General features: G+C 66.3%; 52 protein-coding genes and 4 pseudogenes (1 of these 56 cut by a window edge). 38 read left to right on the top strand and 18 right to left on the bottom strand.

Going from position 1 to position 56,616, the window contains the following annotated elements:
• Both J2848_RS13520 and J2848_RS13515 read right to left on the bottom strand, forming a co-directional pair.
• Positions 1-171, bottom strand: the 5' portion of a protein-coding gene (locus tag J2848_RS13520) for an aldehyde dehydrogenase (RefSeq protein ID WP_149231501.1). Its footprint begins 1,332 nt before the window's first position; only the first 171 of its 1,503 coding nucleotides appear in the window; it begins with the start codon at positions 169-171; the stop codon falls past the left edge of the window.
• 209 nt (positions 172-380) lie between these two features.
• A complete protein-coding gene (locus J2848_RS13515) occupies positions 381-1,001 on the bottom strand; it encodes a helix-turn-helix domain-containing protein (RefSeq protein ID WP_149231500.1) in 621 nt (206 codons plus the stop codon).
• Between the two features lie 213 nt (positions 1,002-1,214).
• On the opposite strand from J2848_RS13515, the gene J2848_RS13510 reads away from it, so the two are divergent.
• The 5 genes from J2848_RS13510 (at position 1,215) to J2848_RS13490 (ending at position 7,514) form a co-directional block, all read left to right on the top strand.
• The gene (locus tag J2848_RS13510; protein ID WP_149231499.1) at positions 1,215-2,642 is read left to right on the top strand and encodes an NAD-dependent succinate-semialdehyde dehydrogenase; all 1,428 of its coding nucleotides are present in this window, start codon (positions 1,215-1,217) and stop codon (positions 2,640-2,642) included.
• A gap of 73 nt (positions 2,643-2,715) precedes the next feature.
• Complete coding sequence (locus J2848_RS13505; RefSeq protein WP_149231498.1) at positions 2,716-4,080, top strand: class-II fumarase/aspartase family protein; 1,365 nt, start codon at positions 2,716-2,718, stop codon at positions 4,078-4,080.
• Between the two features lie 60 nt (positions 4,081-4,140).
• Positions 4,141-5,532 (top strand): class II fumarate hydratase, encoded by a 1,392-nt coding sequence (locus J2848_RS13500; RefSeq protein ID WP_149231497.1) that lies wholly within the window; start codon positions 4,141-4,143, stop codon positions 5,530-5,532.
• 154 nt (positions 5,533-5,686) lie between these two features.
• A complete protein-coding gene (locus J2848_RS13495) occupies positions 5,687-6,442 on the top strand; it encodes an SDR family NAD(P)-dependent oxidoreductase (RefSeq protein ID WP_149231496.1) in 756 nt (251 codons plus the stop codon).
• A 112-nt stretch (positions 6,443-6,554) separates the two neighbouring features.
• Positions 6,555-7,514 carry an AraC family transcriptional regulator gene (locus J2848_RS13490; RefSeq protein ID WP_149231495.1) on the top strand — a complete coding sequence of 320 codons (960 nt, stop codon included), beginning with the start codon at positions 6,555-6,557 and terminating at the stop codon, positions 7,512-7,514.
• 31 nt (positions 7,515-7,545) lie between these two features.
• Here the strand turns inward: J2848_RS13490 and J2848_RS13485 are convergent, their stop codons facing one another.
• The gene (locus J2848_RS13485; RefSeq protein WP_149231494.1) at positions 7,546-8,199 is read right to left on the bottom strand and encodes a substrate binding domain-containing protein; all 654 of its coding nucleotides are present in this window, start codon (positions 8,197-8,199) and stop codon (positions 7,546-7,548) included.
• Here J2848_RS13485 and J2848_RS13480 point away from each other — a divergent pair.
• The 6 genes from J2848_RS13480 (at position 8,158) to J2848_RS13455 (ending at position 12,361) form a co-directional block, all read left to right on the top strand.
• Positions 8,158-8,415: an NAD(P)-binding domain-containing protein gene (locus J2848_RS13480; protein ID WP_211103123.1), complete on the top strand. Its 258-nt coding sequence runs from the start codon at positions 8,158-8,160 to the stop codon at positions 8,413-8,415. The two genes, J2848_RS13485 and J2848_RS13480, sit on opposite strands and share 42 nt — an antisense overlap.
• Before the next feature lie 46 nt (positions 8,416-8,461).
• On the top strand, positions 8,462-8,863 hold the full coding sequence (locus tag J2848_RS13475) for a nuclear transport factor 2 family protein (RefSeq protein ID WP_149231493.1): 402 nt from the start codon (positions 8,462-8,464) through the stop codon (positions 8,861-8,863).
• A gap of 204 nt (positions 8,864-9,067) precedes the next feature.
• Positions 9,068-9,517, top strand: coding sequence for a DUF305 domain-containing protein (locus J2848_RS13470; protein WP_149231707.1), 450 nt, complete (start codon positions 9,068-9,070; stop codon positions 9,515-9,517).
• Positions 9,514-10,977 (top strand): YncE family protein, encoded by a 1,464-nt coding sequence (locus tag J2848_RS13465; RefSeq protein ID WP_149231492.1) that lies wholly within the window; start codon positions 9,514-9,516, stop codon positions 10,975-10,977. The genes J2848_RS13470 and J2848_RS13465 overlap by 4 nt, the downstream gene beginning before the upstream one ends.
• 89 nt (positions 10,978-11,066) lie before the next feature.
• Positions 11,067-11,585 carry a sigma-70 family RNA polymerase sigma factor gene (locus J2848_RS13460; protein ID WP_149231491.1) on the top strand — a complete coding sequence of 173 codons (519 nt, stop codon included), beginning with the start codon at positions 11,067-11,069 and terminating at the stop codon, positions 11,583-11,585.
• Complete coding sequence (locus J2848_RS13455; protein ID WP_149231490.1) at positions 11,582-12,361, top strand: anti-sigma factor family protein; 780 nt, start codon at positions 11,582-11,584, stop codon at positions 12,359-12,361. Before J2848_RS13460 ends, J2848_RS13455 begins: the two co-directional genes overlap by 4 nt.
• A 164-nt stretch (positions 12,362-12,525) precedes the next feature.
• Here the strand turns inward: J2848_RS13455 and J2848_RS13450 are convergent, their stop codons facing one another.
• The 3 genes from J2848_RS13450 to J2848_RS13440 form a co-directional block, all read right to left on the bottom strand.
• A complete protein-coding gene (locus tag J2848_RS13450) occupies positions 12,526-13,332 on the bottom strand; it encodes an SDR family NAD(P)-dependent oxidoreductase (protein ID WP_149231489.1) in 807 nt (268 codons plus the stop codon).
• Positions 13,333-13,405: 73 nt separating this feature from the next.
• The gene (locus tag J2848_RS13445; RefSeq protein ID WP_149231488.1) at positions 13,406-13,966 is read right to left on the bottom strand and encodes a carboxymuconolactone decarboxylase family protein; all 561 of its coding nucleotides are present in this window, start codon (positions 13,964-13,966) and stop codon (positions 13,406-13,408) included.
• Positions 13,967-14,058: 92 nt separating this feature from the next.
• Complete coding sequence (locus tag J2848_RS13440; protein ID WP_149231487.1) at positions 14,059-15,003, bottom strand: LysR family transcriptional regulator; 945 nt, start codon at positions 15,001-15,003, stop codon at positions 14,059-14,061.
• Between the two features lie 110 nt (positions 15,004-15,113).
• On the opposite strand from J2848_RS13440, the gene J2848_RS13435 reads away from it, so the two are divergent.
• The 5 genes from J2848_RS13435 (at position 15,114) to J2848_RS13415 (ending at position 18,235) form a co-directional block, all read left to right on the top strand.
• Entirely contained in the window at positions 15,114-15,737 is a 624-nt protein-coding gene (locus J2848_RS13435) for a glutathione S-transferase family protein (protein WP_149231486.1), read from the top strand.
• A 41-nt stretch (positions 15,738-15,778) separates the two neighbouring features.
• Positions 15,779-16,549, top strand: a complete 771-nt coding sequence (locus J2848_RS13430) for an enoyl-CoA hydratase/isomerase family protein (protein ID WP_149231485.1) — start codon at positions 15,779-15,781, stop codon at positions 16,547-16,549.
• A 35-nt stretch (positions 16,550-16,584) separates the two neighbouring features.
• On the top strand, positions 16,585-17,262 hold the full coding sequence (locus tag J2848_RS13425; RefSeq protein ID WP_149231484.1) for a peroxiredoxin-like family protein: 678 nt from the start codon (positions 16,585-16,587) through the stop codon (positions 17,260-17,262).
• A gap of 66 nt (positions 17,263-17,328) precedes the next feature.
• Entirely contained in the window at positions 17,329-18,045 is a 717-nt protein-coding gene (locus J2848_RS13420; protein ID WP_149231483.1) for an SDR family oxidoreductase, read from the top strand.
• Between the two features lie 31 nt (positions 18,046-18,076).
• On the top strand, positions 18,077-18,235 hold the full coding sequence (locus J2848_RS13415; RefSeq protein WP_211103121.1) for a hypothetical protein: 159 nt from the start codon (positions 18,077-18,079) through the stop codon (positions 18,233-18,235).
• A gap of 113 nt (positions 18,236-18,348) precedes the next feature.
• Here the strand turns inward: J2848_RS13415 and J2848_RS13410 are convergent, their stop codons facing one another.
• The 3 genes from J2848_RS13410 to J2848_RS13400 form a co-directional block, all read right to left on the bottom strand.
• Complete coding sequence (locus tag J2848_RS13410) at positions 18,349-18,984, bottom strand: NrsF family protein (RefSeq protein ID WP_149231482.1); 636 nt, start codon at positions 18,982-18,984, stop codon at positions 18,349-18,351.
• Entirely contained in the window at positions 18,981-19,538 is a 558-nt protein-coding gene (locus J2848_RS13405) for a sigma-70 family RNA polymerase sigma factor (protein ID WP_149231481.1), read from the bottom strand. The genes J2848_RS13410 and J2848_RS13405 overlap by 4 nt, the downstream gene beginning before the upstream one ends.
• Positions 19,539-19,852: 314 nt before the next feature.
• The gene (locus J2848_RS13400; protein WP_170307037.1) at positions 19,853-20,326 is read right to left on the bottom strand and encodes a PRC-barrel domain-containing protein; all 474 of its coding nucleotides are present in this window, start codon (positions 20,324-20,326) and stop codon (positions 19,853-19,855) included.
• A gap of 150 nt (positions 20,327-20,476) precedes the next feature.
• On the opposite strand from J2848_RS13400, the gene J2848_RS13395 reads away from it, so the two are divergent.
• From J2848_RS13395 to J2848_RS13365, 7 genes are all read left to right on the top strand, one after another.
• Entirely contained in the window at positions 20,477-21,112 is a 636-nt protein-coding gene (locus tag J2848_RS13395; protein WP_246193865.1) for a cytochrome b/b6 domain-containing protein, read from the top strand.
• A gap of 12 nt (positions 21,113-21,124) precedes the next feature.
• Positions 21,125-21,916, top strand: coding sequence for a molybdopterin-dependent oxidoreductase (locus tag J2848_RS13390; protein WP_149231478.1), 792 nt, complete (start codon positions 21,125-21,127; stop codon positions 21,914-21,916).
• Between the two features lie 22 nt (positions 21,917-21,938).
• A complete protein-coding gene (locus J2848_RS13385; RefSeq protein ID WP_149231477.1) occupies positions 21,939-23,930 on the top strand; it encodes a hypothetical protein in 1,992 nt (663 codons plus the stop codon).
• 126 nt (positions 23,931-24,056) lie between these two features.
• Complete coding sequence (locus J2848_RS13380) at positions 24,057-25,208, top strand: trans-sulfuration enzyme family protein (protein WP_246193864.1); 1,152 nt, start codon at positions 24,057-24,059, stop codon at positions 25,206-25,208.
• Positions 25,209-25,255: 47 nt separating this feature from the next.
• Entirely contained in the window at positions 25,256-25,972 is a 717-nt protein-coding gene (locus J2848_RS13375) for a TIGR04282 family arsenosugar biosynthesis glycosyltransferase (protein WP_149231476.1), read from the top strand.
• Entirely contained in the window at positions 25,969-26,718 is a 750-nt protein-coding gene (locus J2848_RS13370) for a glycosyltransferase family 2 protein (protein ID WP_211103119.1), read from the top strand. The genes J2848_RS13375 and J2848_RS13370 overlap by 4 nt, the downstream gene beginning before the upstream one ends.
• A gap of 6 nt (positions 26,719-26,724) precedes the next feature.
• Positions 26,725-27,822, top strand: coding sequence for an NAD-dependent epimerase/dehydratase family protein (locus J2848_RS13365; RefSeq protein WP_149231475.1), 1,098 nt, complete (start codon positions 26,725-26,727; stop codon positions 27,820-27,822).
• Here J2848_RS13365 and J2848_RS13360 read toward each other — a convergent pair.
• A pseudogene (locus J2848_RS13360) lies at positions 27,800-28,366 on the bottom strand (IS5 family transposase); the annotation flags it as partial. The gene J2848_RS13365 and the pseudogene J2848_RS13360 overlap by 23 nt on opposite strands.
• A gap of 329 nt (positions 28,367-28,695) precedes the next feature.
• On the opposite strand from J2848_RS13360, the gene J2848_RS13355 reads away from it, so the two are divergent.
• From J2848_RS13355 to J2848_RS13340, 4 genes are read left to right on the top strand one after another with little or no spacing between them, the layout of a single operon-like run.
• Positions 28,696-29,361 (top strand): haloacid dehalogenase type II, encoded by a 666-nt coding sequence (locus J2848_RS13355; RefSeq protein WP_149231474.1) that lies wholly within the window; start codon positions 28,696-28,698, stop codon positions 29,359-29,361.
• Positions 29,362-29,396: 35 nt separating this feature from the next.
• A complete protein-coding gene (locus tag J2848_RS13350) occupies positions 29,397-30,446 on the top strand; it encodes a phosphotransferase (RefSeq protein ID WP_149231473.1) in 1,050 nt (349 codons plus the stop codon).
• Positions 30,447-30,471: 25 nt separating this feature from the next.
• On the top strand, positions 30,472-31,824 hold the full coding sequence (locus tag J2848_RS13345; RefSeq protein WP_149231472.1) for an aspartate aminotransferase family protein: 1,353 nt from the start codon (positions 30,472-30,474) through the stop codon (positions 31,822-31,824).
• Positions 31,825-31,856: 32 nt separating this feature from the next.
• Complete coding sequence (locus J2848_RS13340) at positions 31,857-32,363, top strand: Lrp/AsnC family transcriptional regulator (RefSeq protein WP_149231471.1); 507 nt, start codon at positions 31,857-31,859, stop codon at positions 32,361-32,363.
• A 488-nt stretch (positions 32,364-32,851) separates the two neighbouring features.
• On the opposite strand, the gene J2848_RS13335 is transcribed toward J2848_RS13340, so the two are convergent.
• Positions 32,852-34,048 carry an MFS transporter gene (locus tag J2848_RS13335; protein WP_211103118.1) on the bottom strand — a complete coding sequence of 399 codons (1,197 nt, stop codon included), beginning with the start codon at positions 34,046-34,048 and terminating at the stop codon, positions 32,852-32,854.
• A 101-nt stretch (positions 34,049-34,149) separates the two neighbouring features.
• Here J2848_RS13335 and J2848_RS13330 point away from each other — a divergent pair, with 101 nt between their 5' ends.
• The gene (locus J2848_RS13330; protein ID WP_211103117.1) at positions 34,150-35,112 is read left to right on the top strand and encodes an AraC family transcriptional regulator; all 963 of its coding nucleotides are present in this window, start codon (positions 34,150-34,152) and stop codon (positions 35,110-35,112) included.
• 232 nt (positions 35,113-35,344) lie between these two features.
• Here J2848_RS13330 and J2848_RS13325 read toward each other — a convergent pair whose 3' ends face one another.
• The 4 genes from J2848_RS13325 to uxuA form a co-directional block, all read right to left on the bottom strand.
• Entirely contained in the window at positions 35,345-37,807 is a 2,463-nt protein-coding gene (locus J2848_RS13325; RefSeq protein WP_149231469.1) for a glycoside hydrolase family 31 protein, read from the bottom strand.
• A gap of 75 nt (positions 37,808-37,882) precedes the next feature.
• Positions 37,883-39,169 carry an MFS transporter gene (locus J2848_RS13320; protein ID WP_149231468.1) on the bottom strand — a complete coding sequence of 429 codons (1,287 nt, stop codon included), beginning with the start codon at positions 39,167-39,169 and terminating at the stop codon, positions 37,883-37,885.
• Between the two features lie 153 nt (positions 39,170-39,322).
• Complete coding sequence (locus tag J2848_RS13315) at positions 39,323-40,180, bottom strand: SDR family oxidoreductase (protein WP_149231467.1); 858 nt, start codon at positions 40,178-40,180, stop codon at positions 39,323-39,325.
• Between the two features lie 10 nt (positions 40,181-40,190).
• Positions 40,191-41,255: a mannonate dehydratase gene (gene uxuA / locus J2848_RS13310; RefSeq protein WP_149231466.1), complete on the bottom strand. Its 1,065-nt coding sequence runs from the start codon at positions 41,253-41,255 to the stop codon at positions 40,191-40,193.
• 323 nt (positions 41,256-41,578) lie between these two features.
• Between uxuA and J2848_RS35910 the strand changes: the two genes are divergently transcribed.
• On the top strand, positions 41,579-42,286 hold the full coding sequence (locus tag J2848_RS35910; RefSeq protein ID WP_149231465.1) for a FadR/GntR family transcriptional regulator: 708 nt from the start codon (positions 41,579-41,581) through the stop codon (positions 42,284-42,286).
• Between the two features lie 142 nt (positions 42,287-42,428).
• Here J2848_RS35910 and J2848_RS13295 read toward each other — a convergent pair.
• A pseudogene (locus J2848_RS13295) lies at positions 42,429-42,644 on the bottom strand (transposase); the annotation flags it as partial.
• Positions 42,645-42,946: 302 nt separating this feature from the next.
• On the opposite strand from J2848_RS13295, the gene J2848_RS13290 reads away from it, so the two are divergent.
• Genes J2848_RS13290 through J2848_RS13280 form a run of 3 tightly spaced genes read left to right on the top strand, consistent with a single transcriptional unit; the run spans position 42,947 to position 48,832 of the window.
• Positions 42,947-44,137: an efflux RND transporter periplasmic adaptor subunit gene (locus tag J2848_RS13290; protein ID WP_246193863.1), complete on the top strand. Its 1,191-nt coding sequence runs from the start codon at positions 42,947-42,949 to the stop codon at positions 44,135-44,137.
• A gap of 10 nt (positions 44,138-44,147) precedes the next feature.
• Positions 44,148-47,321: an efflux RND transporter permease subunit gene (locus tag J2848_RS13285; RefSeq protein ID WP_149231463.1), complete on the top strand. Its 3,174-nt coding sequence runs from the start codon at positions 44,148-44,150 to the stop codon at positions 47,319-47,321.
• A gap of 17 nt (positions 47,322-47,338) precedes the next feature.
• On the top strand, positions 47,339-48,832 hold the full coding sequence (locus J2848_RS13280; protein WP_149231462.1) for an efflux transporter outer membrane subunit: 1,494 nt from the start codon (positions 47,339-47,341) through the stop codon (positions 48,830-48,832).
• 89 nt (positions 48,833-48,921) lie between these two features.
• On the opposite strand, the pseudogene J2848_RS13275 reads toward J2848_RS13280, so the two are convergent.
• A pseudogene (locus J2848_RS13275) lies at positions 48,922-49,146 on the bottom strand (IS6 family transposase); the annotation flags it as partial.
• A 130-nt stretch (positions 49,147-49,276) separates the two neighbouring features.
• Here J2848_RS13275 and J2848_RS13270 point away from each other — a divergent pair.
• From J2848_RS13270 to J2848_RS13245, 6 genes and pseudogenes are all read left to right on the top strand, one after another.
• A pseudogene (locus tag J2848_RS13270) lies at positions 49,277-49,505 on the top strand (transposase family protein); the annotation flags it as partial.
• Between the two features lie 210 nt (positions 49,506-49,715).
• A complete protein-coding gene (locus J2848_RS13265; protein ID WP_149231461.1) occupies positions 49,716-50,516 on the top strand; it encodes a GntR family transcriptional regulator in 801 nt (266 codons plus the stop codon).
• A 119-nt stretch (positions 50,517-50,635) separates the two neighbouring features.
• Positions 50,636-51,631 (top strand): ABC transporter substrate-binding protein, encoded by a 996-nt coding sequence (locus tag J2848_RS13260; protein WP_149231460.1) that lies wholly within the window; start codon positions 50,636-50,638, stop codon positions 51,629-51,631.
• Positions 51,632-51,714: 83 nt separating this feature from the next.
• Complete coding sequence (locus J2848_RS13255) at positions 51,715-52,503, top strand: ABC transporter permease (protein WP_170307036.1); 789 nt, start codon at positions 51,715-51,717, stop codon at positions 52,501-52,503.
• Between the two features lie 10 nt (positions 52,504-52,513).
• A complete protein-coding gene (locus J2848_RS13250; RefSeq protein WP_149231458.1) occupies positions 52,514-53,323 on the top strand; it encodes an ABC transporter ATP-binding protein in 810 nt (269 codons plus the stop codon).
• 35 nt (positions 53,324-53,358) lie between these two features.
• Positions 53,359-55,605 carry a DUF3604 domain-containing protein gene (locus J2848_RS13245; RefSeq protein WP_149231457.1) on the top strand — a complete coding sequence of 749 codons (2,247 nt, stop codon included), beginning with the start codon at positions 53,359-53,361 and terminating at the stop codon, positions 55,603-55,605.
• Between the two features lie 156 nt (positions 55,606-55,761).
• On the opposite strand, the gene J2848_RS13240 is transcribed toward J2848_RS13245, so the two are convergent.
• Entirely contained in the window at positions 55,762-56,544 is a 783-nt protein-coding gene (locus J2848_RS13240; protein WP_149231456.1) for an IS3 family transposase, read from the bottom strand.
• Between the last annotated feature and the right edge of the window lie 72 nt (positions 56,545-56,616).

The following is a 56,616-nucleotide window of genomic DNA, read 5'->3' as shown; positions in this document are numbered from 1 at the left end:
AGGGCCGCTGGTGAAGGCGCGGTGGGCGGCGCGGACAGCCTCGTCCACATCCCCGGCCGTCGCGGCGGGGACCCGCGACCAGACTTCCCCGGTGAAGGGATCGCTACTATCGAAGAATTGGCCGCTCGCCGACGGGCGGCTGCGCCCATCGATGTAGAGGCCGAGATCCATGATCTCTTTGGAACGGGGGGCCACAGTGATCCTCTCTTCCAAACTGCGATTTATCTCTCATAGCAGAAAATTTATCCTTTGGAAGAGAAATTGTTGGGGAGACGAGCGAAGCGGCCGGCGCACGCCTGCCCTCCCGGTGCCCACAAAGCAGGCCCGGGTCGGGGAATTTCCTGGAATTCGAAGGAGGTGTGCGGAGCCGCCGGCTTCGCCTACGCGGCCCGGTCCCGCCGGGCGATGACGAGGTAGTAGCTGCAAGCTGCCTTGGAGCGGTTCTCGAAGGAGTGGTCGACGTTCGCTTCGAAGAACAGCGAATCGCCCTGTTTCAAGCTGTAGTCCACCCCACCGATGACCATGACCAATTCACCCTCCGCCACGACCACATACTTCTCCGTCCCGCTCGGATAGGATGGCATGATCCCGGTGGAGGCGCCGGCGGGAAGCAGGTGCAGGAGCAGTTCGACCGAACTGCCGGCAATCGGCGGCGACAGCAGGTGGCGCTCGAACCCGGTGTCGCGGTCCCGGAAGACGTGACGCTGGTCCTTGCGAACGACGGCGACCGCCCGGCGATCCTCCTCGCCCCCGGTCAGGAAGGACAGCGAAGTGTTCAGCGCCCGGCAAATCCGCTTGGCGACCCCGATCGTCGGGCTTTTCTCGCCGCGCTCCACCTTGGACAGCATCGCCCGGCTGACCCCGGACTGACGGGAAAGCTCCTCCAGCGTCAGGTTGCCCCGCTTGCGCAATTCGCGGACGCGGTCGCCGAACTGCCGGCTGAGGTCGTCCGGCCCGTCATTGTCATCCGGAGCGGGCGAAGTTTGCTGAGCGCTGTCCATCTGTCTCGCGGTCCCAATGTGGGGCGTACCGACAATCCGGCGAGATGCCGCTTGCCAAGTCGATCTCCGTCATGCTAACCCGTCTCCTATAGAAGATAAATTCTTCCACTCGGGCGGGCAGCGTCACACCCTCCGCATATGCAGTCATTTCGCGGCAAACGCAAGCGACGCGATGCAGAGCCGATCTGTCTGCCGCCCCTGCGAGGTGATCCCATGACAATTGAATTTCCCCTGGTGATCGACGGCGTCTGGCGCGAAGGCTCGAAGGGTGCCGGCGAGGACGTACTCAATCCGGCGACCGGCGACAGCATCGGCAGGGTGGCGCACGCCTCCACCGCCGACCTCGACGAGGCGCTGGAGGCGGCAAGCCGCGGCCTTCGCGAATGGCAGGCGGTGTCGCCCTGGCAGCGTGGCGCCGTTCTGAAGGACGCCGCCGACCGGCTGCGCGCCGATGCCGACCGCATCGCCCGCAGCATCACGCTGGAGCAGGGCAAGCCGCTGGCCGAGGCGCGGGTCGAGGTGATCCGCTCCGCAGAGTTCCTCGAATGGGGCGGCGAGCAGGCCCGGCGTGTCGCCGGCCGCACGATGCGGGGGCGCGACGCCGGCCATCGGATCGAGGTGGAAACACATCCGGTGGGCGTCGTCGCCGCCTTCACCCCCTGGAACTTCCCGATGGCGCTGGCGGCGAAGAAGTTCGCCGGGGCGCTGGGCGCCGGCTGTTCGATCATCTGCAAACCGTCGGAGGAGACGCCAGCCTCGGTGCTGGCACTGGCCAAGGCCCTGCTGGAGGCCGGGGTGCCACCGGCCGCCATCGCCGTGGTGTTCGGCCGGCCGGAGGAGGTCTCGTCCTACCTGATCCCGGCATCGGCCGTGGCGAAGATCACCTTCACCGGATCGATCCCGGTCGGCAAGCTGCTGGCCGCCGCCGCCGGCCGGGTGATGAAGCCGGTCACCATGGAGTTGGGCGGACACGCCCCGACCATCGTGTGCGGCGACGTCGATCCGGAGAAGGCGGCGGATTTCCTGGTCAAGGCGAAGCTCACCAACTCCGGCCAGATCTGCCTGTCGCCCACCCGATTCTTCGTCGAGGAGAGCATCCGCGAGCGCTTCACCGCCCGCTTCGTGGAACACGCCAAAGCTTGGCGCGTCGGCGACGGGCTGGATCCACGCACGCAGATGGGGCCGCTCGCCAACGAACGGCGCGTGCAGGCCATCTCCCACCTCGTGGAGGATGCCCGCGGGCGCGGCGCCACCGTGGCCGCCGGCGGCGAGCGGCCGGGCGGCCGCGGCTTCTTCTACGCACCGACCGTCCTGACCGAAGTTCCCGACGGCGCCGAGATCCTGCGGACCGAACCCTTCGGCCCGGTGGTGCCCATCCTTCCCTTCACCGACGAGGAGGCCATGCTCGAACAGGCGAACGGGCTGGAGTTCGGGCTGTCGGCCTATGTCTTCACCAACGACGCCGCCCGGCAGCAGCGGCTGAAGGACCGGCTGCAGTTCGGCACCATCGGCATCAACGACGTGGTGACCCACCCGCCGGAAGTGCCGCTGGGCGGCTGGAAGGAAAGCGGGTACGGGACCGAAGGGGGCATCGAAATCCTGGCACCTTATCAGAAGACCAAATTCGTCAGCGTCAGGTAGGACCACGGGCAGGTCCCGGCGGAAGACGCGCCGGGCCGCCATGATCATCTCGCAGCAACATCGGGAGGGCACCGTGGGCACCACGGTCTTCGACTCCATTCTGTTTCGCGACATGTTCGGTACCGGCGAGATGAGGGCGATCTTCAGCGACGACGCGCTGATCCGCCGGTACCTGGAGGTCGAGGCGGCGCTTGCCCGTGCGCAAAGCCGCTGCCGACTTATTCCGAGGGAGGCGGCCGAGGCGATCGGCCATGCCGCCGATACCATGCGGATCGATCATGACCGGCTGCGTCGCGAGACGGAGACTGTCGGCTACCCGATCCTGCCCCTCGTCCATCAGTTGACGGAGGCGGCTGGCGAGGCCGGACGATACGTCCATTGGGGAGCGACCACCCAGGACATCATGGACACGGCGAGCGTGCTCCAGATCAGGGCCGCTCTCGGCATCCTGCGCCGCGACCTGGGTGAACTGCGGGCGATCCTTGCCGCCGGGGCGAGGAAATACCGCGACACGCCGATGGCAGGCAGAACCCATCTGCAGCAGGCGTTGCCGATCACCTTCGGCTACAAGCTGGCCGTTTGGCATTCGTCCGTCGTGCGTCATATCGAGAGGCTGGAGCAGGCGTCGCCGCGCGTGCTGGTGGGTCAGCTTTCCGGTGCGGCCGGTACGCTCGCTTCGATCGGCGACGGCGGGCTGGAGATGCAGCGTCTGTTTTGCGAGGAGCTTGGGCTGGGCCAGCCGACGATCACATGGCATGTCGCCCGCGACGGGTTCGCCGAGGTCGCGGTCCTGCTGGGCCTGATCACCGGCACGCTGGGCAAGATCGCGACGGATATCATGGTGATGTCGTCGACGGAGTTCGGCGAGGTCTCCGAACCGTTCGTTCCCGGACGTGGCGCCTCCTCGACCATGCCGCAGAAGCGCAACCCGGTCGCAAGCGAACTGATGCTCGCCGCCGCCAAGGCGGTGCGCCAACAGGTGGCCGCGATGCTGGACGGCATGATCCACGACTTCGAACGGGCGACCGGACCGTGGCACCTGGAATGGCTGGCACTGCCGGAAAGTTTCCTGCTGACCGCCGCCTCCCTGGCGAATGCCGGGTTCATGCTGGGCGGGCTGGTCGTGCATGAGGATCGCATGCGGCACAACCTGCATCTGAGCCATGGCTTGATCGTCGCCGAGGCGGTGATGATGGCGGCAGCGCCGCAACTCGGACGCCAGCGGGCCCATGACATCGTCTATGACGCCTGTCGTGTCGCAATCGACCGTGGGTCGGGACTCGCCGATGTCCTTGTCGCCGTTCCGGAGATCATCGGGGCACTGGGAGGGACCGAGATGATCAGACACCGGTGCGATCCCGCCAACTATCTCGGCCTGTCGGGAGCGATGGTTGATCGTGCCCTGGAAGCGTCGGCCGACAAGCACGCAGCACCGTGATCCGCCACCCAGACGCGGACCAAACTCCCCGCCTCCGATGGCTTGATCCGAGAGGTCACCATGTCGAAGAATAGTCCATTGCAGGCACGGACCGAACAGGACGCGTTCGGCCCGGTCGAGATTCCGGCCGAGCGGTACTGGGGCGCTCAGACCCAACGCGCCCTCACCGTCTTCCAGGTCGGCGAGGAGCGTTTCCCGGCCGAAGTGATCCATGCCTTCGGCCTGCAGAAGATCGCCGCTGCGCGCGCAAACCGGCGGCTGGACGCCCTTCCCCCGGATTTGGCCGAGGTGATCGAGGCGGCGGCCAGCGAGGTTCGCGCAGGGCTGTTCGACCAGCACTTCCCCCTGCCCGTCTGGCAGACCGGATCGGGCACCCAGACCAACATGAACGCCAACGAGGTGATCGCCAACCGCGCCAACCAGATGCTCGGCCAGCCGCTGGGCACCAGGGCGCCGGTGCATCCCAACGACCACGTCAACCGGTCGCAGTCGTCCAACGACAGCTTCCCCACCGTGATGCATATCGCCACCGCCCTTGCGGTGCGGGACCGGCTGCAGCCGGCGCTGGCGGTGCTGAGGGCCGCCTTGGAGGATCGGGCAACGGTATTCGCCGATGTGGTGAAGATCGGCCGCACCCATCTGATGGACGCGGTGCCGATGACCATGGGACAGGCGTTCGATGCCTTCGCCCGTCAGATCGGGCACGGCATCGACCGGCTGGAGGCGACCGGGCCGCGTCTGCGCTCCCTGCCGCAGGGGGGCACGGCAGTCGGGTCGGGCCTCAACGCACCGGCCGGCTTCGATGTCGCGTTCTGCGAGGAGGCGAGCCGGCTGAGCGGGTTGGACTTCACCCCGAACCCCAGCAAGTTCGAGGGCATGGCCGCCCATGACGCTCTGCTGGAGGTCAGCGGCGCCCTCAACGTCATCGCCGCATCGCTGATCAAGATCGCCAACGACATCCGCTTCCTTGGCTCGGGTCCCCGCTGTGGTCTGGGCGAACTGATCCTTCCGGACGATGGCCTCACCTCGTCGATCATGCCCGGCAAGCGCAATCCGACGATCGCCGAGGTCGTGGTCCAGGTGGCCTTCCAGGTCATCGGCAATCACGCCACGATCTCCGCCGCCGCCGCCTCGGGGAATTTCGAACTGAACGTCGCCAAACCGGTGCTGCTCCACAACCTTCTGCAATCGATCCGGCTCCTCGCCGACGTTGCCCAGGTCTTCGCACAGCGGATGATCCAGGGCATCGAGGTCGACCGGCGGCGGCTGAAGAGCAATGTGGACAATGCGCTTCTGCGTGCCACAGCCCTCAACCCGATCCTGGGATACGACAAGGTGGTGGAGATCACCGTCAAAGCACTGCGCGACGACGTGACACCAAGGGACGCCTGCATCGCATTGGGGTTCCTCAGTGCCGAAGACTACGACCGGCACGTCGGCACCGGACCCTGACCGGGGGATCGCACCTCGCGCCCTGCACCTTGCACCTCGCGCAGGGGTCAGTCTCGGAGGATCAGGCAAGAACGGCCGACCATCCGGCAACTTCGCCCCCGGCGGATCGGCGATAGTGCGTTCACCGCAACGCAACGCCTTCAGGAGTTCAGAAATGACCACCGTTTCCATCGTCACCGGTGCCAGCCGCGGCCTTGGCCGCAACACTGCCGTCAGCATCGCCCGCCGCGGCGGCGACGTGATCCTCACCTACCGCAGCGGATCCGGCGCGGCCGATGCCGTCGTGGCCGAGATCGCAGCGCTCGGCCGCAAGGCGGTCGCCATCCAGCTCGACGTCAGCGACGTCTCGGGCTTCCCCGCCTTCGTCGAAGCCGTCCGGTCGGCACTGACGTCGAACTGGGGCCGCGACCGCTTCGACCATCTCGTCAACAACGCCGGCCATGGCGAAATGGCGGGGTTCGCAGAGACGACGGAGGCGCAGTTCGACAGCCTCTTCAATGTGCATGTCAAGGGCGTGTTCTTCCTGACGCAGGCGCTTCTGCCGCTGCTGGCCGACGGTGGCCGGATCGTGAATTTCTCGTCCGGCCTGACCCGTATCGCGTTTCCTGGCTTCTCCGCCTATTCCGCGGCCAAGGGCGCCGTCGAAGTGTTGACCCACTACATGGCCAAGGAGTTGGGAAGCCGTGGAATCACGGCGAACACCATCGCTCCCGGAGCGATCGAGACCGACTTCCTGGGCGGCGCCGTGCGTGATACACCGGCCTACAACGAGGCCTTTGCCGCCATGACGGCGCTGGGCCGTGTCGGCGTGCCCGATGACATCGGTCCGGCGGTCGCGAGCCTGCTGGGTCCGGACAACCGCTGGGTCACCGCGCAGCGAATCGAGGTTTCCGGCGGCCAGAACATCTGAGCCTGATCGGAGCATCAAACCCGGTGGGAGGAACGTCCTTTGGCGAACAGGCGAACGTCCATCCCACCGGGCCCTTCGCCCCGGGTCGCCACCACGAACTGGTATCAGGTCGATGACTGACAGCTTGCTGGACACCGTGCGCCGGTACGCGCAGACGCATGCCGACCGCGACGGCATTGCCCGAACGCCGATCCCGGGTCTGACGCTGATCCGGGAGACCGGCCCGACGCCGCTGCGGTATGCCGTCAGCCGGCCGCTGGTCGCGCTGGTGCTGCAGGGTGCCAAGCGGGTGAGCATGGGGGGCGACAGCTTCGAATTCGGTGCCGGCGAATCCCTGCTGATCGCCGCCGATGTGCCGACGGTCAGCCAAGTCATACGCGCCAATCCGAACACACCCTACTTCTCGCTGGTCATCGACCTCGATCTTGCGGTCATCGAAGCACTCGTCGCGGAAATGGGAGCCGCCCCGTTCGCCGCCGGCAGGCCGGTCAGTATCCATCCGACGGAGGCGGAGGTGGCCGACTCCGCCCTGCGCTTGCTGCGGCTGCTCGACAGGCCGGCCTCGGTGCCGATCCTACAGCCGCAGCTGCTTCGCGAACTGCATTACTGGTTGCTTGCCGGGCTGCACGGGGAAGCCATCCGCAGCCTGGGCGTCACCAACAGCCATGCACGCCGGGTGGCGCGGGCGGTCGCCGTCATTCGTGACGGCTTCGCCCGACCGCTCCGGGTGGAGCATCTGGCCGAGGTGGCCGGCATGAGCCCCTCCACCTTTCATGAGCACTTCAAGTCCGTGACCTCCCTGACGCCGCTCCAGTATCAGAAGCAGTTGAGACTGATCGAAGCGCGCCGGATGATGCTGGCGGACGGTGAACCGATCAGCAATGCTGCCTATGCGGTCGGGTATGAAAGCGTCACTCAGTTCACGCGCGACTATGGCCGTATGTTCCGGCTGCCGCCGGCCCGCGACCTGAAAGCGGCCAGGGCACGGATCCAGCCGGAAAATTCGGAATATGGCTGTATCCCATTGCCGAAAACCAGCAGCGGAACCGGCTTGCCGGGCGAGGCACAGTAGATGCAGCATTCGTGTAAACAGAGCCTGCTCGCTATCCCAAACTTCCGGCAAAACGCTCGGCAAGACGGTCCCGACGGAACAGGTCGAGCAGCGTGTCGATGAACACCCGTGTCTTTGCCGGCATCTGGGCGCGGCTCGCATAGGAGAGCGAGATCGCGCCCGCGTCAGCGTACCACCGGGGCACGAGGCGCAGCAGATCGCCCCGCTCAAGATGCTGAAGCACGTCCGGTACAGCGAGAAGCGCAACGCCGAGCCCGAGCAGTGCCGCCTCACGCATCGCGGCCGGATCGTTGACGACGATACTCTCCGACAGCATCGCCGGCAGTTCGACACCCGCCGCATCGCGCATCGTCCATTGGCGCACACGGCCGGTGTGGACGGAGCTCATGACGATTCCCTGGAGTTCCGCCAGTCCGGATGGATCGACCGGCGCCATCCGGCCGGTCATATAGGCCGGCGACGCCACCGCGATGATGTGGGCGGGCGCCAGCGGGCGCGCCACCACGCCCGTCGCGAGGTCAAAGCCACCGCCGATCGCCGCATCATATCCTTCGGCGATCAGGTCCACCGGGCGGTTCTCGAAATGCCATTCCGGCCGGATCAGCGGATAGCGGGCCAGAAAGCCGGGCAGCAGGGGCAGGACATGCGTGATGCCGAAGGTCGGCGGCAGGCTGACCTTCAGCACGCCGGCCGGTTATTCCGCATTCGTCGCCACATCGGCGATGGCGGCAAGCGCGTGCTGTTCTATTCCGGCGACGATGCCGAAGCCAAGGCGCGGGTGGGCGCCCTGATCGATCAACTCGGCTTCTTCGGCATCGACCTCGGCTCGCTCGCCCTCGGCAGCCGCCTGACCCAGTTCCCCGGCGGACCACTCCCCGCTCTGAACCTGGTGAAACTCTGAACCGTCCCACGACGGCTGCCAGGCCGTTCCAGCAAGGGGAAGCACAATGTCCAATGCGGATCACACGGCGCATTCATCCGAAGAACCGGACTACAACCGGCTTCTGCGCTCGAACCTGGAACACGTCTTCAATGAGCGGGACGCCGGGAAGCGCGCCGCAGCCGTCGCAGAACTCTTCGTGGCCGAGCCGATCATGTACGAACCGACGAACATCGTCAGGGGACGTGCGGCCATCTCGGAGGTCGCGGGCGCTCTCCTGGAGCAGTTCGGACCTGCGTTTCGCTTCCAGCCGGAGGGCGACGCCGTGGGCCATCACGGTCTCGGATCGCTGTCCTGGAAAGCGGGTCCGGCCGACGGCCCGGTTGCGGTCACGGGAAGCGATGTGGCGGAAGTCGTCGATGGCAGGATCGCCAGACTCTGGGTGCTGCTCAATCCGGCGAAAACCTGAGCTGGACTTTGCGCGTTATGCCGGGAAGCAGACGGCCTGCCGCCCATGGGACGAGCGCCCCATCCTTCGCAAAAAAATCTGCGTGGCGCGGAATAATCGTGTGGCCGGCCAGTCCACCCCGTCAAGACCGCGACGAGACAGACCGAAGAGCCTCCTATGCGATATCCGATAGTGGCCGCCGTGGCCCTCATCTTGACAACGGGAATGGCGGCGTCAACGCCTGCCGATGCCCAAACTGCCCATACCCACTCAGCCGAGTCGGCAGCCGAGCCGGCCGCGACATCGGCGCTCGACAACGAAGCGCCGTTCCTTGCGGAAAACAACGCCGCCATGGACAGGATGATGTCCGGCATGGCTGTGAAGCCGACGGGCGACATTGACGCCGATTTCACGGCGATGATGATTCCCCACCATCAGGGCGCGATCGACATGGCGCTCGCCGAACTGCGGTACGGGAAGAACGAGCAGCTTCAGCGCATCGCGCAGGAGATCATCGTCGAGCAGCAGCAGGAGATCGCCGCGATGCGCATGGCCCTGGGCCAGCCGCTGCCGCCGTCCCTGCCGGTACCGACCCAGGTCCCGCCTCACTCGCCTGCCTCGCAGATCCCTCCGTCTGCAATGCACATGCACATGAAAGAGGGTGAGTCCCAATGAAGAGTCGTCTGCTTACCGCTCTGGCGATGATCGCCGGCTCCATGCTTGCGGTGCATCTGCCCGCCTATGCCGGGCAAGCGCCCTACGCCAGCACGGCACCGGATTTTCCGATCAGCCACCGCGATCGCATCTACGCGGCGGAGCAGTTCTCGAACACGGTTTCGGTCATCGATCCCGTCGACAACAAATTGCTCGGCGTCATTCGCCTGGGAGACCCGCAGCCGGCGAACTTCAGCCCACTCTACAAAGGGCAGGTCCTGGTCCACGGCATGGGCTTCTCCCCCGACCGCAAGACCATCGCGGTGGTTTCGATCGGCTCCAACTCGGTCACCTTCATCGACACGGCCGCCAATTCGGTCAAGCACACCACCTATGTCGGACGCTCGCCTCACGAGGCGTTCTACACCCAGGACGGCAGCGAGGTCTGGGTCACCGTGCGCGGCGAGGACTATGTCGCCGTCCTCGATGCCAAGACCTTCGAAGAGAAGACCCGCATCAAGACGCCCAACGGACCCGGCATGCAGATCTTCTCGCCGGACGGAAAATACGGCTACATCTGCTCGTCGTTCAACCCGGAGACGGATGTCGTCAGTGTGGCGGATCACCAGATCGTCGCCCGCATCCAGCAGGCCAGTCCATTCTGTCCCAACATCGCGGCGACCCCGGATGGCCGGCAGGTCTGGTTCACCCTGAAGGATGTCGGCAAGACCCAGGTCTTCAATGCCCAGCCGCCGTTCGACCTGATCAAGACGCTCGATACCGGCCCGATCACCAACCACGTCAATTTCGCACACAACGCCAATGGCACATTCGCCTACGTCACCATCGGCGGCCTGAACGAAGTGAAGGTTTTCCGTACCGATAGCTTCGAGCAGGTTGCGACCATTCCCGTCGGCAACCTGCCGCATGGCATCTGGCCGTCGGGCGACGGCAGCCGCATCTATGTCGGGCTGGAGAATGCCGACGGAATGACCGCGATCGATACCATTACGAACAAGGTGATCGCGACCGTGCCGATCGGCCAGGCGCCGCAGGCGATCACCTATGTGCCCGACGCCGTGCCCGAAGGTGCCGGAACCGACAACCTGACCCCGCTCGGTGTCGCCGGGCAGGCGACGCATCTCGACCTTGCGGTCCCGGCAGACGGAAAGCCCGGCAAGGCCGTCACTACGGTGTCGTTGTTCGACCAGGGGCTGATCCAGATTCTCCAGGCCTCCGTGACGAACCTCGAACCCAAGAAGCCCTATGTGCTGGCGCTGGCCGAGACCGAAGCCGGCCACGGCACACTGCAGCCGCTCGCCGCCTTCATGACGAATCCGGCCGGCTCGGCGATCGTCAATGCAGCGGGACCGATCCGACAGATCGTGCAGAACACCGCGAAGGCCGAGAAGCGATATCTGGTCATAACCGAGGGCACGGCGGCCCGGCCCGGCGCCGTCGTCCAGATCCAGGTGCGGTGACATCCGGCCGGCCCACCCTCGAACCGGAAGCGGGCCGGCCGCAAGTCCCAGTATCCTAGTTCTCAGTCTTCATGGTCGCACGATGCCCGATGATGATCGAACTGCTTGAACCCCTCATACCGGTGCTTCGCCGATACGCACGCTCGCTGCTTCGCGATCGTACGGCGGCCGACGATCTGGTCCAGGACTGCCTGGAACGCGCCATCGCCCACTGGAACCAGCGCCGGGTCGACGGCGACACTCGCCGGTGGGTCTTCACCATCCTGCACAACCTCGCCATGACGGAATTGAAGCGCAGATCCACGCGATCCCCGGACATCGACGTCGAGTCCGCCGAAAACTGGCTCTCGACACCTCCGTCGCAGGAGGATGGCCTGCATCACCGGGCCCTGTTGCGTGCGCTCGAAGCACTTCCCGAGGACCAGCGCGCGGTCATTCTGCTCGTCAGCATAGAAGACCTCTCCTATGCGGATGCGGCCAGGATTCTCGATGTTCCGATAGGGACCGTGATGTCACGATTGTCGCGTGCGCGTGAAAAGCTGCTGAAGAGCATCAGGGAGATGCCGGCCGAACCTGCCGGACGATCCCATTTGCGGAGGGTGAAATGATCAGCCGCCCGATCACCGAGGACGATCTCAACGCCTTCGTCGACCAGCGCCTCGATCCCGTTCGGCAGGCCGAGGTGGCGGCCTATCTGGAAGCCCATCCCGACGTGGCGGAGCGCGTGTCGGGTTATGCGGCCCAACGCGACGATCTCAGAGCCCTTCTCCTGCCGATCGCCGACGAACCGGTTCCCGCGGCACTCAACGTCCGGCACATCGCGGAACGCCAAGGGCGCCGATCCCGCCTGCCATGGTGGGCCGCCGCCGCCGCGGCCGTATTGATAGGCTTCGGCGGTGCCGGCGGCTGGACGCTGCGGGGGTTGTCCGATCCGCCGGCCCAGGGCGTCGCCTCGCTCGGCCAGGAGGCTGCGGACAATTACGCCGTCTACAGCCCTGACCGCCTCCGTCCGGTCGAACTGCGCGCCGGCGCCGGCACCGAGCTTGCCGATTGGATCTTCACCCGTCTGGGACGGCAGGTCGGAGTTCCGAACCTCGAAGCGTCGGGCTACCGCTTCATGGGCGGACGGGTCGTCGCGACCCCGCACGGGCCCGCAGCCCTCTTCATGTATGACGATGACCATGGCACGCGTCTGGTCATGCTGAGCCGCCCCATGACGGTCGATCGGGATGTCCCGATGCAGCCCTTGAGCCAGCCGGCGGCCAGCGGCTTTTCATGGGCGGCCAAGGGCATGGGCTACAGCCTGGTCGGCCCCGCCGATGCGCAGGCGCTTCTGCATCCCATTGCCGACGAGGTGCGGCGCCAGATCGGCAAGGGTGCGTAGGGTCGGAGGATCACGGCTCGTCGACCTGCCCAATCGACGATGCGAAAACGCCATTGGCCTCGGTGCGCCACCGTAAAGCCAACACCCGTAGACGTGGCGGAGAGACACTCAGGAAGGATCGGCCGGGAGCGGTTTGATCGCCGCTCCCCGCTGCCGATCCTTGCTCACAAGGCGGCATGCTCCTTGACCGCCGCCTCAAGGCGAGCCTTGAGATTGAGGAACCGCGCATCGATGGCCAGCGGGTCATCCCGGTTGAGCGCGATCATCGCCGCCCGCACTTCGCCGCCGCGGATCACCTCCAGCGCCTCCGTTTCGATCCCCGCCACGATGGCCGCAGCCACGGCTTCCGCGCTCTCGCGGGTGAAGCCCAGCTCCGGACCGGCGTTGTTCGACGCCATCATCGGGGTGTCGGTGGCGCCGGGATAAACGGTCAGCACATGGACGCCCTCGCCCTTCAGTTCGCGGCGCAAGGCCTCGCCGAATCGTGCCAGGCCCGCCTTGGCGCCGGCATAGGTGGCGTAGAATGGCGCGCCGACGAGCCCCAGGCCCGACGATATGTTCACCACCATTCCTTCGCCGCTGGCGCGCAGCACCGGTAGGGCGGCCCGCGTCAGCAGGATGGGCGCGGTCAGATCGACGGCGATCATCGCGAGGATGTCCTCCTCCGTGACCTGCTCCAGCCGCCCGGCGCGAACGCCGCCGGCGTTGTTGACCAGGATGTCGAGTCCACCCAGTGCGCCGAGTGCGCGTTCGAGCGTCTGCAGACGCCCCTCGATGGTCGCGACATCGGCCACGATGCCGGTCACCGACGCTCCAGCCTTCTGCAAGGTCTCGACTGCGGCGGTCAGCCGGTCGGGGCGCCGGCCGGTGATGGCAAGGGCCACTCCCTTTTCACCCAGCGCCTGGGCGGCGGCAAAGCCGATGCCGCTGGAGCCGCCGGTGATCAGCGCGCGTTTTCCAGAAAGAATCATGTCAGCTCCGTGTAGATCGGTTCAGTGACGGGACCTGTCGGGTTGGGGGGCGAGAACAGCGCTCCGCCTTGCATCAGGCGACGGCGGGCTTGCTCCACTCATTGCCCTTCATGAAGGCATCGAGCGGCGTGTGGGTGATGTGGTTGGTGTAGTTGCTCATCACCTTGGTGGCGACGCCGAGCACCACTTCCAGGACGTTGCGGCGGGTGAAGCCGGACGCCAGGAAGGCATCGACGTCCGTGTCGGCGACCCAGCCGCGATTGCGCACCACCAGCGTGGCGAAGCGGTGCAGCGCCTCCAGCCGCGCATCGGGCAGTTCGCTGCCGGCGCGCAGCGCGGCGATCACGTCCTCGCCCATCTTCTGCATCCGGGCGAGCGTGGTATGGCCGGCCATGCAGTAGTGGCACGCGTTCTCGAAATTGGCGGTCAGATAGACGACCTGCTGCTCATGCACGCTGAGCGTGGTCTTGGAGAACAGGTCCCACAGCGCCGTGTAGCCGGCCAGCAGTTCCGGCGATTCCGCCATATAGGATTGCAGATTGGGCACGAAGCCGAAAGCGGCCTTCACGCCCTCGAAAATCGGCTTTGCGGCTTCCGGGGCGGTGTCGAGGGTGTGGCTGGTGAACTGGGTCATGGTGGAGGGTCCTTGTTCCGTCGGTTGCGTTCGACGGCTCGGACCCTGACCCATTCCAGAGGCGGCGCGTAGGCGGGCCGGGCGACTAATGCCTATGCCTCCTGGGAATGATCCCGCTGGGAATGGCCTCCCCCCAACTCCACCTCCTCCGGCGCACCGTTACCGTTCACGATGCCGGCGACGAACTCCGCGAAGGCGCGCGCCTTGGTGCTGGCCAGCCGACCGGTGGGAAACACCGCCCACAAATCGATCGGCGGCAGCGTCCAGTCCTCCAGCACGCGCCGCACCGAACCGTTGGCAAGCTCGGGGCCGAACATCCAGTCGGACGCGACCGCCAGCCCCAGATCGGCCAGCACCGCCGCCCGAATGCCCTCCGCCGCGCTGACCCGCAGCCGGCCGCGCACCACGACCGATGCTTCGGTCCCGCCCTGCCGGAACGCCCAGCTGTTGCTGAGCTGGCTATAGACCACCGCGTCGTGGTCGGCGAGGTCGGCCGGCGTCCGCGGCACGCCCGCGCGGGCCAGATACGCCGGCGTCGCCACGACCGAGCGGCCACCGCTGGCGATCCGCCGCGCCACCGCCGTCGAGTCCGACAGCGTGCCCATGCGCAACGCGACGTCGATCCCCTCGGACACCAGATCGATCAGCCGGTCGTCCAGGATCACCTCCATGTCCAGCTCCGGATGACGGTTCAGGAATTCGGGCAGGCGCGGCACGATCAGCAGCCGGGCGAAAGTGGTCGCGGCGCAGATGCGCAGCCGGCCCGACAAACTGGCACCGGCGCCCCGCGCCTCCAGTTCCGCCTCATCGGCTTCCCGGATGGCGAGCCGCGCGCGCTCATAAAAACGCAGTCCCGCTTCGGTGGGCGTCAGGCCATGGGTCGACCGCAGCAGCAGGCGCACCTGCAATCGCTCCTCCAACTGCGCGATCGTCTTGGAGATGGCCGGCTGCCCCACCCCCAACTGCCGGGCCGCACCCGAGAAAGAGCCAGTCTCCACCACCCGCAAGAAGCTGGCCATCGCCTGCAATCGGTCCATCGTTATTCCTGATAGGAATTGCCGTTATCGCTCCGGCCGGTCTGCCGTCCGGAGATTGGAATGGCGATAACTCTCCCATCGGCGGCGACGCTGCAAGGGAGAAGCGAAACATGATCGAGCTTTATGCATTTGCGACGCCGAACAGCGTCAAGGTTCCGATCGCCTTGGAGGAGATGGGCCTCTCCTATGATCTGAAGCCCATCAACATCCGCCAGGGCGAACAGAAGGCCGCGGACTTCCTCGCGCTGAACCCGAACGGCAAGGTGCCGGTGCTGGTGGACGGGGCGCTGGTACTGACGGAAAGTGCCGCCATCCTCGTCCATCTCGCCGAGAAGACCGGCAGGCTGCTTCCGCGGGACGGTATGGACCGGGCGCGGGTGTTCGAGCAGCTGTTCTTCCATGCCTCCGCGCTGAGCCCGGCCTTCGGCAATGCAGGATTCTTCAAGCGCCTCGCCGCCGAGCCGCAGCCACTCGCCGAAGCGCGGTTCACCGCCGAAGCCAACCGCGTGCTCGACAGGATCGACGCGCTGCTCGGGGAGCGCCGCTTCGTCGCCGGCGACGACTTCACCATCGCCGACATCGCCCATTTCGGCTGGCTGTGGCGCCGCGAGTTCCCCGGCATGACGCTCGACGGCCGCCCCAACCTCGTCCGCTGGTTCGACACCGTCGCCGCCCGGCCCGCCGTTCGGCGCGCAATCGCCCGCGTCGAGGCTGTCATCCCCCAGGCCGCCTGACACCGCCGATCCGAACCAAGCCAATCCAAGGAGTGACCCTGATGTCCCGTTTCGAGAGTTACCAGAACGCCTTCGCCAATGCGTACCTGACCCGTTCGGACAGCGGCGTTCTGGAAGTGAAGCTGCACTCCGATGGCGGCAAGCTCGTCTTCAACGGCCATACCCACGAGCAGTTCGTCGACCTGTTCCATCAGATCGGGTCGGATCCCGAGAACCGGGTGGTGATCCTCACCGGATCGGGCGATGCCTTCATGGACGCCATCAGCCCCGAGGGGTTCGATTTCTTCAGCCCGCGCGGTTACGACAAGATCTTCCGCGAAGGCAAGAAAGTCCTGATGAACATCCTCGACATCGAGGTACCGCTGATCGCCGCCCTCAACGGGCCGGTGCTGCTGCATTCCGAATATGCGCTGCTGGCGGATATCGTGCTGGCCACACCGGAAACGGTCTTCCAGGACAAGCCGCATTTCGACTTCGGCATCGTCCCCGGCGACGGCGTCAACCTGCTCTGGCCGGAAGTCATCGGCAGCATCCGCGGTCGCCATTTCATCCTGACCCGCCAGGTTCTCGACGCCCAAACCGCCAGGGACTGGGGCGCCGTCAACGAGATCGTGCCCTCCGGCCGGCTGCTCGCCCGGGCGCATGAGATCGCCGAAGGGCTGGCCGCCTTGCCGCCGCTCACCAGCCGCTACACGCGCATCGCCCTGACGCAGAAGCTGCGCCGGATCGTCGACGAAGGCGCCGGTTACGGCCTGGCGCTGGAAGGCATCAGCGCGGCCGAGGTCGCCCGCTCCGCCGCCGCGAACGGCTGATCCGTTTCCCTCCATTTCGTAAGAAGGACTTCCCCATGTCGCTCCAGGACAAGCTCGACGCCTTCAAGGCCGATTTCCAGGCGGGCAAGCCGCCCTACAACGTTCCGCGCCGGGTGATCGAGACGATGCACCGCGCCACCGCCGAACTGATCGCCTCGGGCGCTGCCGCCCTTGCGCTCAAGGCCGGCGACAAGGCCCCCGCCTTCACGCTCAACGATCCCGACGGCAAGGCGGTGTCGTCCACCGCCCTGCTGGCGGAGGGCCCGCTGGTGGTCAGCTTCTACCGCGGCGTCTGGTGCCCTTACTGCAACATGGAACTGCAGGCGTTACAGGCGGCGCTGCCGACCTTCCAGTCTCTCGGTGCAAGCTTGGTGGCCATCTCGCCGCAGACCGCCCCGAACAGCCGCAAGTCGGTGCGCCAGAATGCGCTCGGCTTCCCGATCCTGTCGGACCCGCGCAACGACGTCGCCGCCACTTTCGGCCTGCGCTTCGCGCTGCCCGACTATCTGATCGAGCTTTACAAAGGACTGAGGAACGACCTGCCGGCGTTCAACGGCGACCCCAGCTGGACCCTGCCGATGCCGGCCCGCTTCGTCATCGGGCAGGATGGCACGATCCTCTACGCCGAGGTCAATCCGGACTACACCCGCCGCCCCGAGCCCGAGGACATGCTGCCGGCACTGCGCAGCGCCAACCGGACGGCGGCAGCCTGATCCCTGTCGATCCGCCCGCCTGCAACGACGCCTCCGTTCCAGAACTGGAGCGGGGGCTGGAGAACCATGATGCAACGCAGTTTCCTGATTACCGGCGCGAGCAAGGGCATCGGCCTTGCGCTTGCGCAGCGGCTCGCCGCGCGCGGCCATGCCGTCATTGGTGTCGCCCGTAACACGGTCGGCGATTTTCCAGGTACACTTTATCCGCTCGATTTGGCCAGCGAGACGGCAACCAGCGCTCTTGCCGACATCGTCGCACGCCATGCTGTCGACGGCGTGGTCAACAACGTCGGCCTCGTGCGCCCACAGCCGCTCGGCGCAGTCGAGTTGCCGGCGCTGGAGGAGGTGATGCGGGTCAATCTTCACCCGGCGCTGACGGTGGTGCAGGCGGCATTGCCGGCAATGAAGGCACGCGGCTGGGGGCGGATCGTCAACATTTCGAGCCTTACCGTGCTCGGTGCCGTGGAGCGCACCGCCTATGCCGCCGCCAAGGCCGCTTTGGTCAGCTTCGCACGAAGCTGGGCACTGGAACTGGCCGGCGACGGGATTACCGTGAACGCGGTGTCGCCGGGTCCGACCGAAACCGAGTTGTTCCGTGCCAACAATCCGCCCGGCAGCGTTGGCGAGGCGCGTTACCTTGCAGGCGTGCCGATGCGCCGCTTCGCCAAGCCGGATGACATCGCGGCGGCGATCGCCTTCCTTTTGTCCGACGAAGCGGGCTTCATCACCGGCCAGACGATCCATGTCGACGGCGGGGCTTCGATCGGAAAAGCCGGGTTCTGAACAAGCGGTGCGGCGGGAACTGGAGGATTGGATGCTGCCGCCGACCGGCCGGTGGGCGATGTTCCCCACCGGCCGGCTGGCCAACATCAAGGCCCGCGCCTTCGCGGACTTCATCGAGAACATCCTGAACGGCGACGGCTTGGCGCTCCCGGACTCGGTCTTCGACGGATGCCATTCCAACTCGGCATAGGCAGCTCGACGATGCCGGCAGCCGGTTCGAAAGGAGGATCAGCGCGCCGATCACAACGGCGTCCTTTTAGCGACGAATCAAGCCGTGTGCCTGCGCAGAGCCGCCGGTGCGCTTCACCATCTCAGGAACCGATGTCCGGCGAGACAGCCCGCAACACCCATGACGAGGATAGCGGCGGAATACCAAGCCGCCACGAAAAGCGGACTGTCGTCGGGGCAGTGCAACGCGTAGAAGGTGGCCGCGATGCCGCCCGCCGCCAGACCGGCGAACCCGCCCGCCAGCGCCGGCCGCTCCGGAGCCCCCCGCCGCATCACGGTGATCAGGAGGGCAAGCGGCCCAAAGGCCATCAGAGGGATCAGGCTCAGGCAGAAGCCGGCGTTGGCGCCGACGAGGCGCGACTGCCAAAGGCTTGCCGGGACCTGATGAAGCTCCAGCGCGACCGCAGTCGCCAGGAGGACCGGAACGGCGCCCAGCACCAGCCGCCAACCGCCAGCCGCCATTCCCGGCCGGCTCAAGCGCAGGGCGACGCCCAGGGCACCCAGGGCCAACGGCATCGTCGCAGCGAACTTGAACAGGAAACGTAGGCTCTCCGCCGCCCGTCCGATGTCCGGCCGGACCCCGATCACGGCGAGGAAGATGCCGCCGGCAACGAGAATGCCCAGCAGGGTCGCCGCCATGAAGACCGTACCGAAGCCGAAACGCGGCGGCGGGTCGAGCACCAGCCGGTCGATCAAATCCTCCGTCCTCATGTCGACTGGATCCGGCACAGCTGCGCCAGGGACTTCAGCGCCCGGTGCAGCGCGACGCGGACCGCGCCCTCGGTCATCTCGAAGCGGTTGGCGGTTTCACGGATGCTGTCGCCGTCGATCGAGATCGAGCGGACGATGTCCTGCTGGCGCCGCTTCAGGGTCGCCAGATGGCTGTCGATGTCCATCTGCGCCAAGCCCCCGGCCTGCTCCTCGGCCGCTAACGTGTCCATGACGTCCTCGATCGGCACATTCGTCCGCCGGCCCCTCCGGCGCAGCGCATCGATGATCTTATTGCGGACGATCGCCCCGATCCAGGGACCGATCGGCCGTGACGAATCCCAGCTCCCACGCTTGAGATGGATCGCCAGCAGAACCTCCTGCACGATATCCTCGGTCTCGCTGTCCGGCGCCCCCAGCGTCCGGCAGCGTGACCGCGCCATCGCCCGCAGATGCGGGGTAACGCAAAGCAGGAACTGGCGGTAAGCGGCGGAATCGCCTGCGAGCGCCATGCGCATCAGGTCCGCCCATTCCTGCTCCAATCCCTGGTCCCACATGCTCCTCCCCCGGTCCGGATGCGATGACGGTCAGGCCGAGGCTTCATTGTATTGCACCCGATCCGAATCGCGAAATCACCGTCGGTCACAAAGGCGTGATCGGCGAAAGCCGGCCTGCCCTGGCCGTCCGGCGTCCGGCGTCCGTGTGTTTCGCCCGCGCAGGCATTGTAACGAACCCGTGCTTCGCGGCGTAAGGACCTGAAGGGGGATACTCCGGGCCTCAATGGACCGGCCTCCCCGCCCCTGGGAACCTGGAGATCGGGAATGCCGACCGGAAACATCCATGGCGCACGGCGCAACGAGGGCGCCCGTCCTCAACGGCGGGAGATGGCGATGCGGATGATGTCGTCGTCGGCGATCACGGCGCCGTCCGCCTCTTTCCAGCTGGGAAGCGAGGGGAAATCCTTCCCCGGGATGTCCAGGACATTCAGGTGCCGCGCAAGGATCGCCACCGTTTCGATGGGGATGCCGATCAGACGCCCGCCGTGGCCGAACCAGTCATCGCACCGCGACACCAGCACGATCCTGCCGTTCGGCATCCGAACCACCTCCGTCACGTGGCCAAGCGTACGGTCGTCCTCGTCGAGCAGCGGAAGCCCCCGCAGATCGCCGACCCGGACTTTCTGCGGAAATCGCCGCTTCATCCGCTCCTCCGGCGTCGAGTTGTCCACCTCGGGCTGCGTCTGGGTATGGGCTCCTCCCTCCGCTCGCTTGGGCTTGGCATCGTCGGCATGGGCCGGGCTTCGGATTAGGCCCAGAGTCATCGCAGCGAGGAAAAGGACCGTCATGGCGGATCGCATGGTGATTCCTCATGGAAAACTGGAGATCTCGAATAGACAGATAGTCTGTCTATCTGGAATACGCCAACATTATATACAAAAAACAAATTATTCCCCAAGCAAAAAAGGATGGAATTGGAAATGAAATCTTCAATAATCATGCATCCACTTGCCGTCAGGCTGATGCATTGGACGAACGCGGCGGCGATGATCGTCATGATCATGAGCGGATGGAAAATCTACAACGACGAAGTTCTGTTCGGCTTTCTGCATTTCCCCGAGGAGATCGTGCTGGGCATATGGGCGCAGCACGCCCTGCAATGGCATTTCCTGGGCATGTGGATCCTGGTGCTGAACGGGCTGGCCTATCTGACCTACGGCGTCCTGTCCGGCCGGTTCCGCCGGCTGTTCTTTCCCATATCTCCGCGTGAACTGGTCCGCGAGGCCGTGGCCGCCTTGAGATTCCGGCTCAAGCACACCGACCTTACCCACTACAACGCCGTTCAGAAGAGTCTCTATGTCGGCGTGATCCTCGTGGTGGCGCTTCAGGTCGTTTCCGGCCTCGCCATCTGGAAGCCGGTGCAATTCTCTTTCCTCGTATCGCTCTTCTACGACTTCCAGGGTGCGCGTCTGGCCCATTTCGCCGGAATGACGGCCATCGTGCTGTTCATTCTGGTCCATGTCTCGCTGGCGATCCTGGTGCCGCGGACCCTTCTCGGCATGCTGACCGGCGGGCCGCGCCTCGATGCCAGCCGGGAGACTGCGGTGACGCCCTCCCCAACCTCGAATCCATGACGGATACCGGCCATGCCTCTGCGCCGCCCCTTCACCTCGCTCTTCCGGCCGCAACGCGGACCGGACCAGACCGTCCTCACCGAACACCGCGAACTCATCGAGACGATCGGCCGCCGCAAGCTGCTGCGCGGCACCCTCAGCCTCGGCGCCCTGACGATGCTGACGGGCTGCAACATCTCCGACCGCGATGCCGTCCAAACGGTTCTCCGGGCGGTGTCCGGCTTCAACGACGGGGTCCAGGCCCTGCTGTTCGATCCGAACAAGCTGGCACCGACCTATACGGCATCCCAGGTCGTGAAGCCGCCGCGCTTCAACGCCTATTACGAGATCGAGGATCTGAAGCCGGTCGACATCGGCGGCTGGAAGCTGGAGCTGAGCGGCCTGATCGCCGATAAGCGGCCCTGGAGCCTGGAGCGGATCTACGCCCTGCCGGAGCAGGAGGAGATCATCAAGCACATCTGCGTCGAGGGCTGGGATTACATCGGCCAGTGGTCGGGGCCCAACCTTCGCGACTTCCTCACAAGAGTGGGGGCGGACCTGACCGCCAAATACGTCGTCTTCCACGGGAACGACGATTACATGGAGAGCATCGACATGCCCTCGGCTCTGCACCCCCAGACCATCCTGGCCACCAAATACGCGGGCGAGCCGATCACCGATCCCTTCGGCTTTCCTCTGCGCCTGCGCACGGCGGTGAAGCTCGGCTTCAAGAACCCGAAATGGATCCGTGCCATCGAGGTCACCAACAGCTACTCACCCGGTTTCTGGGAGAAGCAGGGCTTCAACTGGTTCAGCGGGCTTTGACCATGCCGGACGCCGGATAATCGTGCCTTCGCTGTCCCTCGCCGCCTTCTGCATCGCAATCGGCCTTGTCCTGTGGATGGCCAGCGGCTACGTGCTCGCGCGGTCGCTGGCGTTCGACCGTGCCATCGCCTTGCCGCTGGCGCCCGTCCTGGGCTGGGCGGTGCAGAACGCCCTGGCCCTGCTGCTCTCGCTCATCGTCGGGTTCTCGCCCGTTGCGACCATCGGCGCCATGGCCCTGATCTGTGCGGCCGGGCTCCTGAGCGTCCGTCGAGACGGGAGCGGGAGCGACCGTCGCATCCCGCCCCTCACCCTGTGGATCTGTCTCGCCGCCGCCGTGATGGCGGCCGGACCGGCGCTTGCGGTGCTGCCGAAATTCGGCGGGGACGGCGTCGCCGTGGCGCCGGCACTCTTCGATCACGCGAAGATCGCGCTGATCGACCAGATCGTCCGGGAGGGCGTTCCGCCGGTCAACCCGGTCTATGGCGGGGCGGAGGCGCCGGCCGGGGTCGCCTACTACTATCTCTGGCAGTTCGGCGCCGCACAGCTTGCCCAACTCACCGGTGCGACCGGCTGGGAGGCCGACGCGGCGGCAAGCTGGCTGACGGCCTTCTCGACCCTGCTGCTGATGGCTGGGCTCGCCCGTCAATTCAGCGACCGCGACCTCGCCCCCTTCCTCGCGATCGGCCTCAGCGGCCTGGGTTCGCTGCGGCCGGTCCTGGCCGCAATGGTCGGTGAGGAGACGCTCGGACAATGGCTCCAGCCTGCCACCGGGCTCGCCGGATGGCTGTTCCAGACGAGCTGGAGTCCGCACCATGTCCAGGCCGCGGGCTGCGTTGTGGTGGCGGTGATGACCATGGTCCGGCTCGCCCGGCAGCCTGGAGCGCTCACGACCGTCACCCTGGCGCTTCTGGCGGCGGCGGCCTACCAGGGCTCGATCTGGGTCGGCGGGGTGGTCTTCGCCCTGGCCGCCGCCGGATGCGCCCTTTTCCTGGCACGCTCCCGCCCGGTCGGCGGGGTGGGAACCTTCCTCCTGCTCGGCAGCGTTGCGGCGATCGTCGCCGTCGCCATCGCCTCCCCGCTCCTGGTCGAGCAGTATCGCAGCGCCGTCGCCCGAGGCGGCGGCCGTCTCATCGCCATCGATCCCTTCGAAGTGCTGGGCCCTGCCCTGCCCCAACCGCTCGGCCGGGTGCTCGACGTACCGGCCTATTGGCTGGTGCTGCTGGTCGTCGAGTTTCCGCTCGCCTATCTCGCGGGGGCCATCACTCTCGCGCGGATGGCGGTACGGCCGGACGCGTGGCGGGATGGGCCGCTCGTCCGCGCCCTCGCCATCCTGACGGCGGCCAGCCTCGGCGCGGGCTGGCTGCTCGTCAGCACAACCGGTGTGAACAACGATCTCGGTTGGCGCGCCGTGCTGCCCGGCCTGATGGTGCTGACGGCCGCCGCCGCGGCCGGGCTGGCCCGCTGCATGGAGCGGCGGGCGGCGCTCCCCCTGGTCCTGGCGATGGCCGCCGCGACGGCGACGCTGCCCGACGGGCTGCGCCTCGCCGCCGAGAATCTGGCGGGCAAGCCCTCCTCCTCGGCCGCCGCGTTCGCGCGGTCGCCGGCCCTGTGGCAGGCGGTCCGGCGCCATGCGCCGCCCGACACACGGGTCGCCAGCAACCCCGCCTTGTTCGCCGACATGACGCCCTGGCCGGTGAACCTGTCCTGGGCGCTGTTCGCCGACCGCCGCTCCTGCTTCGCCGGGAACGAACTGGCCATTGCCTTCGTCGCCCTGTCGCCCGAGCGGCGGGCGGCGATCACCGACCAGTTCCGGCGGGTCTTCGCCGGTGACGGGACGCCGGACGACATCCGGGCGCTCGCACGGACCCATCACTGCGACGTGGTGGTGGTCACGGTCTTCGACGGCGCCTGGAGCCATGATCCCTTCGCCGCGAACCCCCTCTACCGCCTCGCCGAAGCCGAACCCGGCCTCTGGCGGATCTACATTGCCGTACCCCGGAAAGCGGGCAACTGAACCCGGCCCCGAAAAAATCCGACCGGGCTGTAACAACGGGTCGCCAACCACCGTATCCCTCCCATGAGCCACCCGTTTCACCTCCCCGTCGGCGACCACCGGAGCAACATCCTGAGGCCCTCAATCTTGACGCCACGCACACCGATGCCCCGCACGCTGACGGCGCGGGCCCTGGGCGCCGGCCGTTCCCTGGCCGCCTCGCTGACGCCGCCCATCGACGTGAGCGCCACCTACATGCGCGACGCGGACAACGGCTACAGCTCCGGCCATGTCTACGGTCGCAAGGACAACGCGTCGGTCCAGCAGGCGGAGCGTCAGATCGCCGACCTGGAACACGCTCGCGAGGCGCTGCTCTTCGGCTCGGGTATGGCGGCCGCCACCACCCTGTTCCTGGCGGCATCGCCCACCCACATCGTCGCTCCGCGGCACATGTATTGGGGGCTGCATGTCTGGCTCGCCGAGGCCCATCGTTACGGGCACGAGGTGACCTTCGCCGACATGGCCGACCTCGACGCCGTCGGCCGCGCCATCCGGCCGGGCCGCACCGGCATTGTCTGGATCGAAACGCCGAGCAACCCGCTCTGGACCGTCACCGACATCGCCGCCGTCGCCGAACTTGCACACCGCGCGGGTGTGTTGGTCTGCGTCGATTCCACGGCGGTGACGCCGGTGTTGACCCGGCCGCTCGATTGCGGCGCCGACATCGTGATGCATTCCGCGACCAAATACCTCAACGGTCACTCCGATGTGGTCGCCGGCGCCCTGGCGGCATCGGCCCCGTCGGCTTTGTGGGACCGGATCGCGGCCATCCGCGACCAGCACGGCACGACGCCTGGTCCGTTCGACGCCTGGCTGCTGATGCGCGGCCTGCGGACGCTCGACCTGCGGGTGCGCGAGCAGAGCCGCAGCGCCGCAACCCTGGCCGGCCGGCTGGCCAGCCATCCGGCGCTGTCCGCCGTGCTCTATCCCGGCCTTCCGGACCATCCCGGCCACGCCATCGCCGCCCGCCAGATGTCCGGCGGCTTCGGCGGCATGCTGTCCGTCCGCGTCAGGGGCGGGGCGGCGGCGGCGGTGAAGGTGGCGGCCAATGTGCATCTCTGGCGGCGGGCGACCTCCTTCGGCGGTATCGAAAGCCTCATCGAGCACCGCTCCTCGATCGAGGGCCAAGGATCGCCCTGCCCCGACGACCTGCTGCGCCTGTCGGTCGGGCTCGAAGACCCGGACGACCTGTTCGGCGACCTGGAGCAGGCGCTCGCCCCCGGTTCACCGGCCCGCTGATCAGGTCCGCTGATCAGCCCTCCCTCATTCCGGCGGAGACCCGACCCATGACGACCATAGCGGTGGCCATCATCTGCAAGACGCCCAGCCCCGGCAAGTCCAAGACCCGGCTGTCGCCGCCTCTGCCGCCGGAGGACTGTGCCGAAATCTCCGGCTGCTTCATCGCCGATCTGGCCGCGACCATCGCCGGCCTGTCGGAGGGGGGAGACGCGCCCGGCTATGCGGTCTATACCCCGGTGGGCTCCCAAGAGGAACTGCGGCACCTGCTTCCCGACGGATTCGGGCTGGTCCCCCAGGGCGAGGGGGATCTCGGCCGGCGGCTGGACCAGGGCATCACCGACCTTCTGGCGCAGGGCCATGCCGGCGCCATCCTCGTCAACTCCGACAGCCCGACCCTGCCGCGCCACATCCTCCGCGCCGCGGTCCAGGCGCTCAAGTCCGGCGACAACGCCGTCATCAGCCCGGCGCTCGACGGCGGCTACACGCTCATAGGCCTGTCGCGGCCCCATCCCGAACTGTTCGCGGACATCCCCTGGAGCACCGACACGGTCTACAGCCTGACGCTTGAACGGGCGCGCAAGATCGGCGTTCCGGTGATCTCGCTCGATCCCTGGTACGACGTGGACGATGCCCGGTCCTACGCCATGCTGGAAGATGAACTCGACGGTCGGCCACTGCCCTTCTCCGCCGCGGGTCAGCCGGTGCAGGAGGCGCCACGCACCCGCGCGTTCGTGCGACGCCGCCAGACGGTGATGGCGTCATGAGCGGCGCGCAGCCGCTTGAAACCGTGGCCGTCGTCATCCCCTGTCTCGACGAGGAGGACTCCATCGCCGACGTGGTGCGGGAGGTGATGGCCGAGGGCGTCGGCGAGGTCATCGTCGTCGACAACGGTTCGACCGACCGGACCGCCGAGCGGGCCGCCGCGGCGGGCGCCCGTGTCGTGGCCCAGCCGGTGCGCGGCTACGGCCGCGCCTGCGCCGCCGGACTGGCCGCCGTCCGGCCCGGAACGGAGATCGTCTGCTTCCTCGACGGCGACGGCAGCGACGTGCCCGCCTTCATCCCGCAGGTCATCCGGCCGGTCGCCGACGGCGAGGCTGACTTCGTCATGGGCTCGCGCCTGCGCGGGCGACGCGAGCGCGGCTCGATGACGCCGCAGCAGATCGTGGCGGGGCGGATCGCCGGGGCGCTGCTGCGGCTGACCTACCGGGTCCGCTTCACCGACATGTCGCCGTTGCGCGCGATGCGGGTCGACCGCCTGCGCGCGCTGGGCATGACCGAGGAAACCTACGGCTGGAACCTGGAGATGCAGATGCGGGCGGCGGCCGGCCTGCGCTGCCGGGAAATCCCGGTCGATCACCGGTGCCGGCGCGGCGGCCGGTCGAAGGTGTCCGGCGACCTCGCCGCCAGCCTGTCCGCCGCCTGGAAGATCGGGACCACCTTCCTCCGCCTTGCATGGCGGCAGCCCGACAATGCCGAAGGCCGGTCGGCGCAGACCATCGTTCGGAGGTAAAAGAGCATGCGCGTTCTCCTCACCGGCGGGGCCGGTTTCATCGGCGGGCATGTGCTGGCCGAGCTTCTGCGCCGTGACCACGAGGTGCGCGTCCTGGACTCGCTGCGTCCCGACGTGCACCCCACCCCACCGGCCTGGATGGTGCCGGCCGGCGTCGAGGCGCTGATCGGCGACGTGCGGGACGCTGCGGTTCTCGACCGGGCAGTCGCCGGTGTCGACGCCGTCATTCATCTCGCCGCCAAGGTCGGGCTGGGCGTCGCCATCGACGACATGCCCGACTATGCCTCCTCCAACGATGTCGGCACGGCTGAGCTTCTGGTGGCGATGGCCCGCGCCGGCGTACCCCGTCTGACGCTCGCCAGTTCGATGGTGGTCTATGGCGAGGGCTTCGGCCATTGTGCCGAGCATGGACGGGTCCGGCCGGCGCCGCGGCTGGAAAGCGCGCTGGCGCAGCAACGGTTCGAGCCGCCCTGCCCGCTCTGCGGCCAGCCGCTCGAAAGCCTGCTCGTCGCCGAGGACACGCCGTTCGACCCGCGCAACGCCTACGCCACCAGCAAGGCGGCGCAGGAGTTCTACGCCGCCAACTGGGCGCGGTCGACCGGCGGCACGGTCGCGATGATGCGCTATCACAACGTGTATGGGCCTGGCATGCCGCGCGACACCCCCTATGCCGGCGTCGCCTCCATCTTCACCTCCGCACTGCGGCGCGGCGAGGCACCGCGGGTCTTCGAGGATGGCCGGCAGAGACGGGACTTCGTGCATGTCCGCGACGTGGCCTCCGCCACCGTCGCCGCTTGCGAAGGGCAGACGGAGGGCGTGGCCGCCTACAATGTCGGATCCGGCACGCCACGCACGGTCGGCGACATGGCCGAGGCGCTGTCCAGGGCGTTGAACGGCCCGCCGCCGGTGGTGACCGGACAGTACCGACTGGGCGACGTGCGCCACATCACCGCCGATTCCTCACGGCTGCGCAACAGCTTCGATTGGCGCCCGCGCATCGATTTTACCGAGGGTATGGCGGAACTCGCCCATCTCGACGACTTTGGCGCAAAATTCGGCGCGCAGGTGGAGTCCGACGACCGACCGCGCCGATCGGGCGCTTGATCTGGTCGAGCAATCGAGCCACCGGAGAGGCATCCCCCTCCTCGTTGGACGTCAACTCCGAGGCGAGGATCTCACCCGTGTCCGGATTGACCGCGAGATGCAGCTTTCGCCAATTCCGGCGCGCTTGACCGCCATGCTTTTCCAGGTGCCACTCACCCTTGCCGAACACCTTCAGCCCCGTGGGGTCGATGACCACGGTGACCGGCCCGTCCGTCCTGACCGGCGCCGATGCGACCTCAAGGTCGGCGCTGCGGCGGGAGAAGGCCGTGTGATCCGGAACCGGCAAGTCCAGGCCGAGCAGGCGCATCCGCGAACCCAAAAGGCCTTCGGTCTGCCGCCACGGCCGTCCGAATGCCAAGTGCTGCATCAGCCCAGCCTCAATGGCGAGGTCCGAGTAGCGTGATGGTCGGCCTCGCCGGCCGGAACGCGCCGGCGCCCAGGCAGCGGTCGCCTCCGGCGTCACCCAGATGGTCAGGTCGCCACGTCGACGCCGCGCCGCATCGTAGGCCGACCCGTTCTCCACCCGGCAGCGGGCGCGGGGGATCTTGTGGCGGCGGCTCTCGTTGGCCTTGTACGGCGTGCGGGTCTCGGCGTCAGCGGGGCGCCTCTGATACCTGCCAAGACCACGACATCGCCAGCTTCCAACGAGTTTCGCACCAATGTGCCAGCTCAGAGCTTCGTAACCGATCCAGGCGCGGTTCGCTTACCCTTGTGGCGGGCACCCGTATCCAACAACCAGAGCAGGGCACGTTTAAAAATTCCGAAGGGTCTCTGAATTGAAGCGGAAAATGCTCCTGCCTCGTTGCAAACGGACCTTCCTGCGGACCCGCTACTCATACGCTTGTTTCGAGCAACGCACAGCGGGAATGCGAGATGACATTCAAGCCAAACTTCATCAGCTTTGATTGCTACGGAACACTCATCAACTTCGAGATGGGGCCGACCGCGAAAGTCCTGTTCCAAGATCGTGTGCCCGCCGATCGAATGACGGCTTTTCTCGACAGCTTCCGGGCATATCGTCTTGATGAGGTCTTGGGCGAATGGAAGCCCTTCTTCAATGTCGTCGAGAATTCCATTCAGCGGGCATGCAAGGCGCACAGTGTCGACTATCGCCCATCGGATGCGGTTGGGCTGTACGATGCCATCCCGGCCTGGCAGCCCCATCCGAACGTGGTCGAGGTTCTGGAGGCGATCGCGCCGCATTTTCCGCTGGTGATCCTGTCGAACTCGATGGTCGATCTGATTCCACACAGCGTCGCCCATCTCAAGGCGCCGTTCCACGCCGTATACACCGCCGAAGAAGCGCGCTCTTACAAGCCGCGGATGCAGACGTTCGAATATATGTTCGACCAGCTCGGCTGTGGGCCGGACCGGATCATGCACTGCTCGTCGAGCTTCCGCTACGATCTGATGACCGCGTCCGATCTGGGCTTCATGGCCAGGGCGTTTATCGATCGCGGGCACGAACCCAGCTTCGACGGCTATGGCGTCGATCGGTTGACCGACGTCCGCCAGCTTCCCGGTCTGCTCGGGCTCTAACAATCCGTACGAACCGCAATGGCGAGATGGGGCGCATGAAACCGGAAAAGCGTTCGGTGAGGACAGCGGCACTGAGCACCGCCGCCCCCGCCCTCTCCCTTGCCGATGTGGAGGCGCTGGTCGGTCGCCTCTACGGCATCGAGGGCACCATTCGACCGCTGGCGAGCGAGCGCGACCAGAATTGTTGCATGGAGACGGCGGACGGCAATCGATACGTCTTCAAGATCAGCAATCCTTCGGAACCCGCTTCAATCATCGATTTTCAGATCGCCGCGCTCGATCATATCGCCCGCGTAGCGCCGAGCCAGCCGGTGCCGCGCGTCGTGCGGACGCTTGACGGACGCACGCATTCCACGACAACGCTGACCGACGGGCGTCAGAGCATCTTGCGGATGCTCACCTATCTGGACGGCGTCCCGGTCCGGGAGACGCCACGGACCACCACCCAGCGCCGGGCGATGGGGGCGGGGCTCGCCGAACTGAACCATGCCCTGCATGGATTTGCGCATCCCGCCGCGATGCATGACCTTCTCTGGAACGTTGCCGCGGCGCACCGGTTGGCGGCTCATCTCGACTGCATCGCCGATCCCTCGCGCCGCACGCTTGCCGCCGAATTCATGGCGCGCTTCACCGACCATGTGCTGCCGCGTCTCGTCTCGTTGCGGGCCCAGGTGATCCATAACGATTATCATTTCTACAACGTGCTTGTCGCACCCGACGATCACGAACGCATCTCGGGCATCATCGACTTCGGCGACATGCTGCATGCGCCGCTGGTCGGCGAGGTTGCGACGGCCGCCGCCTTTCACATGGCCGGCAATGCCGATCCGTTCGAGGGGGCTGCCCAGTTCGTCGGTGCCTATCATGCGGTTCTGCCGCTTGCCGACGTCGAACAGGACATCGTCGCCGACCTGATGGCGACGCGGCACCTCATCACGGTGCTGATCTCGGAATGGCGCGTCGTGCGCTACCCCGAAAACCGGGCCTACATCATGCGCCACAATCCGGCGGCATGGGAGGCTTTGTCCCAGTTGGCCGATCTTTCCCGCAGCACGGCCCGCGACCGGCTGCTGGCCCACTGCTGACCAGCGTACGAATTGGAGACGATCAATGAGCGGCACCGCCGATCTGAACATGGTGAACGCCTATATTCCCGGACGCGCCGACGTGGGGCCGATCGCCAGCGCGATGATCGCACGGCGTGACGCCTTGCTGGGCCCGGCCTATCGGCTGATGTACGAACGCCCGCTGCACATCGTGCGCGGCGAGGGGGTGTGGCTGATCGATTCCGAAGGTCGGCGATATCTCGACATCTACAACAACGTCACCTCGCTTGGACATTGTCACCCGGCGGTGACCGAGGCGATCTGCCGGCAGGCGCAGACTTTGGCCACGAATACGCGCTACCTCCACGACACGATCCTCGAACTGGCCGAACGCCTGCTGGCGACGGTTCCGGAGACCGGGCTTTCGCACCTGATGTTGACCTGCACGGGCAGCGAGGCGAACGACCTTGCCTATCGCATCGCAAAAGTCCGCACCGGCGGGACCGGCGTGATCGTGACGGATACCGCCTATCACGGCATCACGGACACCGTGTCGCAATTCTCGCCGTCCCTGGGCCTAACCGTGGATCTCGGTGCGCATGTCCGTCTGGTTCCGGCACCGCGCCTCTATCATGCGGAGGGTGCCGATCTCTCCGAGCGATTCACCCGCGATGTCGAAGCCGCGATTGCCGATCTTCGGCGTCACGGCATCAAGCCGGCGGCAATGATCGTCGACTCTCTGTTCACCAGCGACGGGATCCTTCCCGATCCGGCGGGTTTCCTGAAGGGGGCTGTCGATGCGATCAAGCGGGCGGGCGGCCTGTTCATCGCCGACGAGGTCCAACCCGGGTTCGGCCGGACCGGAACGCACATGTGGGGTTTCCAGCGCCATGGCGTTGTTCCCGATATCGTCACCATGGGCAAGCCGATGGGGAACGGTCAGCCCATCGCGGGGATTCTGGCGACCGCCGACGCCCTGGCGGAATTCGGAGTAAAATCACGATACTTCAACACGTTCGCGGGCAACACCGTGTCATGTGCGGCGGCGTTGGCCGTGTTGGAGACAATCGAGCGGGACCGGCTGATGGCGAACGCCGCAACCGTCGGCAATAACCTGCGCGACGGCATCGCCCAACTGGCGACACGGCACGAGGCCATCGGCGACGTGCGCGGGACCGGCATGTTCGTCGGGGTGGAACTTGTCTCCGACCGCCGGTCACGCACCCCCGACCGCGCTCTCACCGGCCAGGTGGTCAACCGGATGCGCAACAAGGGGATCCTGCTCAGCGCCTGTGCCATGGGGCACAATGTGCTCAAGATCCGGCCGCCGCTGGTCCTTTCCGCGGATCAGGCCGGTCTCGTGACCGAGGCACTCGACGAGGCGCTAGACGAGGCAAAAGCGGCAGCACATAACTAGGCAGGATCGGCGTCCGGCGGTGCGATCATCCCATGCGTTCGACAGTATCCCTCGACAGGTTCGACATCAAGATTCTCGCCCATCTCCAGCGTGAGGGACGCTGTTCGAACGTCGACCTTGCCGACGCCGTCGGCCTCACCCCGAGCCCGTGCCTCGCCCGGACGAAGCGGCTTCAGAAACTCGGCGTGATCCGCGGGTTCGATGCAGATATCGCACTGGAGAAGCTGGGCGATTTCGTCACCGTGTTCTCCGAGGTGACCATCCGCGACCATCGGCGCAACGACTTCCGCATATTCGAGGAGGCCATCGGCAAGCACCCCGAGATCGTCGAATGCTATAATGTCAGCGGCGGTTACGATTATCTCTTGAAGATCGTGACGCCCAGCGTCGCCCTGTTTCAGGAGCTGATGGAAAAGCTCTTGGAGGCCGAGATCGGAATCAGGAGATTCTCCAGCCGCATCGTATTGCGCCAGCCATTCGGCAATCGCAAATGTCCTATCGGCATGATTGCTCCCGCTCCCGACAGAAATCGGGAGTGACAGGCGGCACAGGGTCAGCCTTGTCGGCCGTGATTCCAGCCGGTTGTCAGCTTGCTGCACGGATGGGGCCGCCGGGGTAGCAGGAGGTCCGTCCCCTGATCCAGCCATCGGTCATGCCGCATAAAGTGAACGCCGCTTGCCGCCATCATATTCCCCGTCAAAAGCGGCGATCCCGGAAGAAGCTGCACATCGGGGTCGACGCCACCACCGTCTATGTCGCCGTGGGTGTTGTCAACTTCGCGACTGGTTGACGAGCTGAGGGGGTGAACAACCCGCTTGTCCGACGGTTCAGGCGGTGGAACTGAATGCCACCGAGCGGCTCTGGCAGTTCATGCGCGACACGCTGCTGCCCCACCGCCTCTTCACCGACCTCAAGGCCATCCTCGACGTTTCCGGGTACGATGCGGTGGTGGTGGCATGCGGACCCGTCGTCCTGGAGACGGAGCGCGACAGCGGCGGGTCCATCCGCGGGTGCCTGACGGAGATGGTCAGGGGGCGACAGCGACTGCCCGCGCCCGCACGCCTCCCAGCACGACCAGGGCGGCCAGCAGCAGCACGATTCCGCTGGCGCCGAAGACCCCGCCGGCGCCGCTGACGCCGAAGATGGCGCCGCCCACTGCCGCACCGGTGGCGATGGCGAGTTGCACCGCCGCAACGAAGAGGCCGCCGGCACTTTCAGCCTCGTCCGGCACGGTGCGGGTGATCCAGGTGGACCAGGCCACCGGCACGGCGCCGAAGGCGACGCCCCACAGCGCGATCAGCACCGAGGCCATGGTCGGCGACCCACCCAGCGCGGCCAGCCCGAGCCCGAGCAGCCCCATGGCCAGCGGCATGACCGCCAGGGTCAGCCGCATGCTGCGCGCCAGCAGCGCACCGCCGAGATAGGTGCCGGCGAAATTCGCCACGCCGAAGCCCAGCAAGATGCCCGACACGCCGCTGACGCCGACGCCGGTCACCGTCTCCAGGAACGGCCGGACATAGGTGAACAGCGCGAAATGCCCGGTGAAGACCAGGATGATCGACACCATGCCGAGCCCGACGCCCGGCCGCGCCATCACCTCGCCCAGGGTGCGGAGGCTGGTATGGCCGTTCGGCGCCATGCGCGGCAGCGTCAGAACCTGCGCCACCAAGGCCGCCAGCCCCAGCCCGCCAGCCATCAGGAACACCGCGCGCCAGCCGAGCAGGTCGCCCAGATAGCTTCCGACCGGGGCCGCGAAGACGGTGGCGGCGGACACGCCGCTGAAGATCATCGACAAGGCCCGCGGAATCATCGGCTCCGGCACCAGCCGCATGGCGATCGCGGCCGACATGGCCCAGAAGCCGCCGAGCGCCACCCCCAGCAGCACCCGCCCGACCAGCAGCGACAGCAGGTCGGGGGCGGAGGCGACCGCCAGATTGGACACCAGCAGCAGCGCCGAAAAGGCGAGCAGCACATGGCGCCGGTCGATCCGGCGGGTCGCGGCGGAGATCAGCAGGCTGGCGACCAGCGCCACCGCGGCGGTCGCGGTGACGGCCTGGCCGGCCATCGCCTCGGTCACATGCAGATCGGCCGCCATCGGCGTCAGCAGGCTGGCCGGCAGAAACTCCGCCGTCACCAGTCCGAACACGCCGAGCGTCAGGGAGAAGACGGCGCCCCAGGCGGGCTCCGCCGGCGCGGCGCCGGCCGACCTCACAGGTTCCATCATGGTCTGTCCTCGCAGGAAGATTATGCTGCGACGCAGAATAGACTGGAGCTTCTGGACGATCCATGCCACAACGTCCGCATCTTTTGATCGATAGTCCGGATATGCCCGACTCATCCCGTCTCCCTCCCGCCACCGACCTCGTCAGCGAGCTTCTGCTCGGCATGCGGCTGACCGGCGTGCAGTACCGCCGCATGCAGGTCGCCCCTCCCTTCGGCATCGGTTTCGGGACGGTGGAGGGGCGGGCGCAATTCCATTTCATCGCCCGCGGGCCGGTCGTGCTGAGGCTGCTCGCCGGCGGCACCTTCACGCTGGACACCGGCGATGCGGTGCTGCTGCCGCGCGGCGGCGCGCACGAACTGCTGTCGGCGCCGGAACTGCCGGCCCGCGACGTCGCCAGCTTCGCGACGGCGCCGCTGTGCGGCAATGTCGGTGCGCTCGAATCCTGCCCGCCGGAAAGCTGCCGGACGAAGGATGCGGTGATCTTCAGCGGCTGCATGGAGTTCGACCTCGGCGCCATGCAGCCGCTGGTCGGCCTGATGCCCGAGGTGATGCAGGTCGGCACCCTGCTCGACCGCTACCCCGAAATCCTGCCGATGCTGGAGGCGATGGAGCGGGAGGCGCGGGCGGAGCGCGCCGGCTATGCCGGTATCCTGGCGCGGCTCGCCGACGTGGTGTCCGCCTCCATCGTACGGGGCTGGGTCGAATGCGGTTGCGGCGATGCGCGCGGCTGGATCGACGCCTTGCGCGACCCGCGGCTCGGCCGCGTCATCACCGCGCTGCATCGCGATCCCGGCCGCAACTGGACCGTGGCGGAACTGGCCGCGGAGATGGGCGCCTCGCGTTCGGTCTTCGCGGAGCGCTTCCTGGAGGTGACCGGCGTGACCCCGGTCCGCTACGTGACGGAGCTGCGGATGCGGCTTGCCGCCCAGTGGATCGGTCGGGAGCGTCTGCCGATCGAAACCGCCGCGCATCGGCTCGGCTACGGCTCGCAGGCTGCCTTCAGCCGCGCCTTCAAGCGCATCATGGGCTATTCGCCCGGCGCTTCGCGCAGTGCGGAATCCTAGAACCAGCGCGATCGGGACCAAGTGGAGGGCAGGTCCTTTCACAAGCCGGTCCCGCACGTCCTCGCGGGTGACCTGACCAAACTGGACCGCCCCGGGTTTGCTGGAGGCCATTTGGCCTGAGTCACGCCGCCATGCGAGGTCTTCGATTTGAGTAAAGCAGCGCGCTGCGTCAGGATGACCCCATTCTCTCGAAAGATGGGGCCTCCAGGAAACCCGGAGCGGTTCACTCCGATCAGGAACCGGTGAGCGTAACGACGACGGTTCGCCAACCGTCGGCGATGCGGTCGGAAGCCACCGTACCGCCAGCGATCTCCAGCGCGCGGCGCTCCTGTGGCGGCAGCAGCAGGGTCAGGGATGTGGCGGCGGGCGGACGGGCGCCCTCCTTGTCCAGCGTTACCGTCAGGCGGTCGGCCCCGGTGGCGACAGCCACCGCCCAGCAACCATGGTCGCCGTTGCGGTACGCCTCGCTGTCGCCGTCATCCTCATAGCAGCCGGCCTGGAAGGCACCGACGCCGCGATGGGGGAACAGTGCGAAGCCGCGTTCATCCGCGCCACGGTTGAAATGCTGTTCGGCGAGGTTGAGCGGAATGGCGCAGCCCGCCCGCGCCAGCAGCGGCGGACGGTCCAAAGGCGCCGCCAGGGTCACCGACCGGCCACCGGTGAAGCACTCCCCGGTCCAGGCGTCATACCAGTCGGTCCCTGCCGGCAGATAAACCTCGCGATCCCGCCGTCCCGGCTCCACCACCGGCGCCACCAGCAGGTTCGGACCGAGCAGCATCTCGTCATTTTCGTCGAAGCAGCGCGGATCCTCGGGGAAATCGAGGAAGGTCGGCCGGATCATCGGCTCGTAGGACGTATGATAGCGCCACAGCAGGTCGTACAGATAGGGGATCAGCCGGGCGCGCAGCTTGATCAGCCGGCTGATCGACGGGGTGATCTCCGGATACATCCAGGGTTCGTTGACCGTCTTGTCGTCATTCCAGGAATGGATCGAGAAGCGCGGCAGGAAGATGCCGAACTGAACCCAGCGCAGGAACAGCTCGGCATCCGGGGCCGGACCGGAGAAGCCGCCGATGTCGTGGCCGGTGTTGGACACGCCCGACAGCGCCAGACCGGTGCCCATGCGCACATTGTATTTCAGCGTTTCCCAGCTGGTGTAATTGTCGCCCGACCAAGTCTGGACATAGCGCTGCATGCCGGCGGCCCCGGCGCGGGAAATCAGGAAGGGCCTGACATCCGGTGCGAATTCCTGCTGGGCCTGCCTGGAGGCGCGGATCATCAGCAGCGTGTGCAGCGGCTTGGCGTCGCACGCCGGGAAGGGCGTGCCAAAGCCGGCCGCCTGGGCGCGGTCGCTCCAGATCTCGAACTCGTTGTTGTCGTTCCAGGTGGCGGCGATGCCGGGTTCCAGCAGCGCCTCCTTCACCCGCGCCTTCCACCAGTCGAGCGTCTTCGGGTTTGTGAAGTCGAGATAGGCGCCGGCCTCGTCCCAGAACTGCACCATCGCCGGGCTGCCGTCGGGATCGCGCACCAGCAGCCCCTCGCGCACAGCCCCCTCGAATCGGGGATGATCGCGCAGCAGGCAGGGCTTGATGTTGGCGCACAGCCGTACGCCATGGTCGAGATAATGGCGGGCGAAGGCGGCCGGGTCGGGGAACTTGTCGCGGTTCCAATGGAAGACGTAACGCTTGTCGGCGATGGAGGTGTAGCCCGACGACAGGTGGAAGGAGTCGCAGAGGATGTCATGCTCCTCGCACTTCGCCAGGAACTCGTTCATGCGGTCCTGGGCGTCCGGTGCGTCGGTGTAGGTCATGGTGGAGCCGGAATAGCCCAGGCTCCATTTTGGCATGAAGGCGGGCCGGCCGGTCAGCCAGGTGAAGCGCCGGGTGATGTCGGCCGGGGCCGACCCGGCAATGATGTAGTAATCGAGATCGCCGGCATCGGCGACGAAATAGCGGTAATGGCCGTGATAATTGTCCAGCTCCCGCCCCATGTCGAAGCTGCAGTCGGACAGGGTGTCATAGAAAATGCCGAGCGGGACCTGTGCCGACTTCTTCCAGGTGATGTAGAAAGGGATGTGCTTGTAAAGCGGATCGGTCGTCCGGGCGTTGTAGCCCATCGCGTCCAGATTGCTCATCCGATAGGACTGGCCATGGCGGTCGCTGGTCCCGGCGCGCTCGCCCAGGCCGAAATACATCTCGTCGGCGGCATCGCGCTTCAGATAGTGATAGACCCGCTCATCCCACCAGCCGAAATTGTAGGTCTGGGTCGGGCGGTCGGCGGCGACCGCATGCCACGTTCCGCGGACCAGGGTCTCCCAGCGGCAGAACAGGCCGGTCAGCGCGACGGTCAGGCGCAGTCGCGCGGTGGCCACCACCAGGGTGCCGGCGCCCTCCTCCACCGTGAAAGCCGGGCAGGAGAAGCCCGTCAGGTCGAAGCGGTCGCGTCCCTCCGCCGGCACATCCTCCGCCCCCGGCGCCACCGTCCAGCTGCGCGGGCTGCGCAGCCTTCCGCCGGGCAGCACCATGACGCGGACGATGTCGTCCTCCAGCACGAACAGATGGGCGACATGACCGCCCTCGGCCGCGCGCAGCGTCAGGCGGGCGCCATCCCGCTCCGCCATGGCGAAGACGGGGGGGGCGGACAGCGACCTTGCGGACGGGGCGGAAGCCGGCGGGTTCGGAAGCGGCTGGGTCATGATGGGTCTCGATGAGTTTGCGAGGAGGCAGCAGCCGAGATGCCGCGCCCCGTGGGAGCTTGTGAGGCGTTGCGGTCAGCGGGCGGCGGCGGTCCCCGCCGGGGTCTTGTCGCCGCGGTCGCGCAGCAGGGCGATGGCGACGCAGGCGCCGACCAGATCGAACACGGTCAGGCAGACGAACAGCGGAGCATAGCCGATGGTGGTGGCGAGCGCGCCGACGATCAGCGAGAAGGTCAGGCCGCCGGTCCAGGCCGCCGTGCCGGTCAGGCCGTTGGCGGTCGCCACCTCATGGCTTTCGAAGACGTCGGCGCTCAGCGTGTTGATCAGGGCCGAGATCATCTGATGGGCGAAGCCGCCGAGGCAGAACAGGGCGATGGCGGTGTAGGCGTCGCTGGCCAGCCCGATCAGGCCGGGACCGATCATGCAGATGGCACCGATGACGACGCCGGCCAGACGCGAATTCACCACGGAGAACTTGAAGTGCTTCATGAAGAAGGGCGAGAGGTAGCCGCCGAGGATGCCGCCGAAATCGGCCGCCAGGAAGGGCATCCAGGCGAACAGGGCGATCTGCTTGATGTCCATCCCGCGTTCGGTGGCGAGATAGAGCGGGATCCAGAAGCTGAAGGTCTGCCACGCCGGCTCGGCCAGGAAGCGGGGAATGGCGATGCCCCAGAAGCGCCTGGTGCTGAGGATTTCCGTCACCTTGGGCTTCACGCGGGCGCCGCCGGCCCCGACCACCGGCGGATTCTGGCCGGCGACGATGTAGGCGTGCTCCTCGGCGGTGATGTTGGGATGGTCGGCAGGCGAGCGGTAGAACAGCCACCACAGCGCTGCGAAAACGAAACCGAGCGAGCCGGTGACGATGAAGGCGGTCGACCAGCCATGCTGCATCTGGACATAGACGACCAGCGGCGGCGCCAGCATCGCGCCCAGCGAAGTGCCGGCATTGAACCAGCCGACCGCGACCGAGCGTTCCTGCTTCGGGAACCATTCGCCGACCGCCTTGATGCCCGACGGGATCGCCGCGGCCTCGGTCAGGCCCAGCATGCCGCGGAACACTGCCAGCGACAGCCAGCCGGTGGCGAAGCCGTGCAGGCAGTTGGACACCGACCACAGGACGGCGAACAGCGCGAAGCCGATCTTCAGCCCGAGGAAATCGACGATGTAGCCGCAGACCGGCTGCATCACGGTGTAGGCGAGCTGGAAGGCGGCGACGACGTAGGAGTATTCCTGCGTCGTGAAGTTCATCTCGGTCTTAAGGATGGGCGCCATCACGCCGAGAGAATTGCGTGCCAGATAGTTGATGACGGTTCCGAGGCAGATCAGAACGATGATCCACCATCTCAATCCCTTGATCTTCACAGTTTCCTCCAATGGCGGCCAGCATCGTGGCTTTTCTTGGGGCGATCCGTTGCCGGACTGCCCAGGGTCGGAAAGCGGCGGTGCCAGGAGATGACCCGGATGTGAATGGCCACCGGGCGTCGGCCTTTTGAGGTGAAAGCGAAGGACGGGCGTTCAGACGCCCGAATAGGCGGCGAAGCCGCCGTCCACCGGAATGACGGTGCCGTTGACGAAGCCGGATGCCTTGGCGCTGGCCAGCCACAGAAGGGTGCCGGTCAGTTCCTGTGCCTCGCCGAAGCGGCCCATCGGGGTGTGATCCACGATCTTGCGGGCGCGCGGCGTCATCTCGCCGGTTGCCGCATCGATCAGCAGGGCGTGATTCTGAGCGGTCAGGAAGAAGCCCGGCGCCATGGCGTTGACGCGGATGCCGGTCTTGGCGAAATGCACCGCCAGCCATTGCGTGAAGTTGCTGACCGCTGCCTTGGCGCCGCTGTAGGCGGGGATCTTGGTCAAGGGGCGGAAGGCGTTCATCGACGAGACATTGATGATGCCGCAGCCTTCGCGGCCGATCATCTGGCGGGCAAAGATCTGGGTCGGCAGCAGCGTGCCGAGGAAGTTCAGGTCGAACACGAACTTCACGCCGACCGGATCGAGGTCGAAGAAGCTGGTCAGGGACGGATCGTCGGGATCGCCGTCCTCCAGCCACTCTTTGCTGGTCGTGCCGCGCGGGTGGTTGCCGCCGGCGCCATTGACCAGCAGGTCGCACGGGCCCAGACGTTCCAGCACAGCCGCCGCCGCCCGCTCCAGCGAGTTGCGGTCCAGGACGTCGGCGGCGATGCCGACGGCCTCGTCGCCCTCGGCCCGCAGGGATGCCGCCACCTGTTCGGCGGCCTCTGCCTTCAGATCGAGGATGGCGACGCGGGCGCCGGCCTTGGCCAGCGCGCGGGCGAAACCGGCGCACAGGACGCCGCCGCCGCCGGTGACGACGGCGACCTTGCCCTGGAGGTCGGCGGGGTTGAAGGGGTTTTCCATGACGGAGTCCTCACTTACCGCCGTCGATCTCGGGGGCTGCGGCCTTGGCGACGCCTTCCCACAGGCCGTTCAGGTAGACGGCTCCCAGCGCCCGGTCATACAGGCCGTAGCCCGGCTTGCCGGTTTCGCCCCAGATCATGCGGCCGTGGTCCGGTCGGGCATAACCGTCGAAACCGGCTTCGTAATAGGCCTTGACGATTTCGGCCATGTCGAGCGAGCCGTCGGCGGAGCGGTGGCTGGTCTCGTGGAAGTCGCCGGCCTCGTTGATCTTCACGTTGCGCAGATGGGCGAAATGGATGCGCTTGCGGCCGGCGAACTCGCGCACCAGGGCCGGGATGTCGTTCTTGCAGGACGCGCCGAGCGAACCGGAACACAGCGTCAGCCCGTTGGCCGGATGATCGACGATGGCGAGCAGCCGCTGGAGGTCGGCGCGGTCCTTGACGATGCGCGGCAGGCCGAAGATGGGACGGGGCGGATCGTCCGGGTGGATCGCCATGCGGATTCCGGCCTCGGCGGCCACCGGGATGATACGCTTCAGGAAATATTCGAGGTTCCGCCACAGCGTTTCCTCGTCCACCTCGGCATAGTCGGCCAGCAGCGCCCTCAGTTCCTCCGGGCGGTAGCTGGCGTCCCAGCCGGGCAGCGAAATACCCTGGTTGACGTCGATCTTCTCGACCGTTTCGGTGTCGAAGGCCAGCGTGGTCGAGCCGTCCGGCAGCGTCATGTCCAGTGTCGTGCGGGTCCAGTCGAACACCGGCATGAAATTGTAACAGATCACCTTGATGCCGCACTGGGCGAGATTGCGGATCGTTGCGCAGTAGTTGTCGATCAACCGGTCGCGCGACGGCTTGCCCAGCTTGATGTCCTCATGGACGGGAACGCTTTCGATGACCTCCAGTGCAAGGCCGTGCGATTCGATCTTGGTCTTGAGCGCTTGAATGGTGGCGACCGGCCACACCTCTCCGACCGGCACATCGTACACCGCCGACACGATGCCGGTCATGCCGGGAATCTGTCGGATATGGCTGAGCGGGATCGGATCGGTATCGCCGTACCAGCGGAAGGTCATCTTCATCGTCGGTCTCGTTGAAAGTTGCAGGCCGGTCGCCGGCTCCGTGGAAAGGGTCGTGTGGCAGGTCCAGTGACACCCATATGGTCCGGTGGCCCACTGGCCTGACCAGTTAGGCAAACGTTAGCCTAAGGCGTTTATCGCCCGCAATAGGGCTTTTCGGGCTGCATGGAGCGGTTCGGGCGCCCGCCTTCCAGAAAACTCCGATGGCGCCTGGATTCCGCGCCGGTCATGGTGTTGGATGCGTCACCGCGCCGCACATCCGCCAAGCGGGGACGGCGCGATCATCGCGACGTGTGCAAGCAAGAGTCGTCTTGGAGCTGTATGTCATGGATTTGCCGACGGTCAAGGTCGAGCGCCTGTATCGCCAGATATCGAACGTGCTGATCCAGTTCATTCGCGATGGCCATTTCGCGCCGGGCCAACTGCTGCCGGGGGAGCGCGATCTCGCGAAACAGCTCGGCGTCAGCCGCTCCTCGGTACGGGAGGCGCTGATTGCGCTGGAGATCAACGGCTGGGTTGAGATCCGGACCGGACACGGGGTCTATGTACGCCCGACCCCTCCAGAGGATGCGGCGGGAGGAGACACGACGGACGAGGGCATCGGCGTCGAAGCCTTGATGGAGGCTCGCGAGACGATCGAAGGGGAGATCGCGGCACTCGCTGCGAAGAAGGCGACGGATGCGCAACTCCACGACATCACGCGCATCGTCGAACGGATGGAAGTGGATGCGGCGGCCGGTGACATGGAGACCTTCCATGAGCATGACCAGCAGTTCCACGCGATGATCGGTGCGATGACGGGAAATCCGGTCTTCGTCGAAATCACCGATATGCTGTGGAAGAAGCGCAAGACTCTCCACTATGCGAAGTTCGAGCACCAGTATTCCGACGGCTCGATCATCGTCAACATGTGCGCCGATCACCGGGTGATCCTTGAGGCGATCCGCAGCCGCGGCGCCGGAACCGCCAGACAGGCAATGCGCAGGCATATCCGGAACGCGCAGAAGCGTCTGTTCGACGGGGGTGGGGAGTAGCTGGAGGTCGGTGCAAAATTCGGCGCCCGCCGTCAAACTTTGCAACAGAGCCTTAATCAGATTGATTGAGGCCCGCCAGAGCCCGCCGGATGACGGACCTTGACCGACCGAGGACCATGCCTTTCCAAACCGCGAACTGGTCGTAGAAGGCCTGGAGCAGCAACGCCCGCAGCAGCTTCTCCTGCGGGATCGATGGTCGCCCGATCGTCGAGTACAGCCTCTCGAACCCCGGCGACATCACCGCCAGCGCTTCATCCACGATGGCCCGGATCGGTCGTAGAGGATGGCTCGCCGGAACACGGGCTTCACAGCTCACATAGCTGAACAGGCCTTCGCTGTGTTCGTCCGATCCCCGCAGCGTCCCCTCGCCAGCCGCATCCTCTTCGACCGGACAGAATCACGACCAACCGGCCGGGCAAAGCCCTTTTCCGCGTCCTGCTAGAATAAGCCGCCGCCAAGCACCCTGTTACAGACCGTTACGCAAAGGCCGGCGGCAGACATCGGCGGGTTACAGTCAAGCCATAGCATTCCCGGCACAGACCCGAAACTCACCAGCCTGAAAAGGGATGTTCCCAAATGATTGGCCAGTCGCATGATTGCGCCAGACCGCTGCCCCCGGACGAGAGCGGTCCGCTTTCCTTTCGTCCGGGAAGGTTGCCGGTGCTTGGCGTCGGCGCATTGCTTCTGCTTCTTACCGCCTGCCAGGAAACCGCCCACCAGGCCGGCGGTTCAGCCCAGGGCGCCCCGTCGGCCCCGCCGCCGGGAGTGACCACGGTGGTCCTGCACCCCCATCCGGTTCCGGTGTTGACGGAATTGCCCGGCCGGGTCACCGCCTTCCAGACCGCCGAGGTGCGGCCGCAGGTCGGCGGCGTGATCCGCGATCGGCTGTTCACCGAAGGGCAGCCGGTGACGGCGGGACAGCCGCTCTACCAGATCGACCCGGCCAGCTATCAGGCGGCGCTCAACAGCGCCATCGCCGCCCAGCAGAAGTCGGAGGCCGCGACCGCGTCGGCGCAGCTGACCGTCAACCGCTACCAGCCGCTGGCAAAGGAAAAGGCGGTCAGCCAGCAGGATCTGGACACCGCGGTCGCCACGCTGCGTCAGGGACAGGCCGATGTCGCCGCGGCCAAGGCGAATGTCGAAACCGCGCGCATCAATCTGGAATACACCAAGGTACGCTCGCCGATCTCCGGCCGCACCGGCCGCTCGTCGGTGACCCCCGGCGCGCTGGTCACCGCCGGCCAGACAACGTCGATGGTCACCGTGACGCAGCTCGACCCCATCTATGTCGACGTGACCCAGCCCAGCTCCGCTCTGCTCGGCCTGCGGCGCGAGCTGGCCGCCGGCCGCATCCAGGGAACCGCGGCCGGTCAGGCCGAGGTCCGGCTGGTCCTCGAGGATGGCCGCGAGTACGACCAGCCCGGCACGCTGCAATTCTCCGAGGTCACCGTCGACCAGACCACCAGCTCGGTCACCCTGCGCGCTGTCTTTCCGAACCCGGAGGGGCTGCTGATGCCCGGCATGTATGTGCGGGAAAAGCTGCGGCAGGCCACCGATCCCAACGCCTTCCTGGTCCCGCAGCAGGCGGTCTCCCGCGACTCCCGCGGGCAGGCCATCGTCCAGGTGATCAAGGCCGACGGTACCGCCGAGGCGCGGCAGGTGACGGCCGACCGCACGCAGGGCAGCAAATGGGTGGTCACCGACGGCCTGTCCGACGGCGACCGCGTGGTGGTCGAGGGGCTGCAGAAGATTCGCCCCGGCGTGAAGCTGGCGGCGACCGACCTCACCGAGGAGCAGTTCGACCAGCGTGCGGTGGCGGCCCTGCCTTCCTCCACCCAGCCGGCCCGTTAGGAGACCGTCCATGGCCCGTTTCTTCATCGACCGGCCGGTCTTCGCCTGGGTGCTGGCCATCGTCATCATGCTGGCCGGCCTTCTCGCCCTGCGGACGCTGCCGGTGGCGCAATACCCGTCGGTGGCCCCGCCCGCCATCTCGGTCTCGGCCAGCTATCCCGGCGCATCCGCCGAGACCGTGCAGAACACCGTCGTCCAGCCGATCGAACAGCAGCTGAGCGGCCTCGACAACCTGCTTTATTTCTCGTCCGAATCGAACAAGGACGGCAGCATCACCGTCACCCTGTATTTCGCCCAGGGCACCAACCCCGACACCGCCCAGGTGCAGGTCCAGAACAAAGTGACGCTGGCCGAATCCCGCCTGCCGGAAACGGTGCGCAACCAGGGTATCCGCGTCGCCAAGGCGACCAAGAATTTCCTGATGGTCGTGGGGTTCTATTCGACAGACGGCAGCATGTCGTCGAACGACCTGTCCGACTTCGTCGCCTCCTCCATCCAGGATCCGCTGAGCCGCACCGCCGGCGTCGGCGACTATCAGCTGTTCGGCGCCCAGTATGCCATGCGCATCTGGCTCGATCCGGAGAAGCTCAACAAATACGCCCTGATGCCGTCCGACGTGCAGAGCGCCATCACGGCCCAGAACGTCCAGATCGCCTCGGGCGAACTCGGCGCCCTCCCGTCCCGGCCGGGGCAGCAGTTGAACGCCACCGTCATCGGCCCGTCCTATCTGCAGACGCCGGGGCAGTTCGGCAAGATCCTGCTGAAGGTGCAGTCCGACGGGTCCCAGGTCCTGTTGCGCGACGTCGCGACGATCGAGCTGGGCGGCGAAAACTATACGATGAACACCCGTTACAACGGCATGCCGGCGGCGGGCATCGCGGTCAAGCTGGCCAGCGGCGCCAACGCGCTGAACACCGCGACCGCGGTGCGCCAGACCATCGAATCGCTGCGCCCGTCCTTCCCGGCCGGCGTCGAGGTGACCTATCCCTACGACACCACGCCCTTCGTTCAGCTGTCGATCGAAGAGGTGGTGAAGACGCTGGTCGAAGCCATCGTGCTGGTCTTCCTGGTGATGCTGCTGTTCCTGCAGAATTTCCGGGCCACGCTGATCCCGACCATCGCGGTTCCCGTCGTGCTGCTCGGCACCTTCGCGGTGCTGGCGGCCTTCGGCTACTCCATCAACACGCTGACCATGTTCGGCATGGTTCTGGCGATCGGCCTGCTGGTCGACGACGCCATCGTCGTCGTCGAGAATGTCGAGCGCGTGATGGAGGAGGAGCATCTGTCGCCGCTGGAGGCGACGCGCAAGTCGATGGACCAGATCACCGGCGCTCTGGTCGGCGTCGCCATGGTGCTGGCCGCCGTTTTCCTGCCGATGGCCTTCTTCGGCGGCTCGACCGGCGTGATCTATCGCCAGTTCTCCATCACCATCGCCACCTCGATGCTGCTGTCGGTCGGCGTCGCCATCGTCTTCACCCCGGCGCTCTGCGCCACGCTGCTGAAACAGCCCGACCACAACAGGACCTCGCGCGGCTTCGCCGGCTGGTTCAACCGCAACTTCGACCGCGGCAACCGGGCCTATGTGCGCGGGCTGGGCGGCGTCCTGAAGCGGCCCGTGCGCTTCCTGCTGGTCTATGGCCTGATCGTGGCCGGGCTGGCGGTGGTGTTCCTGCGCATCCCCACCTCCTTCCTGCCGGACGAGGACCAGGGCGTGATGTTCATCCAGGTCACCACCCCGCCCGGCGCCACGCTGGAGCGGACCGAACAGGCGCTGGGCCAGGTGCGCGACTATCTTCTCAAGGACGAAGGCGCGCTGGTGCGGTCGGTCTTCACCGTGTCGGGCTTCAACTTCAGCGGCCGCGGCCAGAATTCCGGCATCGCCTTCGTCAGCCTGAAGGACTGGTCCGTCCGTCCGGGTGCGGCGAACAAGGTTCAATCCCTGGCCGGCCGGGTCATGGGGCGCTTCGCCGGCTACAAGGACGCCATGATCTTCGGCTTCGCCCCGCCCGCCATCAGCGAGTTGGGCAACGCCACCGGCTTCGATTTCGAATTGCTCGCGCGCAGCGGCGTGACGCACGAGGAACTGGTGGCCGCGCGCAACCAGTTGCTGGGAATGGCGGCGCAGAGCCCGCTGCTGATGGCCGTCCGCCCCAACGGGCTGAATGACGAGGCGCAATACCGTCTGGTCATCGACTGGCCGCACGCCAAGGCCCTTGGGCTGTCGGTGGGCGACGTGACCAGCACCATCTCGTCGGCCTGGGGCCAGAGCTACGTCAACGACTTCCTCGACCGTGGCCGCATCAAGCGCGTCTACATGCAAGGCAACGCCGACTCCCGCTCCGATCCGGGCGACCTGTCGCGCTGGTTCATCCGCAACTCCAGCGGCTCGATGATCCCGCTGTCGGCCTTCGCCCATGCCGAATGGACCTACGGCGCGCCCAAGCTGGAACGCTACAACGGCACCGCCTCGATGGAGATCCTGGGTCAGGCCGCCCCCGGCCAGAGCAGCGGCACCGCCATGGCGGAAATGGCCCGGCTCGCCTCGCAGTTGCCGCCCGGCATCGGCTTCGACTGGACCGGCACCTCCTACGAGGAACGGCAATCGGGCGCGCAGGCCCCGGCGCTCTATGCGCTGTCGCTGCTGGTCGTGTTCCTCTGCCTGGCGGCGCTGTACGAGAGCTGGTCGATCCCGGCGGCGGTGCTGCTGGTGGTGCCGCTCGGCGTCTTCGGCGCGGTGATGGCCACCTGGGGCCGCGGCTTGTCGAACGACGTCTATTTCCAGGTCGGCCTGCTGACCACCATCGGCCTGTCGGCCAAGAACGCCATCCTGATCGTCGAGTTCGCCAAGGAAAGCTTCGACCGGGGCCAGACGCTGGTGGAGGCGGCCATCGGCGCCGCGGGACAACGCCTGCGGCCGATCCTGATGACCTCGCTGGCCTTCACGCTGGGCGTGGTGCCCCTCGCCATTGCCAGCGGGGCCGGCTCCGGCGGGCAGAACGCCATCGGCACGGCGGTGGTCGGCGGCACGGTGGCCGCCACGCTGCTGGCCCTTCTCTTCGTTCCGATCTTCTTCGTCGTCGTGCTGAAGCTGTTCCGCGTGAAGCCGTCCCGGCTGGCGCAGTCCGGCGAAGCGGCGGCATCCCCTCCAATCGGCCCGGACGCGCTGGCCGACGGCCATCGTTGAGCGGCGGTGACAAGACCATGACCCACAGATTCGTTCCCTTCGCCGCCCCCCTGGCCGCCCCTCTCGCCGCCGCGCTGCTGTTGGCCGGCTGTTCCCTGGTGCCCGACTTCGCCCTGCCCGACCCGCCGGTTCCGGCCGCCTGGCCGGACGGGCCGGCCTACCGGAGCCCGCCCACCCCGTCCTCCTCCATGGCCGTATCCGCCACGGCGCCCGCGGGCGCCGATCCGGCGCGCTCCGCCGACGCCATCGGCTGGCGCGAGGTGATGCGCGATCCCAAGCTGCAAAAGCTGATCGAGACCGCGCTGGCGAACAACCGCGACCTGCGTGTCGCCATGCTCAACGTCCAGTCGGCGGAGGCCGATTACCGCGCCCAGCGCGGCGACCTGTTCCCGACGATCTCCGGCAGCGGGTCCGCCAGTTGGTCGCGCGTGCCGGCCGCGACCACGTCCGCCGGCTCGGCGCTGGGCAAGACGGCGGGGGTGGAATCGCGCTCCTACAGCGCCGGGATCGGTTTCACCTCCTACGAACTCGACCTGTTCGGCCGCGTGCGCTCGCTGACCGAACAGGCGTTCGAGCAGTATCTCGGCTATGACGAGACGCGGCGCAGCACCCAGATCTCGCTGGTGGCGCAGGTCGCGACCGGCTATCTGACCCTGCTCGCCGACCGCTCGCTGCTGGAGCTGACCCGGCAGACGCTGGACAGCCAGAACGCCTCCTATCAGCTGACGCGCAAGAGCTTCGATGCCGGCAACGCCACCGAACTGACCCTGCGGCAGGCGCAGACCTCGGTGGACAGCGCGCGGGCCAATCTCGCGCTCTACACCCGGCAGGTGGCGCAGGACGAGAATGCGCTGGCCCTGCTGCTGGGCCAGCCCCTGCCGCCGGAGATCGCGGCCGGCGCGTCGCTCGACGCCCAGTCGGTGCTGACCGACCTGCCGGCGGGCCTTCCCTCAAGCGTCCTGCTGCGCCGCCCGGACGTGATGGCGGCCGAGCACAATCTGCGGGCGGCCAACGCCAACATCGGGGCGGCCCGCGCCGCCTTCTTCCCATCGCTGACGCTGACCGCCAGGGCCGGCACCGCCGCCGCCGGCATCCAGTCGCTGTTCGCCCCCGGCTCCTCCAACTGGAGCTTCGCCCCGTCGCTCAGCATCCCGATCTTCTCGGCCGGCGTGAACGAGGCGAACCTCGACCTCGCCAAGGTCAGGAAGGACATCCAGGTGGCGACCTATGAGAAGACGGTGCAGACCGCCTTCCGCGAGGTGGCCGACGCGCTGGCCGCCCGCAGCACCTATGACGACCAGATCGCGGCGCAGCAGTCGCTCGTCGATGCCTACGCCCGTTCCTACCAGCTGTCGGAGATGCGTTTCCGCAGCGGGGCCGATAATTACCTGACGACCCTGGATGCGCAGCGCTCGCTCTATTCGGCACAGCAGACGCTGATCTCGCTGAAGGCCGCGAGGCTGGAGAATCTCGTCACCCTCTACAAGGTCCTGGGCGGAGGCTGGCAGTAGGGCTTCCGGCACCGTCAACTCGTTGGCACCGACCATGGTGGCTGGCACCGTTCGGCCACGGATAGCCGGAGACCGGTGCCTCGGGCGGCCTCAATCCAGGCAGTGAAGGCCTGGGCGCGGGCGGCGCGGTAGCCGGAGGCGGGACGGCTGTCGCGGCGGAGGTGAAAGAGGTTGGCGATCGGGTCATGGATAGACAGAAAGCGCTGCACCTGTCGGGGCGATTTGACGCGCTTCATCTGCCGCTCGCGTCGTCGGGTTGGATGATGCGAGTTCTCGGCTCGGTTGTTGATGCCCTTGTGCCGACGGTGCTCCACCCCTGGTATGATGGTCCTGTCAGTGCCGGCTGAATACTGGTCCATCCGGACTTTCGGTGCAGGCCGGATGCAGAAGCGGGTCGGAATAAGCACGTAAAGGGAACCATTTCCTGCATGAGCACCCGCTTCCTTGTCCAAGTCGCTGCTTTCCCTGCTGCCGGCCAGGCTTGCCGTTGATCAGGTCACGGCCGACGCCGATCGTGTCGTGGTGGCGGCCCATGTGCGTGCCGCCACGGCCACCTGCCCGCTTGTGTCGCCGACCGTCGCGCCGCGTCCATAGTCGTTACAATCACCGCCCGGGCGATCTGCCCTGGCAGGGCCGTATGGGTGAACTGCGTCTGCAAATGATCTCTTACCGGCGTTTGTTGGGGTGATAAGGGTGGGCGGCCGGCATGGGTGTCTTACGCCTGAGCCGGTACAGGACTGGTCTTAGCGCCATCTGGCGAACAGCTATCGCTCTCCTCCATTGACCCTGATTCTGCGATACTCCCTTCTTGAACTGCCGGATCATCCATGCCATGCTCCCATTATAGGACGTCCTAGGACAACTGGTGACGGGATAGGGCGACATGAACTGGAGCAAAACCAAGGTCTTTCAAACCGGCTTGCAGTTGGAGCGCGATAGCGCGGTTCCCATGTACCTTCAGCTAGCCGAAGCCATTGAAAACGGCATTCACAACGGGTCGCTGCCTCCCGGACACCCCCTCCCGTCGGAAGCCGCGCTTTGCAAGGACTTGCAAATCAGCAGGATCACCGTCCGGCAGGCCATTGACGCGCTCATTGCCAAGCAACTGGTCGATCGCCGGCAAGGTAAGGGAACCTTCGTCGCGCACCATTTTATCCGCCAGGATGCACACAACGCCGACAAGCTGTTCGATACGCTCTTCGCTCAGGAACATGCGCCGACGTCAAAGATCCTGGCTTACGGGCCGGAAGAGCCGCCCACGGACGTCGCAGCCGCGTTCGGGTGCCCCTCCAGTAAGCCGCTTGTCCGGCTTGACCGGCTCTACGTCCTCAATGGGCGTGCGGTGGGGGTCGGGCTTGGCTGGCTGCTAAGCGAAGCACAAGGCATTTCTGCGGAGATGGCAGCGGAGCATTCCACCGCTTGGCTGATCGAACACGCCCTGGGGCTGAAGCTCGGGCAGAAGGAGATGGTGATCCGCGCGAGCGCGGCCGGACGGTCCGTGGCCCGGCTTCTCGGCATTCCCGAGCGCTCCCCCGTGCTGGTCCTGCATCGCCGCCGTCAGCTGATCGATGGCCGGACCGCCGACTTCACCCGGTTCTATATGAACGCCGATTCTTACGAATTCTCGTTCGGCGAAGAAGCTGCCGTCGGCGGCCAGCCGGCCTTGAAGCTCTTCGCCGCCTAAGAGTGTCTATCAAAACCTCGGTCTGATGCGCTGAGGCCGTTGATTTCCGCCAGCCTCGGGCTGGTTCTGATCCGCACTCTAACTGCGGTCGTCAATACCTCACATCTGGAGTGCCATACATGCCCGAACGCAGCATTGTGGCGGCCCGTCGATTTGGGCGTCTGCTCGCCGCTTTTGGAATCCTGTGCCTGGCGACGGCAAACAGCGCCTCGGCACAGGACGACAGGATCCGTACTGCCTACCGGTTGACCAACACGTCCATCGTCGTGACCGACACGGATTTTGCTGAGCGCTACGGCGTCAAGATCGAGCCGGTGAAGCTCTCAACCGGAGTCGAGGCCAACGAAGCGATCCTGACGGGGGCGATCGATGTCGCCGAAGTCGGCATCACGCCCTTTGTCACGTTGCTGTCCCGCTCGTCCGACGTGGTGGCGATCGGCGTGGTCAGCTCGGGCGGGGGAATCTATCGCACCGTCGTCAGGACCGATGCCCCCTATCAATCGATGGATGATCTCCGTGGGAAAAAGATCGCCATCCGGGTCGGCTCCGGCAATTACTCCGCCTTCCTCACCTACATCACGCAACGTGGCTGGAAGGAGACGGATTTCCAACTGGTCAACAGCGGCGACCAGGAGGCGATCGCCGCTCTGACGGCCGGCTCGGTGGATGCGGTGATCTATTGGGAGCCGATCGTTTCGGTGCTGATCGCCAAGGGCATCGCCCGGCCGATCTTCAGCTTCAAGGGGGTGGTCGACAACCCGGTTTTCCTGGTCGCCAACCGGAAGACGCTGTCACGAAGCCCAAAGGCCTTCGCCAAGTTCGTAGCCGCCTTCATGGATGGCCAAGAGTTTCTCACCAACGATGTCCCGGCCGCGGCGGCGCTGGTCACCAAGGTGATGAACCGAGCCGGCCAACAGATCGACAGCAAGGCCATCGAGATGTCGATCCCGTCGGCCGACTACCGGATCGACCTGACCAATTCCGTCCGAGGGGACGCCCAGGCAAATTTCCAGCTTTTGAAGAAGGCCGGAAAGCTGCGGGGGGCCGAGCCTGATTGGGCGATCGCTTTTGATTCCTCCGCCATCGAAGCCGCCCGACAGCTCCGAACCAAGTGAAAGCTCGACCGATGACCTTCAACATTGACGTCAAGCCAAGCTCCGCGAGGGCTTCCAGTCTGCGACCGAACTGGAGTCGGCTGATGCGCCTGACGATGGATACCCTCCGTTTCTGCGGTCCCATCCTGTTCGCCCTCGCGGTCTGGGAAGGCTGCAGCCACCTCGGGCTGGTCAGCCCGATCCTCGTGCCGCCGCCATCGGCCGTCTTCGCCAACATCCTCCGCCTGATGCACAGCGACGACGGGGAGATGCCGGTTCTGCTGTCGCATACGCTGATCAGTTTCGGACGCATCTTCGCCGGTTACGGTCTGGCTGCCGTGCTTTGTACCGGGCTGGGTCTGCTGATGGGCATCAATCGCACCATCGACGCCTTCTTCAATCCCATCATCACGGTGCTGATGCCGATCCCGACGCTCGCCTGGGTGCCCATCGTCATCCTCTGGCTGGGAATGTCGAACGCGACGATCATCTTCGTCATCTTTCTCGCGGGGATGTTCCCGATCATCTACAACTCGGCCGCCGGCGTCCGCGGAATTTCGAAGAAGCAGCTTTGGGCGGCCGAAATCATGGGCGCCACGCACCACAAGATTTTCTTCAAGGTGCTGCTGCCCGGAGCACTCCCCCAGATCATCACCGGCCACATCCTGGCGGTCAGCAACGGCTGGCGCGCCCTGGTCGGCGCCGAGATGCTGGCCGGTTCGGGCTGGGGCCTCGGCTACATGATCTTCGACGCCCGCACCTTCATGGACACCGAGACGGTCTATAGCGGCATCGTGATGATCGCGCTGCTCGGCCTGCTGATCGAGAAGGGTCTCTTCAGTCCACTCCAGCACTACACGATCGAGCGCTGGGGAACCGTACGCGCAGGATGAGACGCAAGCCATGACCCACGACCATTCCTCTTCCGGCATCGGCGCCTCTGCCACCGCGAAGCTGTCCGTCACGCACGTCTCGAAAGGCTTCAGCAGCGTCAACGGCCAAGTGGTGAAAGCGATCGGCGACGCCAATCTGTCGATCGCCGAAGGTGAATTCGCCGCGTTCATCGGCCCGTCCGGCTGCGGCAAGTCGACCCTCCTCTACATGATCGCCGGTTTCGAACGGCCGACCTCGGGCACGGTCGCGATGAACGGGCACTCGATCGACCGGCCGCGCCCCGACCGGGGAATCGTTTTCCAGGAATACGTCCTGTTCCCCTGGCTGACCGTCGAAGGGAACATCCGCTTCGGCCTCGACGTCCAGAACCGGCGGGATGCCGTTTCCGACGAGCGGGTGCGCCACCTCATTTCCGTCGTCGGTCTCACCGGCTTCGAGAACGCCTATCCCCACACGCTGTCGGGCGGCATGCAGCAGCGCGTGGCCATTGCCCGCGCACTTGCCTACGACCCGGAAGTTCTGCTGATGGATGAGCCGTTCGGGGCACTGGACGCGCAAACCAAACGGCGGCTGATCAACGATTTCATCCGGGTCTGGGAAGAGTCGCGCAAGACCGTCGTCTTCGTCACGCATTCCGTCGAGGAAGCGCTTCTGCTCGCCGACAAGGTCTATCTCTTCTCCGCCCGCCCCTCGACAATCAAGCAGGTTTTCGAAGTCAACCTGCCGCGCCCCCGGGACATCACGGCGCCACAGTTCATCGAACTCGAGAAGGCGCTTCTCGAAAGCCTCGATGAAGAAGTTTCCAAGATGATGGCCTAGCCGTCCGCTCCCTTTCCTTCAGAAAAGACCAGAAAATGCCGAACAGGAACTATCTGCCGGAACAGATGGGCACGATGACAGCGTCGTCGCCGGGTCCGTTCCTGGCAGGCTCGCACCAGTCGATCGTCCTTACCTACACGGCCGGCGATTTCGGTATCGATGACACCGGTAGCCTCCGCATCTGTTGGCGCACCACGTCGGATATGGGCAAGCCGCAGTTCAAGGACCCGACGGCCGCGAACTACACGACCATCACCGCCTCCAACGGCGCGACGCTCGACTGCGCCGTCGACCGCAGCGGCATCCGTCCATGGGGCCACAGCCTGACGATCCGGGTCGCCCGCGGCTTCCTGCGCAAGGGCGAGACCATCACCGTTCATTTCGGCGACCGCAGCGGCGGCTCCCCGGGCCTCAGGCTGCAGACGACCATCGAATACTTCGAGTTCAAGACCCTCGTCGATGCATTCGCCACCAACGAATACACGGAACTGCCCGTGTCTCCCCGCGTCGCCCTAGTCCCCGGCGGGGCGGTTCGCTGGCGCGCGCTGCTGCCCAGCCAGAACATCCTGGGCGAAACCTTCCGCCTGTGCATCGCGGCGGAAGACCTGTGGGGCAACCCGACCGGCGAGGGCCGCCTTTCCGTCCTTCTGTCGTCATCGTTGCCCGTCGCCGGACTGCCGGAGGCCCCCCTTAGCCTGTTGGCCGACGGAACGCTGGTCGTCGATGGGTTGACGGCGCTCGACACCGGCGATCTCCGGATCGAGGTGCGCGCCACGGACGGCGTGACGCTGTGCACCTCGACGCCGGCCCGGGTGGTTGCCAACGCGATGCTTCGCCATTATTGGGGCGACCTGCATGGACAGAGCGGCGAGACGATCGGCACCAACTCGGCCCGCGATTATTTCCTGTTCGCGCGGGACAAGGCGTTCCTCGACGTCGTCGGCCACCAGGGCAACGACTTCCAGATCACCGATGCCTTCTGGGCGGATCTCAACCGGCTCACCAGCACCTTCTACGAGCCGGGACGCTTCGTCACGTTCCCAGGTTACGAATGGTCGGGGAACACCGGGCTGGGAGGCGACCGGAACGTCTTTTACGGCCGCGAGGGCCAACCAATCCGCCGCTCCTCCCGCATCCTGGTCGGGGACGATGTCGCGGACGAGGACTGCCACACGGCCGGAGCCCTGTTCGAAGCGATTGGCAAGGCGGGGGAGGATGTCGTCATCACCGCGCATGTCGGTGGACGCTATGCCGATCTATCCGTCGCCCATGACGGCCGACTGGAGCGGGCGGTGGAGATCCACTCGACCTGGGGCACCTTCGAATGGCTGCTGCATGACGCCTTCGACCTCGGCCACCGTCCCGGCATCGTCTGCCACAGTGACGACCACAAGGGCCGCCAGGGTGCGACGATGCCCGGAGCCTCGACCTTCGGCGCGATCGGCGGCCTGACCTGCTATCTGGCTCCCGAACTCACCCGTGAGGGGATCTTCGCGGCCCTGCGGGCTCGGCGGCAGTACGGCACGACCGGTACCCGCCTTTACCTGAACGTTGTCGGAACCTTCGACCAGCCTATCGAGATATTCGCCGACGATCCGCTGCTCGGGCCGACCTCGTCGAGCCGGGGGCAGACGGTCACGATGGGCGCCGTCGCCACTCCGCGGGGCATCGGCGGCACACTCGACGTCGACGTGATCGGATCGGCGCCGATCGAACGGATCGACGTCTTCCATGGCAAGGAGATCGTCGAGACCTTCCGCCCCTACGCGGCGCCCGACCTTGGCCGGCGCCTCCGCGTCCTGTGGAGCGGTGCCGAATATCGCGGGCGTGGCCGCGAAACCGTGTGGAACGGAAAGGCTCGGGTTACCGGCAACGGTATCGACCGGGTCGAGCCGATCAACTTCCTCAATCCGGAACGGCCGGTCGGCTGGTCGCGCGACGAGGGGTTGGTGACCTGGACCTCGGTGACGACCGGAAATATGGCCGGCTTCGACCTGTGGCTTGACGCCCCCAAGCACGGGCGTCTCGCCATCGAAACCAACCTTGCGAACCTGGAGGTCGACCTCGCAGAGCTTGCGGATGACGAACGGTCCGTCGACGCCGGTGGTCTTGCCCGCCGCCTGCGGGTCTGGCGCATGCCCGAAACGAAGCGGACGATGGCGATGCGGATTGCGCACCGGCTTCCCGCCACGCCGCTCACCCACGACCTGCCGGTCTATGTGCGCGTGACGCAGGAAGACGGGCACCAAGCATGGTCGAGCCCGATTTATCTGGTTCCCTGATATCCCCTGACCGTCAAGCTGCGCCGAGGCGGTATCGCCTCGGCCGACGTCGGCCGCTCCCATTGGATTCCCGGACTCCCATCATGTTCAAATCTCTTTCCGCTCGGCCTCCCGATCTGAACCGCTCCGGGTTTGTCGGAGGCCATTTGGCTTAAGTCACGCCGCCATAGCGACGTCCTCGGTTTGAGCATAGTAGCGCGCTTCGGCCTCGGCGGGGGGAATGTTGCCGATGGGCTCGAGGAGGCGCCGGTGGTTGAACCAGTCGACCCATTCGAGAGTGGCGAACTCGACGGCCTCCAGGGTGCGCCATGGCCCGCCGCGGCGGATCACCTCGGCCTTGTAGAGACCGTTGATGGTCTCGGCCAAGGCGTTGTCGTAGGAAACGCCGACGCTGCCGACGGAGGGCTCGACCCCAGCTTCGGTGAGACGCTCGGTATAGCGGATTGCAACGTATTGCGCCCCACGGTCGCTATGATGAATGAGGCCGCTGCCCTTGGCGGGCCGGCGGTCGTGAAGTGCCTGTTCGAGCGCGTCCAGAACGAAGCCGGCATGGGCTGTGCTGGACACCCGCCAGCCTACGATCCGGCGAGCGAAGGTGTCGATGACGAAGGCGACGTAGACGAAGCCTTGCCACGTGGCAACATACCTAAAATCAGCCACCCACAAGGCGTTCGGACGCGGCGCCTGGAACTTCCGGTTCACCCGCTCCAGCGCCTTGATCCGCTCCTGCTCATCCGTCGTCGGACCGGGCCGCTTACCCTGTTTACGCTCGGCCTGCCGAACCCAGTTCCGCAACGTCTCCGGATTGCAGCCGATCTTCGCCACAATCGAACTGATCGCCGCCCACTGCGAGGCATGCTCGCCTTCGTGCTCGAACACCATCCGAACCGCGCGATCGCGCACTTCAGGGGTGTACTTCGGTGATGCAGGTTTCGTCATGATGACCCCACTCTCTCAGATGATGGAGCCTCCGACAAACCCGGAGCGGTTCAACCTCGGCGACTATCTGCA

This window comes from Azospirillum lipoferum, assembly GCF_024170005.1.
In the GTDB taxonomy this organism is placed as follows: domain Bacteria; phylum Pseudomonadota; class Alphaproteobacteria; order Azospirillales; family Azospirillaceae; genus Azospirillum; species Azospirillum lipoferum.
Note: the sequence above shows the minus strand (reverse complement) of the source record. Positions and strands in the feature narration are given on the sequence as shown.

Excerpts from the sequence above, each read along its gene's own strand:
- J2848_RS13515 (WP_149231500.1), bottom strand. The coding sequence starts at position 1,001 with ATGGACAGCGCTCAGCAAACTTCGCCCGCTCCGGATGACAATGACGGG.
- J2848_RS13510 (WP_149231499.1), top strand. The coding sequence starts at position 1,215 with ATGACAATTGAATTTCCCCTGGTGATCGACGGCGTCTGGCGCGAAGGC.
- J2848_RS13500 (WP_149231497.1), top strand. The coding sequence starts at position 4,141 with ATGTCGAAGAATAGTCCATTGCAGGCACGGACCGAACAGGACGCGTTC.
- J2848_RS13495 (WP_149231496.1), top strand. The coding sequence starts at position 5,687 with ATGACCACCGTTTCCATCGTCACCGGTGCCAGCCGCGGCCTTGGCCGC.
- J2848_RS13490 (WP_149231495.1), top strand. The coding sequence starts at position 6,555 with ATGACTGACAGCTTGCTGGACACCGTGCGCCGGTACGCGCAGACGCAT.
- J2848_RS13480 (WP_211103123.1), top strand. The coding sequence starts at position 8,158 with ATGCGTGATGCCGAAGGTCGGCGGCAGGCTGACCTTCAGCACGCCGGC.
- J2848_RS13475 (WP_149231493.1), top strand. The coding sequence starts at position 8,462 with ATGTCCAATGCGGATCACACGGCGCATTCATCCGAAGAACCGGACTAC.
- J2848_RS13470 (WP_149231707.1), top strand. The coding sequence starts at position 9,068 with ATGGCGGCGTCAACGCCTGCCGATGCCCAAACTGCCCATACCCACTCA.
- J2848_RS13465 (WP_149231492.1), top strand. The coding sequence starts at position 9,514 with ATGAAGAGTCGTCTGCTTACCGCTCTGGCGATGATCGCCGGCTCCATG.
- J2848_RS13460 (WP_149231491.1), top strand. The coding sequence starts at position 11,067 with ATGATGATCGAACTGCTTGAACCCCTCATACCGGTGCTTCGCCGATAC.
- J2848_RS13455 (WP_149231490.1), top strand. The coding sequence starts at position 11,582 with ATGATCAGCCGCCCGATCACCGAGGACGATCTCAACGCCTTCGTCGAC.
- J2848_RS13450 (WP_149231489.1), bottom strand. The coding sequence starts at position 13,332 with ATGATTCTTTCTGGAAAACGCGCGCTGATCACCGGCGGCTCCAGCGGC.
- J2848_RS13445 (WP_149231488.1), bottom strand. The coding sequence starts at position 13,966 with ATGACCCAGTTCACCAGCCACACCCTCGACACCGCCCCGGAAGCCGCA.
- J2848_RS13440 (WP_149231487.1), bottom strand. The coding sequence starts at position 15,003 with ATGGACCGATTGCAGGCGATGGCCAGCTTCTTGCGGGTGGTGGAGACT.
- J2848_RS13435 (WP_149231486.1), top strand. The coding sequence starts at position 15,114 with ATGATCGAGCTTTATGCATTTGCGACGCCGAACAGCGTCAAGGTTCCG.
- J2848_RS13430 (WP_149231485.1), top strand. The coding sequence starts at position 15,779 with ATGTCCCGTTTCGAGAGTTACCAGAACGCCTTCGCCAATGCGTACCTG.
- J2848_RS13425 (WP_149231484.1), top strand. The coding sequence starts at position 16,585 with ATGTCGCTCCAGGACAAGCTCGACGCCTTCAAGGCCGATTTCCAGGCG.
- J2848_RS13420 (WP_149231483.1), top strand. The coding sequence starts at position 17,329 with ATGATGCAACGCAGTTTCCTGATTACCGGCGCGAGCAAGGGCATCGGC.
- J2848_RS13415 (WP_211103121.1), top strand. The coding sequence starts at position 18,077 with ATGCTGCCGCCGACCGGCCGGTGGGCGATGTTCCCCACCGGCCGGCTG.
- J2848_RS13410 (WP_149231482.1), bottom strand. The coding sequence starts at position 18,984 with ATGAGGACGGAGGATTTGATCGACCGGCTGGTGCTCGACCCGCCGCCG.
- J2848_RS13405 (WP_149231481.1), bottom strand. The coding sequence starts at position 19,538 with ATGTGGGACCAGGGATTGGAGCAGGAATGGGCGGACCTGATGCGCATG.
- J2848_RS13400 (WP_170307037.1), bottom strand. The coding sequence starts at position 20,326 with ATGACGGTCCTTTTCCTCGCTGCGATGACTCTGGGCCTAATCCGAAGC.
- J2848_RS13395 (WP_246193865.1), top strand. The coding sequence starts at position 20,477 with ATGCATCCACTTGCCGTCAGGCTGATGCATTGGACGAACGCGGCGGCG.
- J2848_RS13390 (WP_149231478.1), top strand. The coding sequence starts at position 21,125 with ATGCCTCTGCGCCGCCCCTTCACCTCGCTCTTCCGGCCGCAACGCGGA.
- J2848_RS13375 (WP_149231476.1), top strand. The coding sequence starts at position 25,256 with ATGACGACCATAGCGGTGGCCATCATCTGCAAGACGCCCAGCCCCGGC.
- J2848_RS13370 (WP_211103119.1), top strand. The coding sequence starts at position 25,969 with ATGAGCGGCGCGCAGCCGCTTGAAACCGTGGCCGTCGTCATCCCCTGT.
- J2848_RS13365 (WP_149231475.1), top strand. The coding sequence starts at position 26,725 with ATGCGCGTTCTCCTCACCGGCGGGGCCGGTTTCATCGGCGGGCATGTG.
- J2848_RS13355 (WP_149231474.1), top strand. The coding sequence starts at position 28,696 with ATGACATTCAAGCCAAACTTCATCAGCTTTGATTGCTACGGAACACTC.
- J2848_RS13350 (WP_149231473.1), top strand. The coding sequence starts at position 29,397 with ATGAAACCGGAAAAGCGTTCGGTGAGGACAGCGGCACTGAGCACCGCC.
- J2848_RS13345 (WP_149231472.1), top strand. The coding sequence starts at position 30,472 with ATGAGCGGCACCGCCGATCTGAACATGGTGAACGCCTATATTCCCGGA.
- J2848_RS13340 (WP_149231471.1), top strand. The coding sequence starts at position 31,857 with ATGCGTTCGACAGTATCCCTCGACAGGTTCGACATCAAGATTCTCGCC.
- J2848_RS13335 (WP_211103118.1), bottom strand. The coding sequence starts at position 34,048 with ATGATGGAACCTGTGAGGTCGGCCGGCGCCGCGCCGGCGGAGCCCGCC.
- J2848_RS13330 (WP_211103117.1), top strand. The coding sequence starts at position 34,150 with ATGCCCGACTCATCCCGTCTCCCTCCCGCCACCGACCTCGTCAGCGAG.
- J2848_RS13325 (WP_149231469.1), bottom strand. The coding sequence starts at position 37,807 with ATGACCCAGCCGCTTCCGAACCCGCCGGCTTCCGCCCCGTCCGCAAGG.
- J2848_RS13315 (WP_149231467.1), bottom strand. The coding sequence starts at position 40,180 with ATGGAAAACCCCTTCAACCCCGCCGACCTCCAGGGCAAGGTCGCCGTC.
- uxuA (WP_149231466.1), bottom strand. The coding sequence starts at position 41,255 with ATGAAGATGACCTTCCGCTGGTACGGCGATACCGATCCGATCCCGCTC.
- J2848_RS35910 (WP_149231465.1), top strand. The coding sequence starts at position 41,579 with ATGGATTTGCCGACGGTCAAGGTCGAGCGCCTGTATCGCCAGATATCG.
- J2848_RS13285 (WP_149231463.1), top strand. The coding sequence starts at position 44,148 with ATGGCCCGTTTCTTCATCGACCGGCCGGTCTTCGCCTGGGTGCTGGCC.
- J2848_RS13280 (WP_149231462.1), top strand. The coding sequence starts at position 47,339 with ATGACCCACAGATTCGTTCCCTTCGCCGCCCCCCTGGCCGCCCCTCTC.
- J2848_RS13265 (WP_149231461.1), top strand. The coding sequence starts at position 49,716 with ATGAACTGGAGCAAAACCAAGGTCTTTCAAACCGGCTTGCAGTTGGAG.
- J2848_RS13260 (WP_149231460.1), top strand. The coding sequence starts at position 50,636 with ATGCCCGAACGCAGCATTGTGGCGGCCCGTCGATTTGGGCGTCTGCTC.
- J2848_RS13255 (WP_170307036.1), top strand. The coding sequence starts at position 51,715 with ATGCGCCTGACGATGGATACCCTCCGTTTCTGCGGTCCCATCCTGTTC.
- J2848_RS13250 (WP_149231458.1), top strand. The coding sequence starts at position 52,514 with ATGACCCACGACCATTCCTCTTCCGGCATCGGCGCCTCTGCCACCGCG.
- J2848_RS13245 (WP_149231457.1), top strand. The coding sequence starts at position 53,359 with ATGCCGAACAGGAACTATCTGCCGGAACAGATGGGCACGATGACAGCG.
- J2848_RS13240 (WP_149231456.1), bottom strand. The coding sequence starts at position 56,544 with ATGACGAAACCTGCATCACCGAAGTACACCCCTGAAGTGCGCGATCGC.